Annotated in this window: 39 protein-coding genes, 3 tRNA genes and 1 riboswitch; of the genes, 32 read left to right on the forward strand and 10 right to left on the reverse strand. The window is 66.7% G+C overall.

Going from position 1 to position 45385, the window contains the following annotated elements; genetic code table 11:
• Positions 1-303 precede the first annotated feature (303 nt).
• Both BLP88_RS17555 and ettA read left to right on the forward strand, forming a co-directional pair.
• The gene (locus BLP88_RS17555; RefSeq protein ID WP_074591356.1) at positions 304-885 is read left to right on the forward strand and encodes a single-stranded DNA-binding protein; all 582 of its coding nucleotides are present in this window, start codon (positions 304-306) and stop codon (positions 883-885) included.
• Between the two features lie 104 nt (positions 886-989).
• Positions 990-2672 (forward strand): energy-dependent translational throttle protein EttA, encoded by a 1683-nt coding sequence (gene ettA, locus BLP88_RS17560; RefSeq protein ID WP_074591358.1) that lies wholly within the window; start codon positions 990-992, stop codon positions 2670-2672.
• Positions 2673-2746: 74 nt separating this feature from the next.
• On the opposite strand, the gene BLP88_RS17565 is transcribed toward ettA, so the two are convergent.
• Positions 2747-3655: an acyl-CoA thioesterase gene (locus BLP88_RS17565; RefSeq protein ID WP_074591360.1), complete on the reverse strand. Its 909-nt coding sequence runs from the start codon at positions 3653-3655 to the stop codon at positions 2747-2749.
• A gap of 127 nt (positions 3656-3782) precedes the next feature.
• Between BLP88_RS17565 and BLP88_RS17570 the strand changes: the two genes are divergently transcribed.
• A complete protein-coding gene (locus BLP88_RS17570) occupies positions 3783-4466 on the forward strand; it encodes a DUF8185 domain-containing protein (RefSeq protein WP_074591361.1) in 684 nt (227 codons plus the stop codon).
• Positions 4467-4589: 123 nt separating this feature from the next.
• Here BLP88_RS17570 and BLP88_RS17575 read toward each other — a convergent pair whose 3' ends face one another.
• The gene (locus BLP88_RS17575) at positions 4590-5090 is read right to left on the reverse strand and encodes a globin (protein WP_074591363.1); all 501 of its coding nucleotides are present in this window, start codon (positions 5088-5090) and stop codon (positions 4590-4592) included.
• The gene (locus tag BLP88_RS17580) at positions 5083-5739 is read right to left on the reverse strand and encodes a mechanosensitive ion channel family protein (RefSeq protein WP_074591365.1); all 657 of its coding nucleotides are present in this window, start codon (positions 5737-5739) and stop codon (positions 5083-5085) included. Before BLP88_RS17580 ends, BLP88_RS17575 begins: the two co-directional genes overlap by 8 nt.
• 99 nt (positions 5740-5838) lie before the next feature.
• Between BLP88_RS17580 and BLP88_RS17585 the strand changes: the two genes are divergently transcribed.
• Positions 5839-6828 (forward strand): Rossmann-fold NAD(P)-binding domain-containing protein, encoded by a 990-nt coding sequence (locus BLP88_RS17585; RefSeq protein WP_074591367.1) that lies wholly within the window; start codon positions 5839-5841, stop codon positions 6826-6828.
• On the opposite strand, the gene BLP88_RS17590 is transcribed toward BLP88_RS17585, so the two are convergent.
• Both BLP88_RS17590 and pepN read right to left on the reverse strand, forming a co-directional pair.
• Entirely contained in the window at positions 6809-7285 is a 477-nt protein-coding gene (locus tag BLP88_RS17590; RefSeq protein ID WP_074591368.1) for an OsmC family protein, read from the reverse strand. The genes BLP88_RS17585 and BLP88_RS17590 overlap by 20 nt on opposite strands.
• A 76-nt stretch (positions 7286-7361) precedes the next feature.
• Positions 7362-9923 carry an aminopeptidase N gene (gene pepN, locus BLP88_RS17595; protein WP_074591370.1) on the reverse strand — a complete coding sequence of 854 codons (2562 nt, stop codon included), beginning with the start codon at positions 9921-9923 and terminating at the stop codon, positions 7362-7364.
• 138 nt (positions 9924-10061) lie between these two features.
• Here pepN and BLP88_RS17600 point away from each other — a divergent pair, with 138 nt between their 5' ends.
• The 3 genes from BLP88_RS17600 (at position 10062) to BLP88_RS17610 (ending at position 12528) form a co-directional block, all read left to right on the forward strand.
• Entirely contained in the window at positions 10062-11045 is a 984-nt protein-coding gene (locus tag BLP88_RS17600) for a hypothetical protein (protein ID WP_074591371.1), read from the forward strand.
• Positions 11046-11158: 113 nt separating this feature from the next.
• On the forward strand, positions 11159-11641 hold the full coding sequence (locus tag BLP88_RS17605) for a ribose-5-phosphate isomerase (RefSeq protein ID WP_074591373.1): 483 nt from the start codon (positions 11159-11161) through the stop codon (positions 11639-11641).
• Positions 11641-12528 (forward strand): Fpg/Nei family DNA glycosylase, encoded by an 888-nt coding sequence (locus BLP88_RS17610; protein WP_074591374.1) that lies wholly within the window; start codon positions 11641-11643, stop codon positions 12526-12528. Before BLP88_RS17605 ends, BLP88_RS17610 begins: the two co-directional genes overlap by 1 nt.
• 55 nt (positions 12529-12583) lie before the next feature.
• Here BLP88_RS17610 and BLP88_RS17615 read toward each other — a convergent pair.
• Positions 12584-12654: transfer RNA gene (locus tag BLP88_RS17615), tRNA-Gly, on the reverse strand.
• Between the two features lie 135 nt (positions 12655-12789).
• Between BLP88_RS17615 and BLP88_RS17620 the strand changes: the two genes are divergently transcribed.
• From BLP88_RS17620 to BLP88_RS17645, 6 genes are all read left to right on the forward strand, one after another.
• Positions 12790-12864 (forward strand) — tRNA-Pro (locus BLP88_RS17620).
• Positions 12865-12933: 69 nt separating this feature from the next.
• Positions 12934-14310, forward strand: coding sequence for a trigger factor (tig, locus tag BLP88_RS17625; protein WP_074591376.1), 1377 nt, complete (start codon positions 12934-12936; stop codon positions 14308-14310).
• 244 nt (positions 14311-14554) lie between these two features.
• Positions 14555-15166 carry an ATP-dependent Clp protease proteolytic subunit gene (locus tag BLP88_RS17630; RefSeq protein ID WP_074591377.1) on the forward strand — a complete coding sequence of 204 codons (612 nt, stop codon included), beginning with the start codon at positions 14555-14557 and terminating at the stop codon, positions 15164-15166.
• 37 nt (positions 15167-15203) lie between these two features.
• Complete coding sequence (locus BLP88_RS17635) at positions 15204-15863, forward strand: ATP-dependent Clp protease proteolytic subunit (RefSeq protein ID WP_074591379.1); 660 nt, start codon at positions 15204-15206, stop codon at positions 15861-15863.
• 181 nt (positions 15864-16044) lie between these two features.
• On the forward strand, positions 16045-17331 hold the full coding sequence (gene clpX, locus BLP88_RS17640; protein WP_074591420.1) for an ATP-dependent Clp protease ATP-binding subunit ClpX: 1287 nt from the start codon (positions 16045-16047) through the stop codon (positions 17329-17331).
• 34 nt (positions 17332-17365) lie between these two features.
• On the forward strand, positions 17366-17977 hold the full coding sequence (locus BLP88_RS17645) for a mycothiol-dependent nitroreductase Rv2466c family protein (protein ID WP_074591381.1): 612 nt from the start codon (positions 17366-17368) through the stop codon (positions 17975-17977).
• A gap of 20 nt (positions 17978-17997) precedes the next feature.
• Here the strand turns inward: BLP88_RS17645 and BLP88_RS17650 are convergent, their stop codons facing one another.
• Both BLP88_RS17650 and valS read right to left on the reverse strand, forming a co-directional pair.
• Positions 17998-18888, reverse strand: a complete 891-nt coding sequence (locus BLP88_RS17650) for a DNA-formamidopyrimidine glycosylase family protein (RefSeq protein ID WP_074591383.1) — start codon at positions 18886-18888, stop codon at positions 17998-18000.
• Between the two features lie 440 nt (positions 18889-19328).
• Entirely contained in the window at positions 19329-21947 is a 2619-nt protein-coding gene (gene valS / locus BLP88_RS17655; protein WP_074591384.1) for a valine--tRNA ligase, read from the reverse strand.
• A 51-nt stretch (positions 21948-21998) separates the two neighbouring features.
• Here valS and BLP88_RS17660 point away from each other — a divergent pair, with 51 nt between their 5' ends.
• On the forward strand, positions 21999-22394 hold the full coding sequence (locus BLP88_RS17660; protein ID WP_074591386.1) for a DUF488 domain-containing protein: 396 nt from the start codon (positions 21999-22001) through the stop codon (positions 22392-22394).
• Positions 22395-22417: 23 nt separating this feature from the next.
• Entirely contained in the window at positions 22418-23200 is a 783-nt protein-coding gene (locus BLP88_RS17665; protein WP_074591388.1) for an SDR family oxidoreductase, read from the forward strand.
• Between the two features lie 12 nt (positions 23201-23212).
• Here BLP88_RS17665 and BLP88_RS17670 read toward each other — a convergent pair whose 3' ends face one another.
• Positions 23213-24232 carry an endonuclease/exonuclease/phosphatase family protein gene (locus BLP88_RS17670; protein ID WP_074591390.1) on the reverse strand — a complete coding sequence of 340 codons (1020 nt, stop codon included), beginning with the start codon at positions 24230-24232 and terminating at the stop codon, positions 23213-23215.
• A gap of 352 nt (positions 24233-24584) precedes the next feature.
• On the opposite strand from BLP88_RS17670, the gene ileS reads away from it, so the two are divergent.
• The 4 genes from ileS (at position 24585) to ndk (ending at position 30175) form a co-directional block, all read left to right on the forward strand.
• Positions 24585-27884 (forward strand): isoleucine--tRNA ligase, encoded by a 3300-nt coding sequence (ileS, locus tag BLP88_RS17675; RefSeq protein WP_074591392.1) that lies wholly within the window; start codon positions 24585-24587, stop codon positions 27882-27884.
• Entirely contained in the window at positions 27881-29242 is a 1362-nt protein-coding gene (locus BLP88_RS17680) for a bifunctional folylpolyglutamate synthase/dihydrofolate synthase (protein ID WP_074591393.1), read from the forward strand. Before ileS ends, BLP88_RS17680 begins: the two co-directional genes overlap by 4 nt.
• A 1-nt stretch (position 29243) precedes the next feature.
• Positions 29244-29693 carry a DUF4233 domain-containing protein gene (locus tag BLP88_RS17685; RefSeq protein ID WP_074591395.1) on the forward strand — a complete coding sequence of 150 codons (450 nt, stop codon included), beginning with the start codon at positions 29244-29246 and terminating at the stop codon, positions 29691-29693.
• A gap of 62 nt (positions 29694-29755) precedes the next feature.
• A complete protein-coding gene (gene ndk, locus BLP88_RS17690) occupies positions 29756-30175 on the forward strand; it encodes a nucleoside-diphosphate kinase (protein WP_074591397.1) in 420 nt (139 codons plus the stop codon).
• A gap of 90 nt (positions 30176-30265) precedes the next feature.
• On the opposite strand, the gene BLP88_RS17695 is transcribed toward ndk, so the two are convergent.
• A complete protein-coding gene (locus BLP88_RS17695) occupies positions 30266-30934 on the reverse strand; it encodes a vitamin K epoxide reductase family protein (RefSeq protein WP_074591399.1) in 669 nt (222 codons plus the stop codon).
• Positions 30935-31397: 463 nt separating this feature from the next.
• On the opposite strand from BLP88_RS17695, the gene BLP88_RS17700 reads away from it, so the two are divergent.
• The 13 genes from BLP88_RS17700 (at position 31398) to BLP88_RS17760 (ending at position 45292) form a co-directional block, all read left to right on the forward strand.
• The gene (locus BLP88_RS17700; protein ID WP_074591401.1) at positions 31398-34607 is read left to right on the forward strand and encodes an Rne/Rng family ribonuclease; all 3210 of its coding nucleotides are present in this window, start codon (positions 31398-31400) and stop codon (positions 34605-34607) included.
• 132 nt (positions 34608-34739) lie between these two features.
• Positions 34740-35396: a VOC family protein gene (locus BLP88_RS17705; protein ID WP_074591403.1), complete on the forward strand. Its 657-nt coding sequence runs from the start codon at positions 34740-34742 to the stop codon at positions 35394-35396.
• 68 nt (positions 35397-35464) lie between these two features.
• A riboswitch (TPP riboswitch) is annotated at positions 35465-35562 on the forward strand.
• A complete protein-coding gene (gene thiD, locus BLP88_RS17710) occupies positions 35556-37070 on the forward strand; it encodes a bifunctional hydroxymethylpyrimidine kinase/phosphomethylpyrimidine kinase (RefSeq protein WP_074591405.1) in 1515 nt (504 codons plus the stop codon). (Overlaps the previous riboswitch by 7 nt.)
• A gap of 331 nt (positions 37071-37401) precedes the next feature.
• Positions 37402-37710 (forward strand): 50S ribosomal protein L21, encoded by a 309-nt coding sequence (rplU, locus tag BLP88_RS17715; RefSeq protein ID WP_070347480.1) that lies wholly within the window; start codon positions 37402-37404, stop codon positions 37708-37710.
• A 61-nt stretch (positions 37711-37771) separates the two neighbouring features.
• Complete coding sequence (gene rpmA / locus BLP88_RS17720) at positions 37772-38035, forward strand: 50S ribosomal protein L27 (RefSeq protein WP_070347479.1); 264 nt, start codon at positions 37772-37774, stop codon at positions 38033-38035.
• Between the two features lie 103 nt (positions 38036-38138).
• Complete coding sequence (obgE, locus tag BLP88_RS17725) at positions 38139-39728, forward strand: GTPase ObgE (protein ID WP_074591407.1); 1590 nt, start codon at positions 38139-38141, stop codon at positions 39726-39728.
• Positions 39718-40899 carry a glutamate 5-kinase gene (gene proB, locus BLP88_RS17730; RefSeq protein ID WP_074591409.1) on the forward strand — a complete coding sequence of 394 codons (1182 nt, stop codon included), beginning with the start codon at positions 39718-39720 and terminating at the stop codon, positions 40897-40899. Before obgE ends, proB begins: the two co-directional genes overlap by 11 nt.
• Positions 40896-42257, forward strand: coding sequence for a glutamate-5-semialdehyde dehydrogenase (locus BLP88_RS17735; protein ID WP_074591411.1), 1362 nt, complete (start codon positions 40896-40898; stop codon positions 42255-42257). The genes proB and BLP88_RS17735 overlap by 4 nt, the downstream gene beginning before the upstream one ends.
• A gap of 118 nt (positions 42258-42375) precedes the next feature.
• Positions 42376-42615, forward strand: a complete 240-nt coding sequence (locus BLP88_RS17740) for a hypothetical protein (RefSeq protein ID WP_074591413.1) — start codon at positions 42376-42378, stop codon at positions 42613-42615.
• Positions 42616-42670: 55 nt separating this feature from the next.
• Positions 42671-43288, forward strand: a complete 618-nt coding sequence (nadD, locus tag BLP88_RS17745; protein WP_245679914.1) for a nicotinate-nucleotide adenylyltransferase — start codon at positions 42671-42673, stop codon at positions 43286-43288.
• A 7-nt stretch (positions 43289-43295) separates the two neighbouring features.
• Positions 43296-44603 carry a hypothetical protein gene (locus BLP88_RS17750; protein ID WP_074591417.1) on the forward strand — a complete coding sequence of 436 codons (1308 nt, stop codon included), beginning with the start codon at positions 43296-43298 and terminating at the stop codon, positions 44601-44603.
• 59 nt (positions 44604-44662) lie between these two features.
• Positions 44663-45061, forward strand: coding sequence for a ribosome silencing factor (rsfS, locus tag BLP88_RS17755; protein ID WP_074591418.1), 399 nt, complete (start codon positions 44663-44665; stop codon positions 45059-45061).
• 155 nt (positions 45062-45216) lie between these two features.
• Positions 45217-45292, forward strand: a tRNA-Ala gene (locus tag BLP88_RS17760).
• The last annotated feature ends 93 nt before the right edge of the window (positions 45293-45385 follow it).

Genomic DNA, 45385 nt, shown 5'->3' on the forward strand with positions numbered 1-45385 from the left:
GAGACCGTCAACGATGTCCCGCCACAGCAGTCAACTATCACCCGTCAACGATGTCCCGCCACAGGTGTAAACGATGTCCTGAAATCACACACCTCCCGGGGCGCTTTTGTGGTGTAACGAAAAAAACATAGGCACCCCCGGTCTTCGGACCGGGGGTGTTTTCCTGTGGTTGCGGACTGGTCCTCCACAGCGCGGGATTTTCCGCTCGCTGTCCACATACGGGGACCGGTGCCTGCCAAGGCCTCAAAGCCGGCGTGATGCTGGAGGAGCCGTACAGGCTTGCCAACCACGTTAGGACGCATCATGAACGACATCATCACTATCCGTGGCTTCGTTGCCTCGGACGTCAAGAGTTCCACCACGCCGGGCGGAACCGCCACCGCCTCCTTCAGGATCGGGTCCACCGAGCGGCGCTTCGACCGCGCCAACAACGTATGGATCGACGGAAACACCAACTGGTTCACAGTCCAGAGTTACAGGCACCTTGCCGGACATGTGGGCTGCAGCATCAAGAAGGGCCAGCGCGTCATTGTCCTGGGCAAACTCAAGCTCCGGCAATGGGAACGCGACGGCCGCATCTACCACGTGGCGGAGATCGACGCCGAGTCCGTGGGGCATGACCTTATGTGGGGTTCCGCGAACTTCACCCGCATGGCAAGCAATTCGGCCCAGCCCCAGGCCCCGGCTCCCGCCGGCTCGGAGCAGGCGGCCGGTAACCCATGGCCCGAGGGCTCCGGCGACAACGAGCCTCCGCTTCCGGAAGACGACGAGGAGGGCAGCAACGGGGACCCCGGCGGGAGCCTGCAGGTCCTCCCGGGCGGCGACAACGGCGACGACGCCCTGGTGGACACTGCGACGGGGGAACTCCTGGATGCCTCTGCATAAGCCCGTGCGGGAGGACCTGCGCCGTCCGGTCCTCCCGGCACAGCCTTCCCCTGCGATTGGCTCCGAATGTGAGTTCTGACCTGCCACCCATTAGATTTAAGGGCATGGCGGAATTCATTTACACGATGACCAAGGCCCGCAAGGCCGTTGGTGACAAACTTATCCTGGACGATGTCAGCATGTCGTTCTTCCCCGGTGCGAAGATCGGCGTCGTCGGCCCCAACGGTGCCGGTAAGTCCACGATCCTGAAGATCATGGCGGGGCTCGACACCCCCTCCAACGGCGAGGCCCGACTCAGCCCCGGTTACTCCGTGGGCATCCTCCTGCAGGAGCCGCCCCTGAACGAGGAAAAGACCGTCCTGGGCAATGTCCAGGAAGGCGTCGGCGAGATCTACGGCAAGATCCAGCGGTTCAACGAAATCTCCGAAGAGATGGCCAACCCTGACGCGGACTACGACACCCTGCTCGACGAAATGGGCAAGCTCCAGGAGGCCATCGACGCCGCCGACGCGTGGGACATCGACTCCCAGCTGGAGCAGGCCATGGACGCGCTGCGCTGCCCGCCGGGCGATTCCGACGTCACGGTGCTCTCCGGTGGTGAGCGCCGCCGCGTGGCGCTCTGCAAGCTCCTGCTGCAGAAGCCGGACCTGCTGCTGCTCGACGAACCTACCAACCACCTCGACGCCGAAAGCGTGCTCTGGCTCGAACAGCACCTTTCCAGCTACCCGGGCGCTGTTCTCGCCATCACCCACGACCGGTACTTCCTCGACCACGTCGCGGAATGGATCTGTGAAGTGGACCGCGGCCGGCTGTACCCGTACGAAGGCAACTACTCCACCTACCTGGAGAAGAAGCGCGCCCGCTTGGAAATCCAGGGCAAGAAGGACGCCAAGCAGGCCAAGCGCCTCAGCGAAGAACTCGAGTGGGTCCGCTCCAACGCCAAGGGCCGCCAGACCAAGTCCAAGGCGCGTCTGGCACGTTACGAGGAAATGGCAGCCGAAGCCGAACGCACGCGCAAGCTCGACTTCGAAGAGATCCAGATCCCGCCGGGACCGCGCCTGGGCAGCATGGTCATCGAAGCCACCGACCTGAAGAAGGGCTTCGACGACCGCGTCCTGATCGAGGACCTGTCCTTCTCCCTGCCCCGCAACGGCATCGTCGGCGTCATCGGCCCCAACGGCGTGGGCAAGTCCACCCTCTTCAAGACGATCGTCGGGCTGGAACCGCTGGACGGCGGCAACCTGAAGATCGGCGAGTCCGTCAAGATTTCCTACGTGGACCAGTCCCGTGGCGGCATCGACCCCAACAAGACCCTTTGGGAGGTCGTCTCGGACGGCCTGGACCACATCCAGGTTGGCCAGGTCGAAATGCCGTCGCGCGCCTACGTCTCGGCGTTCGGCTTCAAGGGCCCGGACCAGCAAAAGAAGGCCGGGGTGCTCTCCGGCGGTGAGCGCAACCGGTTGAACCTCGCCCTCACTCTCAAGCAGGGCGGCAACCTGCTGCTCCTCGACGAACCCACCAACGACCTCGACGTCGAAACCCTGAGCAGCCTGGAAAACGCGCTGCTCGACTTCCCGGGCTGCGCCGTGGTCGTCTCCCACGACCGCTGGTTCCTGGACCGTGTGGCGACCCACATCCTCGCCTACGAGGGCGACGACGAGAACCCCTCCAAGTGGTACTGGTTCGAAGGCAACTTCGAGTCCTACGAGGAGAACAAGATCGAACGGCTGGGCCCCGACGCCGCCAAGCCGCACCGGGTCACGCACCGCAAGCTGACCCGCGACTAACACCGCCAAACACCGGAAGGCCGGCCCCTCGGGGCCGGCCTTCCGGTGTTAGCCGCTGTTGCTCGGCACGCCGGCTACTCGGGAAGCCGGAGCATGCCCTCCTGCGCCACGGTGGCGACGTGTACGCCGTCGCGGTTGAAGATCTTCCCGGTGGACAGTCCGCGGGCACCCTGGGCGCTGGGGGACTCCTGGACGTAGAGCAGCCACTCGTCCACCCGCACCGGCCGATGCCACCACATTGCATGGTCCAGGCTCGCGACGCTCATCCCCGGAGTCATCCAGCTCAGGCCGTTCCCCCGCAGGATGGGTTCCAGGATCGTGTAATCGCTCGCGTACGCAAGGGCAGCCCGGTGGAAGTCCGGGTCGTCCGGCATGGGGCCCAGGGTCTTCATCCAGACCGCGTTCCTGGCCACGTTCTCTTTCGGGGGCTCCACATACAGCGCCGAGTCGACATGCCGCACGTCGAAGGGCCGTTCGAAGGACATGTGGCGGGCCAGCGGATGGTCGTACTTCCGCAGCAGGTCCGCCGTGCTCGGCAGGCTCTCCGGGTCGGGGATGCCCTCGGGCATGGCCGACTGGTGTTCAACACCCTCGGCGTCGGTCTGGAACGACGCGATCATGGACAGGATCGGCTGCCCGTTCTGGTAGGCGTGCACGCGCCGTGCGGAAAAGGAGCGGCCGTCGCGCAGGCGCTGCACACCGAAGGTGATCGGCTGGTTGGCGTCGCCGGGACGCAGGAAGTAACCGTGCATCGAATGGACCACCCGGTCTTCGTCGACGGTCCGCATGCCGGCGATGAGCGACTGCGCCAGGACTTGCCCGCCGAACACCCGGTGCCGCGGCTGTTTCTGCGATGGTCCAAGGAAGATGTCCTCGTCCGTCCGGGCGCCGTCGAAATCGGCCAGGGAAAGCAAGTCAATGAGGGTGGCTGTGGGGTCCTCGGGGACGGCCTGATCCACGAGGCCGGCGTGCGCGTCAGTCATGGTTCGACTCTAGTCCCCACCGGCTCCCAAATCCCGCTCTGCGGGATCAGGGTCCCTCGCCGGCGTGGGCCCTCCCGACCTTGCCCCGGGGCGTCTTATTACCGGACTAGCCGGTAGAGTCGTTGGTGTGACTGATGTTCTGACCCGTCCTCTCCGTTTCGCTGATCCCCGGGATCTGGCGGATCTGCGCACCTACGTCACGCGCGCCAAGAGCATCGACGACGGCGCGGTCCGCCTCCAGGCTGCCGGCTCCGTCCTCGCGGCCTATGTGTGTGTCCTCCGCCCCCGGGCGCTCGGCGACGCGACCCCCACCATCCTCGGCCTGCGCACCAGCGCCCTCGCCGAGGAAGCGGAAACGGATGTGACGGTCACCCTCGCCTCGGTGCTGGACCGGTTGGCCCGTTCGGGGACGGATGACGTGGAACTCCCGCTACCGCCGTCGACCGTCTCGGAATCCTGGGCGGGAGTGGGTGCGCCGCGTGGCGGCTGGGAACCGCTGGGCGAGGTCTCCGACGCCGAACTGAAGACAGTTGCCGAAGCAGGCATCGCGGAGGTGGCCGGGGTCGTTCCCGAGCAGGCCGGTGCGCACATGGTGGCCGCCGCCAGGGCAGCTGTCTGGGGCCGTGAGATGCCCGGACACCCTGGCGTGCCCGCAGGCGCGGCCTTCGGGGCCTTCGCTCTAGGCTTCCTGGGAGACGGCGAACACCGGCTCTTCCGCAACGGACGCTGGTTCCGGCTCAGCGGAAGCCGCGGCCACATCCTGGTTCGCGCCGGCGCGGGCCTCGGACTGAACCTCGCCCCGGCCGGTTAGCAAGGCCCCTCCCGTCGCTCCGGGGTGCCCCGGGATTGTACTCATGGTCATGGTCCGATGAAGGCCGGCACGATCCCCTGATCCCCACCGGGGCAGGACCGCACCCGCCCCAGTGGACCCGCCCTACGGCTGTGCAGGGGAGGGGCTGTTCACCATGGTGAGCGCGGCCCGCTCCATGTAGTCCCACAGGGTGCCTTCGTACAGGGCGGGGAGCTGGAGCGCGTCCACGGCCGCCCTCATGTGGAACAGCCAGCGGTCCTTGGCCTCCGGCGTCACCCGGAACGGCATGTGCCGCATCCGCAGGCGGGGGTGCCCGCGTTCCTGGCTGTACGTCGTCGGGCCGCCCCAGTACTGCTCCAGGAACATCAGGAAGCGGCGCTTCGCCGGACCGAGGTCCTCCTCCGGGTACATCGGACGCAGGAGGGGATCGCCCGCCACGCCGTCGTAGAAGACATCGATCAGCTTCACGAAAGTCTCGTGGCCGCCCACGGCGTCATAGAAGCTGTCCGTGTAGGCGGGCTGGCTGAAGGGGTCGTTGCGCATCAGCTGCGGACGGTCGCCGGCCGCTGGGGCCGCGTTGGCCGGGGTCGCGGGGGACTGCTGCCCGTTCGCCGTGTCACTCACTGGATTTCTCCTCCGCGGAACCGATGCCGCCGTTGTCCTTGTCTTCCGCCGGGACATAGTCGCCCTGCGACCGGTTGCCCACGCGCAGGATCTCGCCGTTCCGCAGGTACCAGATGGCGCCGTCTTCGGCGCGGAGCCGGGTGATCCGCAGCCCCACGGATTCAACGGTACCAACCACTTCGGCGGTAACGATCACATCGCCGATCCCGTACTGGTCTTCGATGGTGATAAAGATCCCGGCAAGGAAGTCTCGGATCAACTGCTGGGCGCCAAAACCGATCACCACACCCAGGATTCCCACGCTCGTCAGCAGCGGGGCGATGTCCACGTTGAGGAACTTGAGCACGTAGATGATCACGATCACCGCGACCACCACGCTCAGCACACTGGTCAGCAGCGAGCCGATAGTGTGCGCCCGCTGCGAACGACGTTCGTGGTCCAGCGCGCGGAAGGCCGGTTGCACCCATTTGAAAGGCGCGTTCCGGAAGAAACTGCTCCCTTCGGCGACTCGCTTGGTGATGCGCAGGATGGTGAAACGCAGCACGATCCAGATCACCACGCCGATTCCGACGGTCAGCAGTATGGCCCCTAGGTCAATTTTCGCGGCTTCTTCGGCTGCATCCAGGATCGCGGGGGTGCTTGCGTTCATCGGCAGGGCTGCTCCTCAAGGGTCTGGGGGCGCCGGACGCTGTTCGCCGGGCGCTGAACACTCTGTCCGTCACCAACCCTATCGTCGTAGCGTGACGGCATGCGCATCCTGATCCTTGGTGGTACCGCGTTCCTGTCGGCCGAGCTTGCCCGCCAAGGGCTCGACGCCGGACACGACGTCACGTGCCTGGCGCGCGGCACCGCAGCGGAGCCGCCGTCGGGCGTCCTCTGGGTCAGGGCGGACCGGGAGGCGGGACCCGAAGCCTATGCCGGGCTCGACGGCGGGTGGGACGCCGTCGTCGATGTCACCCGCGATCCGGCCCAGGCCCGCGAGGCGCTGGCGGCACTGGGTTCCCGGAGCGGGCACTGGAGCTTCGTGTCCAGTTGTTCCGTGTATGCCCGCCACGACCAGCCGGGCGCGGATGAAAGTGCGGCGCTCCTTGCGCCGCTGCCGCCGGAGCAAGAGGCGTCGCCGGAGACGTATGGCGAGGCGAAGTCCGCCATCGAAAAGCTGACCATGGACCTGGCAGGGGAGAAGTCCCATATTGTGCGGGCCGGCCTCATCGGCGGCCCGGGAGACAGCAGCGACCGCTACGGCTACTGGCCGGCCAGGCTCGCGCTCGGCGGAGACGCGGTGCTCGTGCCGGACATCCCCGGCGATCCGGTCCAGGTGATCGACGTCCGGGACCTTGCCGCATGGATCCTTTCGGCGGCGGGCAAGGGACTCACCGGGGCTTTCAACGCGGTCGGAGAAGTGGTGCCCTTCGGCGAATACATCGGCGAATGCCGGAAAATTACGGGGACAGCCCCCGAGGTCGTGACGGCAGGTACTGCCTGGCTTGAAAGCCAGGGGGTCAACCCCTGGTCCGGCGAGGATTCGCTGCCGCTGTGGCTTCCGCCGGAGCACGAGGGCTTCATGGCCCGCTCGAATGCTGCAGCCCTCGCACTTGGGCTCCGGCTGCGTCCGTGGCAGGAAACCCTGAGGGACACCCTCGCCGATGAGCTGGCCAGGGGATTGCACCGGCCCCGGAAGGCCGGGCTTCGGCCGGAAACCGAAAAGAAGCTGCTGGCTAGTCTTCGGCCTGCGTGACCGGTTCGTGGAGCACCGGGAAATTCACGCTGCGGGCGATAAAGCAGAGCTGGTTCGCCGTGTGGTGGAGTTCGTCCATCAGGGGAAGGTGCTCTGCGCCCGCTACGGTGACCCGGGGCTTGAGCGTCACGCTTTCGAACTGCCCGCTGCCGTCCCGGTTGGTGCGCATCAGGCCTTCGGCTTCATCGATGTAGCGTGTCACCACCACGCCGTTCATCACCGCTACGTGCAGGAAGGACAGCATGTGGCATTGGGAAAGCGCGGCGAGGAGCAGTTGCTCGGGGTTGTATCTGGTGCGGTCGCCGCGGAAGGTGGGGTCCGAGGAGCCTTTGAGCACCGGGAGGCCCGGGATTTCGACGTCGTGGTCCCGGGAGTAGCCCCGGTAGCTTGAAGTGCCCTCGCCCAAGTTTCCGGTCCATCGGACGGTGAGTGCGTAGCGGTGTTCGTCCAGGCTCATGGGCACAGTCTAAACGGCTGCGCCTCCCGTCCGGCCGGAAGGCCGGGACGGGAGGCGCAGGAGCACGCGGGACGGCCTAGATGTCCGCGGCCCGGGCGCGCAGGGCGCGGGCCACGCCGTCGCGGTTCTCGAGCATCATGCGGCGCAGTGCGGCGCTATCCTCCGGCAGGGATTCCAGGAACGCGTCAGTGCGGTCCACGGTGTCCTGCGTGGTGAGCTGAGCCGGATACAGGCCCACGATGATCTGCTGGGCCAGGGCGTGCGTGCGCTTGGCGAAGATATCCGGGACGGCGTCGAAGTACTTCTCGGCGTACGGTTCCAGCAGGGCGGTGTCCAGCACCCGGACGAAGCCGGCGACGGCGGAGCCCTGCAGTGCGTTGGACAGCTCGCCGGTGACCACGATCTTCTCCCACGCGGCGGCCTTGGCCTCGGGGGTCGGCAGTGCCGCCGTCGCCAGGGCCGCGGCGTTCTGGCCGTTGGAGGTGTGGTCGCGTTCGAGCTCGGCGTCGATGCGTGCCTGGTCTGCACGGCCGCCGACCACCAGGGAGGTCAGCAGTTCCCAGCGCAGGTCCTGGTCGACGGTGAGGCCTTCGAGTGAACCGGCGCCATCCAGCAGCCCCTGGACAGTGTCCAGCTGGCTTCCGCTGCGGGCAAGCAGGGCGAAGGACTTCACGAACTGCAGCTGGGCGTCGGACCCTGCCGCTACCGAGGACGCCAGGTCCCACAGCCGGTCAGCGGCGGCTTCGGCAGTGGCGTCCTTGTGCCCGGCGGCAACGTAGAAGTTCAGGGTCGTGGCGAGCTGGCGGAGCTGGGTCTGGATCACCGAGGAGTCGGTCTCAGCGGCGATGTTGGCCAGGATCAGTTCGACGTAGCCGCGGGCCGGGGTCTCGCCGTCGCGGGCTGCATCCCAGGCCGAGCCCCACACGAGCGTCCGTGGCAGGCTGGAGGCGAAGTCCTTCAGGTGCGCCGTCGCGCCGGCCAGGGATGCGGGGTCGAGTCGGACCTTCGCGTAGGCGAGGTCGTCGTCGTTGAGTAGGATCAGCGCCGGCCGCTTCCTGCCCAGCAGGGCCGGAACCTCCGTGGCCGGCCCGTCGACGTCGAGCTCCTCGCGGTGCACCCGCTCGAGCTTGCCGGCGTCGGACAGTTCGTAGAACCCGACGGCGAGGCGGTGCGGGCGCAAAACGGGCTGCTCTGCGATCGCGGTCTGCCGGATCGAGAACGAGGTGATCACGCCGTCGTCGTCCACCTCGATCTCAGGGGAGAGGGTGTTGACGCCCGCGGTCTCGAGCCAGAGCTTGCCCCACTGGTCCAGCTCGCGGCCGCTGGCCGCCTCCAGTTCGACCATGAGGTCGGACAGCTCGGTGTTCTTCCAGGCATGTTTTTTGAAGTACTCGCGGACGCCGGCCATGAACTGTTCCGGACCGACCCAGGCAACGAGCTGGCGGAGCACCGACGCGCCCTTGGCGTAGGTGATGCCGTCGAAATTGACCTCCACGTCCTGCAGGTCGTTGATATCCGCGAAGATCGGGTGCGTGGTGGGCAGCTGGTCCTGCCGGTACGCCCAGGACTTCTCCACGGAGGCGAAGGTGGTCCACGCGTGGTCGAAGGCGGTGTTCTCGACGGCGGCCAGGTGGGACATGTACTCGGCAAAGGATTCGTTGAGCCAGAGGTCGTTCCACCAGCGCATCGTCACCAGGTCGCCGAACCACATGTGCGCGAGCTCGTGCAGGACCGTGATGGCCCGCCGCTCCACCTGGGCTTCGGCCACCTTGCCGCGGAAGACGTAGCCCTCCAGGATGGTCACCGCACCGGCGTTCTCCATGGCGCCGGCGTTGAATTCGGGAACAAACAGCTGGTCGTATTTCTCGAACGGGTAAGGGAAGCCGAACTGGGCCTCGAAGAACTCAAAGCCCTGGCGGGTCAGTTCGAAGATGTTCTCCGCGTCGAGGTACTGCATGAGGGATTTGCGGGCGAAAACGCCGAGCGGGATCACCCTGCCGTCGGCGCTCGCCACTTCGCTGCGCACGGACTGGTAGGGCCCGGCGATCAGCGCGGTGACATACGAGGACAGCCGCGGGGTGGGGGCGAAGCTCCACACCGAGCGGGCCTCCCCGCTTTCGCCGGGGGCTGCTTCGGCGGGCAGCGGCGTGGGGGAGTTGGAGATGACATCCCAGTGCGACGGCGCCGTGACCGTGAACGCGAACGTGGCCTTCAGGTCCGGCTGTTCGAAGACGGCGAACATCCGGCGGGAATCCGGCACCTCGAACTGGGTGTAGAGGTAGACCTCGCCGTCCACGGGGTCCACGAAGCGGTGCAGGCCTTCGCCCGTGTTCATGTAAGGAGCGTCCGCCACGACCGTGAGTTCGTTCTCCGCGGCCAGGTCAGGCAGCTGGATCCGCACGCCGTCGGACACATCCCCCGGATCCAGGTCCCTGCCGTTCAGCGTGACGCTGTGCACCTTGTCGGTGATGGCGTCGATGAACGTGGACGAACCCGGTTCGGCGGTGAATTTCACCACCGTGGTCGAACCGAAGACCTTCGCGCCCTTCGTCAGGTCGAGGGCGACGTGATAGGACTCGACGGCGAGCAGTTCCGCGCGCTCCGCGGCTTCGGCGCGGGTGAGGTTCAGGCCTGGCAAGGGGTGCCTCCAAGAAGTGGTGTGCAGAAAAGCCGGACCGGCCGAGCCGGTTCCGGCGCTGTGAAATTATTCTTTCATTTCTTTCCCGCTTGGCAAGGAGCGTCACAAAGTGTCGCGGGCCGGGAGTAGCGTTAAGCCATGGGCAAGCTGCGCGATTCTCTCGATTTCCGGGCGCTGCGTTTTGCGGTGGCGTTCCCCGTCCTCCTGGCCGCAGCGTTCGTGGTCTGTGCCCTCATGCTCCGTCCTGACCTTCCGGACCCATTGGCCATCACCTGGAACGCCGACGGCGGCAGCAACTTTGCGCCCTTTGCCGCCTATGTGGCGGGCGGGACTTCCCTGATGGTCCTGGCGGGTTGGCTGGTCTTCCTGCAGGCGGTGCCTATTTCCCGGCCGGTCATCATGCGGCGGCTGATGATGGGGCTCGGCCTGATGGTGAGTCTCTTCATCACCGCCGTGCTCGCCGCCGGGCTGGTGGGCCAGGCCGGGCTGACGGACGCCCGCAGTTCCCACGTCGATGCCATCGTGCTGGCACTCGGTGCAGGCGCCGCACTGTCCCTCGGGGTGGTGATGGTGTTCGCCTTCAAGCCCGATCCGCGGTGGACCACGGAGGACGACGCCGCCCTCGAAGCCGAACGCGTCCTGCGTGAAGATCCCGGGCTGGCCGATGACTCCCTGAAGCTCTGGGTCCATGCGCGAAGTTCGGTGTTCGTCATGATCTGTGTGGCCGCGGTGTTTCCCGCGATGCTGATCTCGGTGGCGGTCCCGTGGCTCGGGGCATTGGTGTTCGGGATCGCCGTCCTGGGGGCCTGCTTCCTCTTCGTCCGGGTCAAGGCGGACCGGGGCGGACTCGAGGTCTTTCTTGCCGGCGTGCTTCGCGTGCTCAGGGTGCCTGCCGTGGACATCGCCGCCGCCACGCCCGCTGACGTCAAGGCCGCCGACTTCGGCGGCTGGGGCTTGCGGCACCACGGCGCTGCCACGGCCATGCTCGTCAGCAGCGGACCCGCCGTCGTCGTGCGGCAACTCAACGGACGGCAGCTCGCGCTGAGCGCGGGCAGCCCGGCCACCGCCGACCGGCTTGCCGGCTTGCTGAACAGGGTGGCCGACCGCGCGCACGGGCAGTGAACGCCGCGACTTAAAGCGCGCCCGGCCGGGGTCCCTAGTACCCTAGTACCGCATCCCCTCACCGCCGCGGCCCGGCTAATGCCGTCCCGCGCCCCAGACCGAACGGACTTCCAGTGACCACACCCCGCGTCCACATTGCCACGGATCATGCCGGCATGGAGCTCAGCGCCCACCTTGTCAGCCACCTCACGGCCAAGGGCTACGAGGTGGTTGACCACGGCCCCAAGGTGTACGACGCCCTGGACGACTACCCCTCCTTCTGCATCAACGCCGCACGGGCTGTCGTCGCGGACCAGGAAGCCGGCGTCCACGCCCTCGGCATCGTCCTGGGCGGCTCCGGCAATGGCGAGCAGATTGCCGCGAACAAGGTCAAGGGCGTGCGCGCGGCCCTGGCGTGGAACGAGTCCACCGCCAAGCTGGCCCGCGAACACAATGACGCCAATGTGATCGCCGTCGGCGGACGCCAGCACAGCGTCGAGGAAGCCACCAAGCTGATCGAGTTCTTCCTTGAGGAGCCCTTCAGCAACGACGAACGCCATGTCCGCCGCATCGGCAAGATCGCCACGTACGAGACCACCGGCGAAATCGTCGAATAGTGCCGGAAGGGCATTCGGTCCACCGGCTGGCACGCCAGTTCCAGGACGTCTTCGGCGGCAGCGCCCTGCGGGTTTCGAGCCCGCAGGGCCGCTTCGCTGCGGGCGCGGCGCTGCTGGACGGGCAATGCCTGCTTGAAGCCACCGCGCACGGCAAGCAGCTCTTCCTTCGTTTCGCCAACGGTCTCTACCTGCACGTCCACCTCGGCCTCTACGGGGCGTGGGACTTCGGTGGCGACGACACCTTCCGCGGATCCTCCAGCATCGGAGCGCCGCGCCGGATCGGCGAACGGGAGTCCGGATCAGTGGAGAACTCCGGAAGTTACTCCGGGCCGCCCGAACCCGTCGGCGCCGTGCGCGTCCGGCTTGTCTCCGCCCACGGCTGGGCCGATCTGCGCGGCGCCAGCACCTGCGCGGCCATCACGGGAGAGGAAGCCCGCGCCGCCCGCGCGAAGCTCGGCCCGGATCCGTTGCACCTGGCGCCGGGGGACAGGGAAGAATTCATCGCGCGGCTGCTTCGCCGCAAGACCGCCGTCGGCCTGCTGCTCATGGACCAGTCGGTGCTGGCGGGCGTCGGCAACATCTACCGGGCCGAGGTCCTGTTCCGGCAGGGCATCGATCCCTGGACTCCGGGAAACACGCTCAGCGTGGAGTCGGCCGGCCTCCTGTGGGACGACACCGTTGCCGCTATGTCCGACGGCGTCCGGGACGGCCGGATCATTACGACGCCGGCAGCCTTGTGGAGCGGGGGTGATGCCGGTCCGCTCGACGGCGAGGCGCACTACGTCTACCAGCGTGCCGGGCAGGAGTGCCGGCGTTGCGGTGCCGCGGTTGCGCTGACCGAGATCGGCGCCCGCAAGCTGTACTGGTGTCCTGGCTGCCAAAACTAGGCTGACGGAGCAAAAAGAAAGGGCCCCTCGCTGGAGGGGCCCTTTCTTGTATCGGAGGGGACGACGGGAATCGAACCCGCGTAATCAGTTTGGAAGACTGAGGCTCTACCATTGAGCTACGTCCCCGGAGTAGTGCAGGATTGATACGTCCGTGCATTTCCCGGCGGCTGTTCAAGCCGGATATAACTAAACCCAATTCAGGTGCCAAGTGTCAAATGTGCAAACTGGCGATTCTTGGCCGTAGACTGTCCTGTGCACTCACGGGGTGTAGCTCAGCTTGGCTAGAGCGCCTGCTTTGGGAGCAGGAAGTCGCAGGTTCAAATCCTGTCACCCCGACTCTGTGAGTCTGTTCCGATCCGGGAACGCAGCAGAAACCCATCCCACAAAACCAGGAGTACTTAGACTGTGAAGAGCGCTGTCGAGAACCTCACCGCCACGCGGGTCAAGCTCAATGTTGAGGTTCCGTTTGAAGAACTGAAGCCGAGCATCGATGCCGCTTACAAGACCGTTGCTTCGCAGATCCAGGTTCCCGGGTTCCGCAAGGGCAAGGTTCCCTCCAAGCTGATCGACCAGCGCGTTGGCCGCGGCTACGTCCTGGAGACCGCCATCAACGACGGCCTCAACGGCTGGTACCAGGCCGCCGTGCAGGAAACCGGCGTCCGCCCGCTGAGCCGTCCCGAGGTCGAGATCACCGAGGTTCCGGATCCCTCCTCCACCGACGGTGAACTGAAGTTCCAGGTCGAGGTCGACGTCCGTCCCGAGGTCGAGCTTCCCGACTACGCCGGCATCAAGGTCGAGGTTGCCGCCGCCGAGTCTTCCGACGCCGACGTCGACAAGGCCCTGGACGAGCTCCGCGGCCGTTTCGGCACGCTGAAGTCCGTTGACCGCCCGGCCAAGAACGACGACTTCCTGACCATCGACATCACCGCCGTCATCGACGGCGCCGAGGTTGACTCCGCGTCCGGCCTGTCCTACCAGGTGGGCGCCGGCACCATGCTTGAGGGCCTGGACGAGGCCGTGTCCGGCCTCTCGGCCGACGAAGAGGCAATCTTCGACACCACGCTGGTCGGCGGTGAGCACGCCGGCGAGGCTGCCCAGGTGAAGGTTGTCGTCAAGGCCGTCAAGGAGCGCGAGCTGCCGGAAGCCAACGATGACTTTGCCCAGCTGGCTTCCGAGTTCGACACCCTCGCTGAACTGCGCGAAGACCTCGCCAAGCAGGCTGCTGAGTCCAAGGTCGTCGGCCAGGGCGTCGAGGCTCGCGACAAGGTCCTGGACAAGCTGGTCGAACTGATCGAGGTTCCCGTTCCCGACTCCGTCATCGAAGAGCAGCTCGAGCAGCACTTCAGCCCGGAGAACTCCCACGGCGAGGGCGAGCACGACACCGAAGAGCACCGCGAAGAGGTCAAGGCCAACACCGCCCGCGCCTTCCAGAACGAAATCATCCTGGACGCCATCGCGGACAAGGAAGAGGTCGGAGTCAGCCAGAACGAGCTGATCGACTACATCGTCACCACGGCCAGCCAGTACGGCATGGACCCGAACCAGTTCGCCCAGATCATTGATCAGAGCGGCCAGGTTCCGATGATGGTTTCCGAGGTCCGCCGCCGCAAGGCGCTGGCCGTCGTCCTGGGCCAGGCCGAGGTTGTCGACTCCGAAGGCAACAAGGTGGACCTGAGCGACTTCGTCCGCCCCGCCGGTGAAGTTGCCGAGGCTCCCGCAGCCGAAGAAGCTGAGGAAGCCGGGACCGTCCCCAGCGACGATCCCGCCGCAGTGAAGTTCTAATCTGGCTTCAGCACACCCCCGGATCCGCCGATCCGGGGGTGTGCTTTTTAAGCCCGGATTGCTGCCGAATACCGGCCCGCCGGGCAATCGTGCGCCGTCAGCGAACAGTGCGATTCCGGAGAACAAAACAGCTTCGAAACCGGTTAGTGTCCAAGTAGTGAAGATCAGGGATGGCAACTTCAGCAACGGCCCTGTCACCAGCGAGAGGTAAGTACTTATGTCACAGCACGCAGAGGCGCCCCGGATGGCAACTGTCGATCCGGCAGCCCAGGACAACTACATCTACAACCGTCTGCTGAAAGAGCGCATCATCTGGCTCGGCTCCGAGGTCCGTGACGAGAACGCCAACGCGATCTGCTCCCAGCTCCTCCTGCTCTCCGCCGAGGACCCGGAGAAGGACATCTACCTCTACATCAATTCCCCTGGCGGTTCGGTGACCGCAGGCATGGCCATCTACGACACCATGCAGTTCATCCCGAACGACGTCGTCACTGTTGCCACCGGCCTGGCGGCCTCCATGGGCCAGTTCCTGCTCTCCTCGGGCACCAAGGGCAAGCGCTACGCCACCCCCAACGCCCGCATCCTGATGCACCAGCCTTCGGGCGGCATCGGCGGCACCGCCTCGGACATCAAGATCCAGGCCGAGCTCATCCTGCACATGAAGAAGGTCATGGCGGAGCTGACCGCGGACCAGACCGGCCAGACCGTGGATACCATCCTGAAGGACAACGACCGCGACAAGTGGTTCACGGCCACCGAAGCGCTGGAATACGGCTTCTTCGACAAGATTTCGGCCCACGCAGGCTCCGTGGCCGGTGGGGGCGGAACCCAGAATGCCTCCAACTCCGAGAAGTAACCGGCAGCAAGACCCACTGAACACCAGGAGCAATGAAATGAACTACAACTTCGGATGGTCCGCCGGTAATCTCCCGTCCAGCCGCTATGTCCTCCCGCAGTTCGAGGAGCGCACGCCCTACGGCTTCAAGCGCCAGGACCCGTACACCAAGCTCTTCGAAGACCGCATCATCTTCCTCGGCGTACAGGTGGACGACGCCTCGGCTGATGACATCATGGCGCAGTTGCTGGTCCTCGAGTCAACGGACCCGGACCGCGACATCACCTTGTACATCAACTCGCCCGGCGGGTCCTTCACGGCGATGACCGCGATCTACGACACCATGCAGTACATCCGCCCCGAAATCCAGACCGTGTGCCTCGGCCAGGCGGCCAGCGCGGCGGCGGTCCTGCTGGCGGCCGGTACGCCCGGCAAGCGCCTCGCGCTGCCGAACGCCCGCGTGCTGATCCACCAGCCGGCGCTGTCCGGCGGCCAGGGCGGCCAGGCCTCGGACCTTGAGATCCAGGCCGCCGAGGTCATGCGCATGCGGACCTGGCTGGAAGACACGCTGGCCCACCATTCGGGCCGGACGTCCGAGCAGGTCAACAATGACATCGAACGCGACAAGATCCTCACCGCGGCCGAGGCCCAGGATTACGGCCTGATCGACCAGGTCCTCGACTCGCGCAAGATCAAGCCGCAGGCTATCGCCCGCTAGCCAGGCAGCACCGGGACGCCGGTGCGGTCCAAGGAAATATGGACCGCACCGGCGTTCTGTTTCAACCCAAGCAGCCCATTGTGTCCTACAGTGGAAGTTGTCATGGTGGCGCCCGCCTTGGCTCCTCACGCAGGAGCAGGCAGCAATGGGCGGCACCCGCAAGGAACGAAGGGATTCCCACATGGCCCGGATTGGCGAGAGCACGGATCTGCTGAAGTGTTCTTTCTGTGGAAAGAGCCAGAAGCAGGTGCGGAAGCTGATCGCCGGGCCCGGCGTCTACATTTGCGACGAGTGCATTGAACTCTGCAACGAGATCATCGAAGAAGAACTCGCCGAAGTGTCGGATCTGGGTAGCTTCGAGTTGCCCAAGCCCCGGGAAATTTTCGACTTTCTGCAGGAATACGTCATCGGGCAGGAACCTGCCAAGCGCTCCCTTGCGGTCGCCGTCTACAACCATTACAAGCGTATCCAGGCAGGCCACGCTCCCAAGGGCGGCCTCGGCGAGGGCGGCCACCACGAGGACGTGGAAATCGCCAAGTCCAACATCCTCCTGATCGGTCCCACGGGCTGCGGCAAGACGTATCTCGCCCAGACCCTCGCCCGCCGGCTGAACGTTCCTTTCGCCGTCGCCGATGCCACCGCCCTGACTGAAGCCGGCTACGTCGGCGAGGATGTCGAGAACATCCTGCTCAAGCTCATCCAGGCCGCGGACTACGACGTCAAGAAGGCTGAACAGGGCATCATCTACATCGACGAGATCGACAAGATCTCTCGCAAGAGCGAAAACCCCTCCATCACGCGGGATGTGTCCGGCGAGGGCGTGCAGCAGGCCCTCCTGAAGATTCTCGAAGGCACCGTGGCATCGGTGCCGCCGCAGGGCGGGCGCAAGCATCCGCACCAGGAATTCATCCAGATCGACACCACCAATGTGCTCTTCATCGTGGCCGGCGCGTTCGCCGGCCTCGAGGAGATCATCGGTTCCCGCTCCGGACGCAAGGGCATCGGCTTCGGCGCTCCGCTGAACGAGGTCAAGGAAAACGTCGACAGCTACGGCGACGTCATGCCCGAGGACCTGCTCAAGTTCGGCCTCATTCCCGAATTCATCGGCCGCCTGCCGGTCATCACCACGGTCTCCAACCTTGACCGGCCGGCACTGATCCAGATCCTCTCCAAGCCGAAGAACGCCCTGATCAAGCAGTACCAGAAGATGTTCCAGCTGGACGGCGTGGAACTGCTGTTCGACGACGAAGCGCTGGATGCCATCGCGGACCAGGCCTTGGAGCGGGGCACCGGAGCCCGCGGCCTGCGCGCCATCATGGAGGAAGTGCTGCTTCCGGTCATGTTCGATCTTCCCAGCCGGGACGACATCGCCAGCGTGGTCATCACTGCCGACGCCGTCGCCAAGAAGGCACCGCCCACCATGATCGCCCACGAAGTGGTGGCTAAGCGGCGGAACAAATCCGCCTGACCGCTTTCCCGTTTCCCATCCAAGGAGTATCCCTGTGCCTGAAACCGTCAACAAGGTCGATTTCTGGTTCGATCCGATCTGCCCCTTCGCCTGGGTGACTTCGCGCTGGATCGGGGAGGTCGAGGCAGTGCGTGACATCGAAGCCAGCTGGAACGTCATGAGCCTTTCCGTCCTGAACCATGGCCGGGACCTCCCCGCGGACTACCGCGCCATGATGGATGACTCCTGGGGACCGGTGCGCGTGATCATCGCGGCGAAGGAACTGCACGGCAGCGAGTTCATCAAGCCCCTCTACGACGCCATGGGCGAAGAATTCCATCACGAAGGAAACAAGGACCGCGCCGCTGTCATCGAGAAGGCGCTGGCCCAGACCGGCCTGCCCGCCGACCTGGCCCGTTTCGCGGACAGCGACGAGTACGACGAGCAGCTGCGCAGCAGCCACGAGGCCGGGATCTCGCTGGTGGGCCAGGACGTCGGCACCCCGGTGGTGTCGGTGAACGGCGCTGCCTTCTTCGGCCCGGTGCTGACCCGCATTCCGCGCGGCGAGGAAGCCGGCCGGATCTGGGACGCCTCGGTGACCCTGGCCGGGTACCCGCATTTCTTTGAGCTCAAGCGCAGCCGCACGGAAAGCCCCGAGTTCAACTAGTCTCCCTGGCGGACCCACTCCTACTTCAGGAAACGGGAAGTCCTGCGGTCCGCGAGGATCTTCCCATTCGTCTGGCAGCCGGGGCAGTACTGCAGGGCGGTGTCCGCGAAGGAGACCTCCCGGACGGTGTCCCCGCACACCGGGCACTGCTGACCCGTGCGCCCGTGCACCCTCATGGTGGTCCGCTTGCTGTCCTTGAGCTCTCCCGGTGCTTTCCCGACGGCGGACTCCACGGCCTGGCCCAATATCCCGCCGATGGCGGCGAACAAGCGGTCCCGGCTGTCGCCGTCGAGCGTTTTCGCGATGGCGAACGGCGAGATCCTGGCCGCGTGCAGGATCTCATCGCTGTAGGCGTTGCCGATGCCGGCGACCACGGACTGGCTGCGGAGCAGCCCCTTGATCTGCTGGGCCGCCGAGAGAATGCCGTCGAAGACCTCCCTCGTGAATTCCGGGGCGAGCGGATCGGGTCCGAGGGACGCGATGCCGGCGACCTCCTGCGGATCACGGACGACGTACACGGCAAGGCTTTTCTTGCTGCCGGCCTCCGTGAGGTCGAAACCCATCAGGAAGCCGCCGCCGTCGGAAGACTCTGTGCGCCGGGCCGAAAATGCGAGGCGCGCCGCGATCGGACCCGCGCCGGGGCGGAGCGGGGCCGGGGAAGGATCTTCCGTAAAGCGCAGCCAGCCGGCCTTGGCCAGGTGGAAGACGAAATGGACGCCGTCCAGGTCGAGGCACAGGAACTTGCCGAAGCGCCGCACACCGTCCACGGTCCGGCCCTCCAGAACCGCGTACGGCGGGTCGGCGGTCTTCAGGACCGCGAAGGAGGTGATCTGGACCTTGGCCAGGACGGTTCCCCGCAGTTTCGCGTCGAGGAAGGCGCGCAGCCCCGCGACCTCTGGAAGTTCCGGCATGGCTTTACTGTGCCACACAGCGGGCCTGCTGCGCAGACCTGCAGGCATGATCCCGGCACGCTCAAAACAGGGCAGCGGAATTACAGGCTAGTAGTTCTGCCCGGGGCCTTGCGCTGCCCCCGGGGCGGGTCAAGAATAGTACTTACCCACTTCGAAAGAAGAGGGACGCGGAAACCAAAGATTCAGTGATATGCATCTGACGCAGCCTTCGGCAAAGTCAGAAGCAAGCTACCGGTGATGAGGTAGGAAGACCTGAAACTCCAAGGATTCCGCCAGACTGTCAAGACATCACCAGACAGCCGAAAGTCGAAGCCCCACCAACGGCAAAACGCTGATGGGGCTTCCCCTTTGCCCAAAACTTGCCCAAGAACCTTTAGGGCCCGGAACGTCCAGCCCCCGGAAACTTCCCTGCGGAAGTGTCCGGGGGCCGTTCCGTTTTCCTAGCTCTGTGCGTCCTCCGCGGGTGCCAGGACGACGTCGCTGACCGTCAGCTCGCCGTCGGCGGCCACCAGCGAAACCTCCCGGGCGTTCGCCGCAGCTTTCAGGTCACCCAGCCCGGCCTTCAGCTGAGCCACGAAGGACTCGTTCGCCGAAATCGCCGCGGACAGCACCTCGGTGCGCTGCTTGACCTTTGCCTCGGACTTGGCCTTGCGGATGCCGCTCAGGGCCAGGCCCACGGTGCCCAGCATGCCGGTGTCGCCGTCGGCGATCTCCAACGGAGCCGGCCACGCGGCGCGGTGCACCGAACCGGCGCGCCACCAGCTCCAGACCTCTTCGGTGGCGAAGGGCAGGAACGGGGCGAACAGGCGGAGCAGGGAGTCCAGCGTGGTCGCCAGCGCGGCGAGCACCGAGGCCTGTTCGGCTTCGCCGGCGGCACCGTAGGCGCGGTCCTTGATCAGCTCGACGTAGTCGTCGGTGAACTGCCAGAAGAACGTTTCCGCGATCTGCAGGGCACGTGCGTGGTCGTAGCTTTCGAAGGCCTTGGTGGCCTGCGCGACGACGTCGGCCAGCTGGGCGAGCAGGGCACGGTCCAGCGGGTTGCTGAGAACGGACAGGTCACCGGACAGCACGGAGTTCTCCGTGGCGCCCAGGTTGAGCACGAACTTCGAGGCGTTGAGCAGCTTGATGGCCAGGCGGCGGCCGATCTTCATCTGCGCGATCTCGTAGGCAGTGTCCGCACCGAGCTTCGCCGAGGCAGCCCAGTAGCGCACTGCGTCGGAGCCGAACTCGTTGAGCACGTCGGTGGGAACCACCACGTTTCCCTTGGACTTGGACATCTTCTTGCGGTCCGGGTCCAGGATCCAGCCCGAAATCGCCGCGTGCTTCCACGGGGCGACGGCCTGCAGCGCGTCGGCACGCACGGCCGAGGAGAACAGCCAGGTGCGGATGATGTCGTGGCCCTGCGGGCGCAGGTCGAAGGGGAAGACCTTGCCGAAGAGTTCTTCGTCGCGGCTCCACCCACCCACGATCTGCGGGGTCAGCGAGGACGTGGCCCAGGTGTCCAGGACGTCGGCGTCGCCGGTGAAGCCGCCGGGCTGTTCGCGCTGCGATTCTTCGTAGCCCGGGGCAGCGTCGGCTGCCGGATCCACCGGGAGCATGTCGTCCGAAGGCAGGATCGGGTTCTCGTAATCCGGGTTGCCCTCGGCATCCAGCGGGTACCAGACCGGGATCGGCACGCCGAAGAAGCGCTGGCGGGAGACCAACCAGTCGCCGTTCAGGCCTTCGATCCAGTTCTCGTACCGTGAGCGCATGAAGGCCGGGTGGAAGTCGATGTCGCGGCCGCGGCCGATCAGGCGTTCGCGGCGGTCTTCGTCGCGGCCGCCGTTGCGGATGTACCACTGGCGGGAGGTGACCACTTCGAGGGGCTTGTCGCCCTTCTCGAAGAAGTTCACCGGGTGCATGATCTTTTTCGGCTCGCCGTCGAGCAGGCCGGCGGCGCCGAGCTGTTCCACCACGGCTTCCTTGGCGCTGAACACCGTCTTGCCGGCGATCGCGGCGTAGGCCTCGCGGCCGGCGTCGGTGGTGATCCACTCGGGTGTGTCGCCCACGATACGGCCGTCGCGGCCGACGATCGCGCGGGTGGGCAGCTGCAGCTCGCGCCACCAGGTGACGTCGGTGAGGTCACCGAAGGTGCAGACCATGGCGATGCCGGAACCCTTGTCCGCCTTGGCGAGCGGGTGGGCCTTGACCTCCACCTCGACCCCGAACAGCGGGGACGTGACGGTCTTGCCGAACAGCGGCTGGTAGCGCTCGTCGTCGGGGTTCGCCACCAGGGCGGCACAGGCGGCCAGCAGTTCGGGGCGGGTGGTCTCGATGAAGATCTTCTCGCCGTCGGCGGTGAAGAAGGGGTAGCGGTAGTAGGCGCCGGGCATTTCCCGGTCCTCCAGCTCGGCCTGTGCGACGGCGGTGCGGAACGTCACGTCCCACAGGGTCGGGGCCTCGGCCATGTACGCGTCTCCGGAGGAGAGGTTGGCCAGGAAGGCCCGCTGGGAGACGGCGCGGGAGGTGTCGTCGATGGTCCGGTAGGTCAGGTTCCAGTCCACGGAGAGGCCCAGGGTCTGGAATAGGTTCTCGAAGACCTTCTCATCCTCCACCGCGAGTTCTTCGCAGAGTTCTATGAAGTTACGGCGGGAAATCACATCGAAGTCGCGCTGGTTCTTCGCAGGCGCTGCCGGCGGTCGGTAGTCGGCGTTGTAGGGGATGGCCGGATCGCAGCGCACACCGTAGTAGTTCTGGACGCGGCGCTCGGTGGGGAGGCCGTTGTCGTCCCAGCCCATGGGGTAAAAGACGTTCTTGCCGCGCATGCGCTGGTAGCGGGCCACGACGTCGGTGTGGGTGAACGAGAACATATGGCCCACGTGGAGGGAGCCCGACGCGGTGGGCGGGGGAGTGTCGATCGAGTAGACCGCCTCCCGGGTGGTGTCCGGGTTGAACTTGTACGTGCCGTCCTGGAGCCAGCGCTGCGTGAGGGCCGTTTCCAGGCCTTCCAGGGCCGGCTTGTCCGGAACGTTGATGGGGGTGGGAGCGGGCGTGTCTGTACCCTGCGTTGATTCAGCCATGGGCCAATTGTTTCATGGTCTTTCAGCCACTTTCGGCAGTAGCATCCGCCTATGGCGGATCAGCCCACGCAATTGGTGACCAAACGCATCTATGACGAACCCTCCGACGACGACGGCTGCCGGGTTCTCGTGGACCGCTTATGGCCGCGCGGGGTCAGTAAGGAAAGCGCCGGCCTTGACCTTTGGCTCAAGGAGATCGCACCCTCGCCGCCCCTGCGCACGGAGTTTGCCCACATGCAGGAGCGCTTCGCCGATTTCCGGAAAGCCTACCTGGCCGAACTGGAACAGAACCCGGCCGTGGACACCCTCCTGGACCTGGCCGGGAAGCATTCGAGGGTGACCCTGCTGTACGCGGCCCGGGACGCCGACGTCAACCATGCCCGGGTGTTGCTGGAGTTCCTGGCCCCGCTCCTGAAGCGCAGCCGTCGTGGAAGGAAAGAACACTGAGCGGGCCCCGATACAGTGGTGGCATGACTGAGGGAATCCAGGGCGCAGCGAAGATCCAGCCGGCAACGAAGACCGCCGTCGTCACCGGGGCGAGCACGGGCATCGGGGAAGCGACAGTGCGGGCCTTGGCCGCCGACGGCTGGAAGGTCTACGCCGTCGCGCGGCGCGCGGACCGTCTCTCCGCGCTCGCCGAGGACACCGGTGCCGTCGCCGTCCCGGCGGACATCAGCAAGGACGAGGACGTCGACATCCTGCTCCGGCTCGTCGAGCGCCACGGTGGGGCGGACACGCTGATCAACATCGCCGGTGGAGCGCGCGGAGCGGACACCCTGGCCAACGCCAAGACGGATGACTGGGACTGGATGTACCAGGTCAATGTGTTGGGCACCATGAAGATGATCCGCGCCTTCCTGCCGATGCTCCGCAGCAATGGCGAAGGCACCGTCCTTAACCTGACGTCCACCGCCGGCCTGGCGGTTTACGAAGGCGGTGGCGGCTACAACGCGGCCAAGTATGCCCAGCACGCGCTCACGGGCGCACTGCGCCTGGAGGAGGCGGAAAACAACGTGCGCGTCATCGAGGTCGCCCCCGGCCTGGTGCACACCGAGGAATTCGCCCTCAACCGCCTCGGCAGCGCCGAGGCCGCAGCGAAGGTGTACGCCGGCGTCGAGAAGCCCCTGACCGCGGAGGACGTGGCCGAAGTGGTTCGCTACGCAGTATCGGTGCCGCACCACATCAACCTGGACCACATCACCATCCGCCCCGTGGCGCAGGCCGCCAACCACAAGCTGATCCGCAAGGGCTGAGGACCCACACGGCTAGCCGCCGGCAGGCACCGCGAGGAGCGCGATGACAGCGGCGTGGTCGCTGCCAGGAACCCGGTGGACCGAATAGCCGGAACTGCCGATGTCCGCGCCGGTGACGATATGGTCCAGGACCACGCCCGGCAGATTCATGCCTTCCATGGGCCAGGTGGGAAGCAGCCGGCTGTTGTTCGCAATCCCCGCATCCACCAACTTTGATCCGTCCGGCCGGGTGCCGGAGACCCCGTCCAGGAGTTCCTGGAACTCGCGATGGTCGTAGCTCGCATTGAAGTCGCCCATGAGCACGCGGTGTCCTGGCCGAGCCCCTACGCGCCCCACTGCCGCAAGGTCATGCCGCCACTGGGCGATCCTCGAATCGACCGGCGGAAGCGTGTGCACGTTGGTCAGCTCGAAGCTCGCGGACAGGCCGCCGGACGTCGCCGTGACCCGGACTGTCGGCATGTGGAACGGCGTGTCCGGAATCAGGCCCACCGCCTCCAACGGGAACGCGGAGTACACGGCGCTGCCGGCGGCGTCGTCCGTCGGACTGCTGATCCGGTGCGGGAGCAACTGCCCGACGCCGGCCCGGGCAAGTTCCAGCTCAAAGGATGCCGAATGCTCCTGGACCGCCAGCAGTTGCACACGGTTCTCCCGCACGAGCCGGACTACCTCATCGGCATCAGCCTGTCCGTACTCGGAGTTCAGGCTCATCACCGGCAGCACCACCGAATCAGCTGTCGACGCCGCAGGCCTGCCGAAATCCAGCGGGAACAGCCAGAACACCTGAGCCAGCAGCAGGGCAGAAGCCGCCACCGCCAGCCAGCGGCGCCGGCTGAACACCGACAGCCCGGCCGCCATGGCTGCCGGAAGCGCTACCCAGGGCATGAACGCCAGCATCTGGACCGCCGTCGTCGGCCATTCCACCGGAAGAGCCCGCAGCAGCGACATCACCGCCACCGGCACCACCAGAAGAAGGGTAACGATCAGGACGGTCAGGCGCCGGGAGCGCGGCTTGCGGACAGCGGTGAGGGTCATGAACCCGAGTCTAGGCACGCGCCGTTCCGGTCACCTCATACCGAGGGCGGAAGCTCCGGGTGGAGGGCAGCCTCCGGCTGCCGCTAGACTTGGGAGACAAGCATCGACCCGGCCATCACCGGTGAGCTTCCGGAAGAACACCCGGCCCCAGAACCCTCTGGCGGCCAGGCCAGTAGAACCGGACGGGTAAGCCCGTCACAGCAGCAATGAGCGGCCGACGCCGGTCCCTCCGCAGGAGGGCGGGTGCCGGTAAGTGAGGTGGTACCGCGGTACCGGTGCAGCGCAAGCGGCACGGGCGCCGTCCTCGCATCCTGACAGACCAACAGTCCCACCAGCTCACCCAGGATTCGAGATGACCTTTTATCCCAAGGCCGCAACGGCCTCTTCCGGCGACGGCTCGGCCGCCGGTGTTTCCGCTTCCGTGAAGTTCCCGGAAATCGAAGAGCGCATCCTCAAGTACTGGGATGAGGACGGGACCTTCCAGGCCAGCATCGACCAGCGCGACGCCGGCACGGACGGCAGCAACGAGTTCGTCTTCTACGACGGCCCGCCCTTCGCCAACGGCCTGCCGCACTACGGCCACCTCCTCACCGGCTACGCCAAGGACCTGGTGGGCCGCTACCAGACCCAGCGCGGCAAGCGCGTGGAGCGCCGCTTCGGCTGGGACACCCACGGCCTGCCCGCCGAGCTGGAAGCGATGAAGCAGTTGGGCATGACGGACAAGACGCAGATCGAAGCCATGGGCATCGACAAGTTCAACGACGCGTGCCGCGCCTCCGTCATGAAGTACGCCAACGAGTGGAAGGCCTACGTCACCCGACAGGCCCGCTGGGTGGATTTCGACAACGACTACAAGACCCTCAACGTCGAGTACATGGAATCGGTGCTCTGGGCCTTCAAGCAGCTGCACGAAAAGGGCCTCACCTACAACGGCTACCGCGTGCTTCCGTACTGCTGGAAGGACGAGACTCCTCTGTCCAACCATGAGCTGCGCATGGATGACGACGTCTACAAGAACCGGCAGGATCAGACCGTCACGGTCACCTTCCCGGTCAAGGCGGGGGAGTCCGAACTCTCCCAGGCGCTCGAAGGCGTGCAGGCGCTCGCCTGGACCACCACGCCCTGGACGCTGCCCACCAACCTGGCGCTCGCCGTCGGGCCGGAGATCTCCTACGCCGTCGTGCCGGCTGGTCCCAACGGCGTGAAGGCCGCGTCCTCGGAGGCTCCGGTGACCGGCCGCTTCCTGCTGGCCGCTGACCTGCTGGGGGCGTACGCCAAGGACCTCGGGTACGACGACGCCGCTGCCGCCACCGCCGCGGTCGAGGCCAGCTACACCGGCGCCGAGCTCGCCGGGCTTGAATACGAGCCGCTGTGGGGCGACTTCGCCGACGCCGAAAAGTACGGCACGCAGAACGCCTGGCGCATCCTCGTTGCCGACTACGTGACCACCAGCGACGGTACCGGTATCGTCCACCAGGCCCCGGCCTATGGTGAAGACGACCAGAAGGTCTGTGAAGACGCCGGCATCCCTGTGGTGCTTTCCGTGGACGAAGGCGCCAAGTTCCTGCCGCTGTTCTCGCACGGCAAGCTGGCGGAAATTGTGGGTCTGCAGGTCTTCGACGCCAACAAGCCCATCACCCAAGTGCTGCGCGCCGGCGGTCGCTTGGTCCGACAGGCCAGCTACGAGCACAGCTACCCGCACTGCTGGCGCTGCCGCAACCCGCTGATCTACCGCGCCGTGTCTTCCTGGTACGTGGAGGTCACCAAGTTCAAGGACCGGATGTCCGAGCTGAACCAGGAGATCAACTGGATCCCCGGGAACGTCAAGGACGGCCAGTTCGGCAAGTGGCTGGAAAACGCCCGCGACTGGTCCATCAGCCGCAACCGCTACTGGGGCTCGCCCATCCCGGTGTGGCAGTCCGACGATCCCGAGTACCCGCGCACCGACGTCTACGGTTCACTCGCCGACCTTGAGGCGGACTTCGGACGCCTGCCGGTGAACAACGAGGGCGAGGTGGACCTGCACCGCCCGTTCATCGACGAGCTGACGCGCCCGAACCCGGACGACCCCACCGGCAAGTCCACCATGCGCCGCGTGGAGGACGTGCTGGACGTCTGGTTCGACTCCGGTTCCATGCCGTACGGCCAGGTGCATTACCCGTTCGAGAACGGCGACTGGTTCGACACGCACAACCCTGCCGACTTCATCGTGGAGTACATCGGGCAGACTCGCGGCTGGTTCTACATGCTGCACATCCTCTCCACCGCGCTGTTCGACCGACCGGCCTTCCGCAACGTCATCAGCCACGGCATCGTGCTCGGCTCGGACGGGCAGAAAATGTCCAAATCCCTGCGCAACTACCCGGACGTCTCCGAAGTCCTGGACCGTGACGGCTCCGACGCCATGCGCTGGTTCCTGATGTCCAGCCCCATCCTGCGCGGCGGCAACCTGATCGTCACCGAACAGGGCATCCGCGACGGCGTCCGCCAGGTGATCCTGCCCCTGTGGAACGTGTACAGCTTCTTCACCCTGTACACCAACGCCGCGAACGGCGGCGCCGGCTACGACGCGAAGCTGCGCTACGACGGCTACGCCGAGGAACTGGACCAGTACCTGCTGGCCAACACCGGCGACCTGGTGCGCTCGGTGACGGAGAACCTCGACAACTACGACATTTCCGGTGCCTGCGACGAGCTGCGCAGCTACCTGGACATGCTCACCAACTGGTACGTACGCCGTAGCCGCCAGCGCTTCTTCGACGAAAACACCGACGCCTTCGACGCTCTGTACACGGCGCTCGAGGCCGTGTGCCGGGTGGCAGCCTCCCTGTTGCCGCTGGTCACGGAGGAGATCTGGCGCGGCCTCACCGGCGGCCGCTCGGTGCACCTGGCCGACTGGCCGGACGCCTCGCTCTTCCCCGCCAAGCCGGAGCTCGTCGCCGCCATGGACCGTGTGCAGCAGATCTGCTCCACCGGCTCGTCGCTGCGCAAGGCCGCCAAGCTGCGTGTCCGCCTGCCGCTGCGGGAACTCACTGTCGTGGCACCGGGTGCGGACGCGCTGGAAGGCTTCGCCGCCGTCGTCGCCGATGAACTGAACCTGCGTTCGGTCCGCCTCCTCGACGCCGCCGAGGCGTCCCCGGAGGAGTTCGGCATCGAGCAGAAGCTCGTGGTCAACGCCCGGGCCGCCGGCCCGCGCCTGGGCAAGAACGTCCAGCAGGCCATCAAGGGCTCCAAGTCCGGCGACTGGTCGGTCAGCGACGCCGGCGTAGTGACGGCGGGCGGGCTTGAGCTTGAGCCGCAGGAATACACCCTGGAGACGGTAGTGGCGGAATCGGCCGACGGCGGTTCGGCCTCCGTGGCGATGCTGCCCGGCGGCGGTTTCGTGGTGCTGAACACCGAGGTCACCCCCGAACTGGAGGCCGAAGGCCTGGCCCGCGACATGGTCCGCGCCATCCAGCAGGCCCGCAAGGACGCCGGACTGAACGTCAGCGACCGGATCCGCACCACCGTGCAGGCCAGCCAGGACGTGCTGGACGCCCTGGAGGCCAATGCCGACCTGGTGAAGGGCGAAACCCTCTCCCTCGAACTGGAAACCGTGCCTGCCGCCGCTTCCGCGGAACCGGCAGTGACTGTAGCGAAGGTGGACGCATGAGCGACGAATTCTCCGTGGAAAGCGTCTATGCCGAACTCCTGGGCCGTGCCCCGGAGAACAAGATGGAACCGCGGCTGGCGCCGCTGTTCCGCGCCATGGATGTGCTGGGCGAGCCCAACAAGGCGTACCCGATCATCCACATCACCGGAACCAACGGCAAGACCTCCACGGCCCGCATGATTGAACGCGGGCTCATCGCCCACGGCCTCAGCACCGGCCGCTACACCAGCCCGCACCTGTCCAAGGTGACCGAGCGCATCAGCCTCAACGGCGAACCCGTGGACGACGCCACCTTCGTGCGGATCTGGGACGAGATCCGGCCGTACCTGGAGATCGTGGACAAGGAACTCGAGACGGAGGGCCAGCCCCGGCTGACCTACTTCGAGTGCCTGACGATCCTGGGCTTCGCCGTCTTCGCCGACCAGCCCGTGGACGTGGCGGTGTTCGAAGTGGGCCTGGGCGGCATCACCGACGCCACCAACGTGGGCGACGGCCAGGTTTCCGTGGTGACACCGATTTCGCTGGACCACACCGATCTGCTGGGTGAAACGACGGCGGACATCGCCTACGAGAAGTCCGGCATAATCAAGCCCGGCGGCTTCCTCGTCAGCGCCGCCCAGCCGGTGGACGCCGCCCAGGTGCTCCTGGACAAGGCCCGCGAGCTGGACGTGCCGTTCCGTTTCGAAGGCGTGGAGTTCGGCGTCGAATCCCGCAGTGTCGCCGTCGGCGGCCAGGTGCTGACGATCCATGGCCTCGCCGGCCGCTACGAGGACATCCTGCTGCCGCTGCACGGCGCGCACCAGGCTGAGAACGCCGCCGTCGCAATTGCGGCTCTGGAGGCGTTCTTCGGCGGGGGAGAGAAGGAGCTCGACGGCGAGGTGCTGCGTGAGGCGTTCGGCAACGTCACCTCGCCGGGCCGCCTCGAAGTGGTGCGCACCGCGCCGACCATCATCGTGGACGCCGGCCACAACCCGGACGGCATCCGGGTCTCCGCCGAGGCCATCCACGAGGCGTTCAACTTCAGCAAGCTCGTCGTCGTGATCGGTGTGCTGCGGGAAAAGGACGCAGAGGAAATCCTGCGCCAGCTCAAGGAATCCCTGGGCGACCTCGCCGAGGAGTTCTGCTTCACGCAATCGAACTCGCCCCGCGCCATCCCTGCCGCGGAACTCGCCGAGCTCGCCGTGGACCTGGGCTTCGGCGAAGAGAACGTGCACATCGCCGAGCAGTTGGACGATGCCATCGAATGGGCCGTCGAACGCTCCGAGGCCAATGACGACCTGGCCGGCGGCGTCCTCATCACCGGCTCGATCACGGTAGTGGCCGAGGCCCGCATCCTCCTGGGAAAGGCCGGTGCCTGAGATGGCGAAGCTGAGCAAGGCCCAGCGCGAATGGCGCCCCGGCATGCCGAAAAAGCGGCGCTCCACGAAAGTCATGTTCGCCTCCACCGTGCTGCTGCTTGAAGCCTTCGTGGCGTTCTTCGCCACCCTCGCGGTGTTCGGGCTCAAGCGCGGCGAGGTGCCCCCGGTGCTGATCCTGGGCTTCGGCATCGCCCTGAGCGTCGTGCTGGTGCTCGCGTGCGCCGTGCTCCGCAAGCCCTGGGGGATCGGACTCGGCTGGGCCCTGCAGATCGTGCTGATCCTCACCGGATTCGCCGAGCCCATGATGTTCATCGTCGGCGTGCTGTTCGCGGCGTGCTGGTGGTACGGCATCCGTGCCGGCATGCGTATCGACCGCGAGAACGCCCAGCGCGACCGGGAGCAGGCGGCATGGGAGGCCGAGCACGGCGCGGACGGCGGGCAGCCTGCCTAGGCCTGCGACTGGACCCCGTAAACTGGCAGGGAAACCCACCTTTAACGCATTGGAGCAACTCTGTGAGCATCGAGCGCACCCTCGTCCTGATCAAGCCCGACGGCGTCGCCCGCAACCTCAGCGGCAACATCCTGGCCCGCATCGAAGCCAAGGGTTACACCCTGGCCGAACTGAAGAAGGTCAACGCCAGCCGCGAACTGCTGGAACAGCACTACGAAGAGCACGTCGGAAAGCCCTTCTACGAACCGCTGGTCGAATTCATGCTCTCCGGCCCCGTGGTTGTCGCGATCTTCGAAGGCCACCGTGTGATTGAAGGCTTCCGGTCGCTGGCCGGGACCACGGACCCGACGACGGCGGCCCCGGGCACCATCCGCGGCGACTTCGGCCGCGACTGGGGCCTGGCAGTCCAGCAGAACCTGGTTCACGGCTCCGACTCCGTGGAATCCGCCGAGCGCGAGATCAAGATCTGGTTCCAGGACTAATCTGAAGACCCGCGAACGTACAGTTGAGGCCCCGAAATCGCCGATTCCGGGGCCTCAACTGTACGTTCGCGGGATGCTCCGGGGCCGGGCTCAGTACCCGGAAGTGCCGACGAAGACGTTGATGAACGCGAAGAAGATGCTCGCTGCCACGGCAACGTAGAGCAGCGCAACGATGATCCAGCCGTAGTCGCCCAGGACCTTCACCAGGCCGGCGGGCGCCGGGATGACTCCCTGCACTAGGTTCCGGATGGTCACGAACACGAACAACGGAATCATGCACGCCCAGACCACCATGCAGAACGGGCACAGGATGTGGATGACGTAGAGCGCCTGGGACCAGAGCCAGACGATGAACACGAAGCCCAGTGTCACGCCTGCCTGCAGGCCGATCCAGTACCAGCGCGCCAGCTTGGCACCCGCGAACAGGACCATCGCCGTCGTGATGATCACAGCGAACGCCACGATTCCAATGAACATGTTGGGGAAACCGAACACCGAACTCTGCGGAGTCTTCATCACGTCCCCGCAGGAGATCCAGGGGTTGATGTCGCAGACGGTCGCGTGGTTGGGGTCGGCCAGGACCTGGAGCTTTTCCAGGACGAGGGCGCCCGATGCCAGCCAGGCGATGGCGCCCGTCAGGAGCAGCAGCCAGGCAAACGGCACGTCGCGGGCCATCCGCGGCAACTGAACCCCGGTCCGGGGGGTGCTGCCGGATGCGGTGTCTGCAGGGGCCAGATTGTCGCTGGCGGGGCTTGGCATGGGTGATGGTCCCTTTCTGGGTTGCCGCGCGGCGTGCCGGTCCTGTTCGGTGCCGGTGCCGGTCTTTGGGAGGATTCTAACGCTGCTGCCTTGGCGAAACGTCCAGGCAAGCACGGACACTTCCGCCCAACACTGCGGGGGTGTGAGAGAATGAACGTGGTCGGAGCCCGTTCCACATGCGGGATCCGGTCCGGCATCTTGCTCGCAAGACCGCCAGCCCTGAGCAGGGCATGCCCGGAACAGAGATCCCCGGCACGCCCGCCATGGCATGGGACGGCACCTGGTTGTGGTACTAGAACAACGGGTCCCAGCAGAGCCGGCTTTCCGTGTTTGCCGCACCCCCACGCTGGTGCGAACCGGAAAGACACCTGATGACTTCTGTCAACGCCTGCGGGTTTTGACAATATGTGCCCCACTGGGCGCCGGATGTGGCGGTTGCACAAGGGCAGGAGTGTTGCCACTTATGGATAACGATCAAGCAGTACCCGCCGTCGAGGATGCGGCAGCGGCAGAGGCCGTGGAAGCGCCGAAGAAGGCTACCAGGACACGACGCAAGGCCGCCCCGAAGACGGAAGCGGCAGCCGAAACCGCCGCTGCCGAAGCCGGCACCGGCGAAAGCGCAGCGGCCGCTGAAGCAGCCGACGCGCCCAAGGCCCCCGTGCGCCGCAGCCGGGCGAAGAAGAAGACCGACGACGCCGAGCCCCTTCCCGCGTTCGCAGAGACTGCCCCGGAAACCCCGGCCTCACCGGACACCGCTGCCACCACCGAAACGGCGGCCGCGGCCGGAGGCGCCGCTGAAAACGCAGTCGCGGAAGAGCCCGCCACGGAGCCGGCCCCCGAAAAGGCGGTCCGCCGCCGTCGGACGAGCAAGGCCAAGGCCGCCACCGAGGAAACCGCGGAAGCGCCGGCAGAGGAATCCAAGGCTCCGGAGACCGTGGAAGCCGAATCTGCCGGGCCCGCGGCCGAAGAAACCGCCGTGGCAGAGCCAACTGCGGAAACTCCCGCCGAGGAGGAAGGCCTTGCCGCCGAGCCGGCCAAGGAAGAAGCCGAAGCCGTCAGCCCCGTGGCCTCGCTCTTCCTGGAGCCGGCATCCATCACCTCCGTGATTTTCCAGGCCCCGGACCTGAGCACGGTCACCACACGCCCGGCGCCCGCGGCCGAGGAAGGAAGCGGTGACGAGGAAGGCGACGAGGACAACGAACTCGACGAGGGCGGCAACCGCCGTCGCCGCCGCAGCCGGGGCCGGCGCGGCCGCCGCAGCACCGAGCGCGAAGACGTCACCGACGAAGAAACCGCCGGTGTCGAGGGCGAGGCCGAGGCCGGCGAGCCCCTCGAAGAAGGCGTCACCTCGCGCCGCCGGCGTCGCCGCCGCCGTGGCGACCAGGATCTCGAGCTGAGCGGCGGCGGGGATGACGACCCGCCCAACACCGTGACCCGCGTCCGCGCTCCCCGCGCCCACGCAGAAAGCGCCGGACCTGACCGCGTCACCAGTGTCAAGGGCTCCACCCGTCTTGAGGCGAAGAAGCAGCGCCGCCGCGAATCCCGCGAAACCGGACGCCGCCGCCAGGTCATCACGGAAGCCGAGTTCCTGGCCCGCCGCGAATCCGTGGACCGCCAGATGATCGTGCGCCAGCGCGACGACAGGATCCAGATCGGTGTCCTGGAAGACGGCGTGCTGGCAGAGCATTTCGTGTCCAAGACGCAGCAGGACTCCCTGATCGGCAACGTCTACCTGGGCAAGGTACAGAACGTGCTGCCGTCGATGGAAGCGGCTTTCGTGGACATCGGACGGGGCCGCAACGCCGTGCTTTACGCCGGCGAGGTCAACTGGGACGCCGTCACGCTGGAAGGCAAGCCGCGCCGCATCGAGAACGCCCTGAAGTCCGGCGACTCGGTCCTTGTACAGGTCACCAAGGACCCGGTGGGCCACAAGGGCGCCCGCCTGACCAGCCAGATCTCCCTTCCGGGACGCTACCTTGTGTACGTGCCCGGCGGCTCGATGACCGGCATCTCACGCAAGCTGCCCGACGTCGAACGCAACCGGCTCAAGCGGATCCTGAAAGACCGCCTGCCGGAGAACGCCGGTGTGATCGTCCGCACCGCGGCCGAAGGGGCTTCCGAGGAAGAGCTGACGCACGACATCAACCGCCTCCGCGCCCAGTGGGAAGGCATCGAGGGCCAGTCGAGCTCCAACAAGGTCCTCGCGCCCGAACTGCTGTACGGCGAACCGGACCTCACCATCAAGGTTGTCCGCGACGTCTTCAACGAGGACTTCTCCAAGCTGATCGTCTCCGGCGAGGAAGCCTGGGACACCATCGAGGCCTACGTCACCTACGTGGCGCCGGACCTGGTGGGCCGCCTGGAAAAGTGGACTTCGGACCAGGACATCTTCGCCGCCTGGCGGGTTGACGAGCAGATCCACAAGGCCCTGGAGCGTAAAGTGTTCCTGCCTTCCGGCGGCTCCCTGGTGATCGACCGGACCGAAGCCATGACCGTGGTTGACGTCAACACCGGCAAGTTCACCGGCAGCGGCGGCAACCTGGAAGAGACTGTCACCAAGAACAACCTGGAAGCGGCCGAGGAAGTGGTCCGCCAGCTGCGTTTGCGCGACATCGGCGGCATCATCGTGATCGACTTCATCGACATGGTGCTCGAATCCAACCGCGACCTCGTGCTGCGCCGCTTGGTCGAATGCCTGGGCCGCGACCGCACCAAGCACCAGGTGGCCGAAGTGACATCCCTGGGCCTGGTCCAGATGACCCGCAAGCGCATGGGCACCGGCCTGCTCGAGGTCTTCGGCGAACAGTGTGAAACCTGTGCCGGCCGCGGCGTGGTCACCCACGACGAACCGGTGGAGCACCGCCGGGCCAATGTGGTAGCCGCCGAACACCACCGCCCGCACAGCGAATCCCAGCCCCCTGCCCGCACCGAGCGCAAGCGCCGCCGCGGCAAGGGCGGGGGACAGGTCCCCGCCGAGGCTCCGGCCGCGACGCCTGCACCGGAGGCCGTGGATGCGCAACGCCAGGCCAAGGCCGACGCAACCCGCGCCGCGCTGGCCAACATCGCCGCCGCAGCGCATGCCGCGCACCTTCACGACGATGAGCTCCAGCACGCCGCCGAGGCCCTGGCCGCTGCGGCGGCTGCGGAAGCGGCCGGCGGCTCCGCTGGCGGTCCCGCCGACGCCGGTGCCACCGGGTCGGCCGCCCCTGCGGGCTCCGGCGCTGCGACAGCTTCCGGTACCGCTACGCCCACCGGCACCGCACTGCCGGTGCTGCGTTTCGGCGGGGAGGAAGTAGCCCTGCCGCTCGCGGTCCATCACGAGGAGCCGGTGCGGAATGAACCGTCGATGAGCCTTGATCTGCTCGCCCAGGCCTTCGCCGGCCTCGGCCGGGCTTCCGGAGACACGGCCGCTGATGCGCCGGAATCCCCGGCAGGCAGCGACGCCGGAGACCGTCCCCGCGGGCGCCGGAGCCGCCGCAGCAGGAGCGCGAGCCGCGCCCAGGGCGCCGCCAACGCCACCACGGTGGAGCAGCATGCGAGCACCGAGGCCAGCGGCGGAACCGCCCACGAAGCCAAGGCGCCGGCGAAGCAGCCGGACACCGCGCAGCCGGATAAGAAGGCCGCCGATCAGCCGATCATCCTCGGCGTGGGCGTTCCCAAGTCCGAACTCTAGGAAGCAGGTTCCGGGACCCGTCCCGGGAAAAGGGAAGGCCCCGGCGTCTCCGCACAGGTGCGGAGACGCCGGGGCCTTCCGTGCTCCTGTGGTTTCATTTCCCGGGGGCCGCGGCCGCGGTAGGGTGTGCCCGTGGGCAGCACAGAAGTTGATCATCTGGTCGTCGCCGCGGCCAGCCTCGAACAGGGCGCGGCCTGGTGCGAGGCCGTGCTCGGCATCACCCCCGGGCCAGGCGGCAAACACCTGCTGATGGGCACGCACAACCAGGTGTTCAGCATCGCGTCGGCTGCGTTCCCGGGCACCTACTTTGAGATCATCGCCATCGACCCGGAAGCTTCGCCGCCACCGCGCCGGCGTTGGTTCGGCCTTGACGACGCGGGGCTGCAGCGGCGCATCGCCGATGCACCGCGCCTTGTGCACATGGTGGCGCGCAGCCGCATGCTGGACATGCACCGAAAGGGCCTGGCCGACGCCGGAATCGACCCGGGACCGCCGCTGACCATGTCCCGCGACACGCCACAGGGGCCGCTGGCCTGGCAGATTTTGGTGCGTGACGACGGCGTGTTGCAGCTCGGCGGCGCCCTGCCCACCCTAATCCAGTGGGACGGTACGCATCCCACCGAGCGCATGCCGGCCAGCGGTGTTGCGTTGCGCGGGCTGCAGCTGGGTGGCCTGCCGCCGGAGGTACGCCAGCTGCTGGCGTTGCAGGGCGTGGCACATGCACCGGCGCCCGCGCTGCGGGCCGTCCTGTCCACGCCCCTGGGCGACGTGACACTGGAGACGGCGTAACGAATTGTTCAGGCGGACCCTCACCCAACTGCGTCGGCGGGCCGGGCAAGGCAGGCCGCTAGACTTGGAAGCCTGACACGGGGTGCCGCGCACCGATGCCGGCTGAGACCAGACCCGTTGAACCTGCCCGGTTAGTACCGGCGAAGGGATGTCCGTTCCATGGCACTTGCACCGCTGACCCCCGTCTACCCTCTTGCCCCCCGTGCTGTGCGGCCGCCCCGGGTCCTGAGCATCGCGGGGTCCGATCCTTCCGGCGGCGCCGGCATCCAGGCTGACCTGAAAAGCATTGCCGCCAGCGGCGGCTACGGCATGGCCGCGATCACCGCGCTCACCGCCCAGAACACCAAGGGCGTGCACGGTGTCCACGTGCCGCCGGTCGAGTTCCTGCGCGCACAACTGGACGCGATCAGCGACGACATCACGGTGGACGCCGTCAAGATCGGCATGCTGGGCGACGCCTCCGTGATCGAGGAAGTCCGCAGCTGGCTCGGCAAGGTGCAACCCGCTGTCGTCGTCCTGGACCCGGTGATGATTGCCACCAGCGGTGACCGGCTCCTGGAAGCCTCCGCCGAGGAAGCCCTCCGCGGCCTGCTCCCGCTGGCCGGCCTCATCACCCCGAACCTGCCCGAACTTGCCATGCTGCTCGGCGAAGAGGAAGCCCGCGACTGGGGCGAGGCCCTGGCCCAAGGCAAGCGCCTGGCCGCCGCCACCGGCAGCACTGTGCTGGTCAAGGGCGGGCATCTGGCAGGCGAAGACTGCCCCGACGCCCTGGTGAACACCACGGGACTGCTCAGCCAGGACGTGGTGGAGGTTCCGGGGCCGCGGGTGGCCACCAACAACAGCCACGGCACCGGATGTTCGCTCTCGTCCGCGATGGCCACCGCCAAGGCCCGCCTGGGCAGCTGGGAGGAGGCCCTGCGCGAGGTGAAGCCCTGGCTGCAGGGGGCACTGGCCAATTCGGAGGTGCTCGAAGTGGGTCAGGGAAACGGTCCCGTCCACCATTTCCACCGGCAGGACCAGCTGCGCCCCGGAGCGTTCGCGGCACAGCTATGGGACGCCGCGGAGCTGGAACTGGCCGAGATCCACGCCCTGGACTTCATTGCAGGCCTGCAGTCCGGCATGCTGTCCCGGGAACATTTCGGCTACTACCTGGCCCAGGACGCCCTCTACCTCAACGGCTACTCCCGGGTCCTGGCCCGCGCGGGGGCGCTTGCGCCCAATGAGGACGAACAGCTGTTCTGGGCCAAAGGCTCCCAGCAGTGCCTGGAAGTCGAATCGGAGCTGCATCGCAACTGGCTCGGCGGCCTGATGGCCACAGCGTCCGGCCCCGTCACGAAAGCCTATGTGGACCACCTGCTCGCGGCGTCCGCGTCGGGCAGCTACGGGGTGCTGGTCGCGGCGATCCTGCCGTGCTACTGGCTGTACGCGGAGGTTGGACAGCGCCTGCACCACGAATTCGTCACCGCCGGCGAACCGGCCGGGCACCCGTACGCCGACTGGCTGCGGACCTATGCGGACGAAGCGTTCGCCGAGGCGACCCGGAAAGCGATCGACGTCGTCGACGGCGCCGCCCGCGCGGCGTCCGCCGCTGAACGTGCCGCCATGCACGAGGCCTTCGTGCAGTCCTGCCGCTACGAAACGGCGTTCTTCGACGCCCCGAGGCTGCACGCCTGAGCGTGTCGAACTCCGCCTGCGCGGCCGGACTGTCCGGAAAAGGTAAGCTTGACGGGCACGGTACCGGAAGGCGGCATCGCCGCTGTGGCGGCCATCACAAGGTCCGCTCCGGTCCCGCCTCATTTGCGGCCGAAGGCGAAACTAGCGTAATCTAGATCTTCGGTGCTTACGCCAACACTTGGGTTATGCCCCCTGGATCTGTTCAGGGATGACTCATGGGCTTCTTTCCGGAGTTCACGGCGTTGAGGCACAGCGTGAATCAGGGCCACAACGGCTCCGCAGGTTCCGCACGCAAATTTTGTAAGAAACGTCGAGAGAAGTGAGTGCCCAAGTGGTGTACGCGATTGTCCGCGCAGGCGGCCGCCAAGAAAAGGTTTCCGTTGGAGACTACGTAACCCTCAACCGCGTCCCCGGTGAAGTCGGAAGCACCCTCGAGCTGCCCGCACTGCTCCTGGTAGACGGCGACAAGGTCACCTCCGCTGCTGCGGACCTGGCCAAGGTCAAGGTTACGGCTGAGATCCTCGAAGACCTCCGTGGTCCGAAGATCGTCATCCAGAAGTTCAAGAACAAGACCGGCTACAAGAAGCGCCAGGGTCACCGTCAGGAACTGACCAAGATCAAGATCACCGGCATCAAGTAACCACTGGTTGCTTTCCGGGTTTCACCAGATTTCCCAAGAACCTTAAAGGCAGGCATTTCAAATGGCACATAAAAAGGGCGCGAGCTCCACTCGCAACGGTCGTGACTCCAACGCACAGCGCCTCGGCGTGAAGCGCTTCGGCGGCCAGGTTGTTTCCGCCGGCGAGATCATCGTTCGCCAGCGCGGCACCCACTTCCACCCGGGCGCCGGTGTCGGCCGCGGTGGCGACGACACCCTGTTCGCACTGCAGGCCGGTGCCGTCGAATTCGGCACCCGTCGCGGCCGCCGTGTCGTGAACATCGTTGCTGCTGCAGCTGCAGAGTAACAACACATTCTGAACGGGTGGAGCGGGCCAGGCGGCCCGCTCCACTTGTCTTTTAACAGCATTAGAATCTTTTAGAGTTTTTGCCTACACAGAGGAGAAAATCGTGGCCACCTTCGTAGACCGGGTAGTACTTCACGTATCCGGCGGAACAGGCGGCCACGGCTGTGTATCGGTCAAGCGGGAGAAGTTCAAGCCGCTCGGCGGTCCCGACGGCGGCAACGGCGGCAACGGCGGCGACGTCATCCTGCGCGTCGACGGCCAGACCACCACGCTGCTCGACTATCACCACGCCCCGCACAGGCATGCCACCAACGGCGGCCCCGGCATGGGTGACTGGCGCGGCGGCAAGAACGGCGAAACCCTGGTCCTCTCTGTACCGGACGGCACCGTGGTCAAGAGCAAGGACGGCACTGTGCTGGCCGACCTCGTGGGCATCGGCGCCGAATACCTGGCCGCGGCCGGCGGTATCGGCGGGCTCGGGAACGCTGCGTTGTCCTCCCAGAAGCGCCGGGCACCCGGCTTTGCACTGCTCGGCATTGAAGGCGATTCGCGCGACATCGTCCTGGAACTGAAGTCGATCGCGGACATCGCCCTGGTCGGTTTCCCGTCCGCAGGCAAGTCCAGCCTGATCGCCGCCATGTCAGCGGCCCGGCCCAAGATTGCCGACTACCCGTTCACCACCCTTGTGCCCAACCTCGGCGTGGTCCAGGCGGGCGACGTCCGCTTCACCATCGCCGACGTGCCCGGCCTGATCGAGGGCGCCAGTGAAGGCAGGGGACTGGGCCACAACTTCCTGCGCCACGTGGAGCGCTGTGCCGCGCTCGTCCACGTCCTGGACTGCGGCACCCTGGAATCCGACCGTGATCCGCTCTCCGACTTGGCCATCATCGAGAACGAACTCGAAAAGTACGCGGTCGATATGAGCTACGCCGGCACCGACGGCGAGGTTGTCCCGCTGAACGAACGTCCCAAGCTCGTGGTCCTGAACAAGGTGGACCTGCCCGACGGCCGCGATATGGCCGAATTCGTGCGACCGGACCTCGAGGCCCGCGGCTACCGTGTGTTCGAAGTGTCCGCCACCAGCCATGAAGGCCTGCGGGCCCTGAGCTTCGCGATGGCCGAGATCGTCCATGCTGCGCGCGACGCCGCGAAGGCCGCGCCGCCGAAGGTCGCCGCCCCGGTGCTGCGCCCGCGTGCCGTGAACGAAACCGGATTCACCATCCGCCGCGAAGAAAAGAACCTGGAGCCGCTCTTCCGGGTGCAGGGCGAGAAGCCCGAGCGCTGGGTCAAGCAGACCGACTTTAACAACGAAGAAGCCATCGGCTACCTTGCGGACCGTCTCGCCAAGCTCGGCATCGAAACCGAGCTGTACAAGATGGGCGCCAAGCCGGGCGACACCGTGGTGATCGGCGGCGAGGACGGCGTCGTCTTCGACTGGGAGCCCACCATCATGGCCGGCGCGGAACTCCTGGCCACTCCGCGCGGCACCGACATCCGCATCGCGGATATCGGCGAGCGGCCCACCCGTTCGCAGAAGCGCGAAGAACAGATCGAGCGCCGTGAAGCCAAAGCCGCCGCCCGCGCCGAACTCGAGGCCGAGCGCAAGGCGGGCATCTGGACGGAATCCGTCAGCCGCCGTCGTGCCGGCCGCCCGGTGACCGAACACGGCCTGGAAGACGGCAATGACGACTAGCACCGAAGCGGTTCCGGCCGGGGCAGACACCGCGGAACGCGAGGCGCTGGCGACCGCGCGGCGCATCGTGGTCAAGGTTGGTTCCTCGTCGCTCACCAGCATCAAGGGCGGCATTTCGGAGCGCTCGTTGTCCGCGCTTGTGGATGCCCTCGCGCGCAAGCGGAACGCCGGCAGCGAAATCATCCTGGTCTCCTCGGGGGCCATCGCCGCCGGGCTCGCCCCGCTTGGCCTGGCCAAACGGCCCAAGGACCTCGCCACCCAGCAGGCAGCCGCCAGCGTGGGGCAAGGCTTGCTGATGGCCCGCTACACGCAGGCATTTTCGGCCCACGGCGTCACCGTGAGCCAGGTGCTGCTGACCGCCGACGACCTGATGCGCCGCACCCAGCACAGCAACGCCTACCGTGCCCTGGACCGGCTGCTCAACCTCGGCGTGGTGCCGGTGGTGAACGAAAACGACACCGTCGCCACCCACGAGATCCGCTTTGGTGACAACGACCGCCTGGCCGCACTGGTGGCGCACTTGGTGCGGGCGGACGCACTCGTGCTGCTGTCCGACGTCGACGCCCTCTACGACGGCCCGCCCGCGAAGGGTGCCAAGCGCATCCCGCTGGTCACCGGACCCGCCGACCTTGAAGGCGTGACCATCGGCAAGGCCGGCAAGGCCGGCGTCGGAACGGGCGGCATGATGACCAAGGTGGAAGCCGCCAGTATCGCCGCAGGCTCCGGGATCCATGCCCTCGTCACCTCCACGGCCAACGCCGCCGCGGCGCTTGCCGGCGAGGACGTCGGCACGTGGTTCGCGGTCAACGGCGCGCGCAAGCCCGTCCGGCTGCTGTGGCTGGCCCACCTGGCCAGCGTGCGCGGCCGCCTTGTGCTCGACGACGGCGCCGTGCGGGCTGTGCGCGACCGCCACACTTCGCTGCTGCCGGCCGGTGTTTCTTCCGTGGCCGGGGACTTCGAACCCGGGGACCCCGTGGAAATGGTGGCCGGCGACGGAACCGTGATCGCGCGGGGCCTGGTCAACTACTCCGCCGACGAGCTTCCGCGGATGCTCGGCCGTTCCACGAAGGAGCTCGCCAAGGAACTGGGCAGCGGATATGACCGTGTTGTTGTCCATGTTGACGACCTCGTTCTGGTCCCGTCGGCACGCTCCACTAAACTTGGAGCATGACTGAAGCACTGACTCCCCACGCCGTTTCCGACGCCGCAACCACCGGAACCCTTTCCGGTGCCGTTCCGCCGGCGGAAACCCCGGAGTCGTTGGCGCCCCAGGAGCTCGAAGCGGCAGTGCATGCCATCGCGGACCGCTCGCGGAAGGCGGCCCGGCGCATGGCGCAGGCAAACCGGGCGTGGAAGGACAGTGCGCTGCGCGCTATCGCCGACGCCCTGGTTGAACGCCAGGCCGCGGTGCTTGCAGCCAACGCCAAGGACGTGGAGGCCGGCCGGGCCAACGGCACCTCCAAGGCCCTGCTGGACCGGCTCACCCTGAACCCTGCCCGCATCGAGGGCCTCGTGGCCGCCCTGGAAAACCTTGCAGGACTGCCCGATCCCGTGGGCAACGTGGTGCGCGGCCAGACGCTGCCCAACGGCCTGCGCCTGCGCCAGGTCAACGTGCCGATGGGAGTCGTCGCGGCAATCTATGAAGCCCGGCCCAACGTCACGGTGGACATCGCCGGGCTGGCCCTGAAGAGCGGCAACGCCGTCATCCTGCGCGGCGGTTCTGCCGCTGCCCACACCAACGCCGCCCTCGTGTCCATCCTGCGCGAAGCCCTGGAGTCGGTCGGCCTGCCCGCCGACGCCGTCCAGACGGTGGACCAGTTCGGCCGTGACGGCGCCAACGTACTGATGCGCGCCCGTGGACGGGTTGATGTCCTTATTCCGCGCGGCGGACGCGACCTCATCCAGACGGTCGTGAACAACTCTTCTGTGCCGGTGATCGAAACCGGCGAGGGCAACGTTCACATTTTCATCGACGAATCCGCCGGCGAGGAAATGGCCGTGGAAATCCTGCTCAACGCCAAGACCCAGCGGCCCAGCGTCTGCAACACGGTGGAGACCCTGCTGGTCCACTCCGGATCCACGGTACTGCCGGCCGTCGCGTCCGCGCTGCGCTCCGCAGGCGTCACCTTGCACGTTGACGCCCGCGTTGCCAAGGCCCTTGCCGGGACCGTCGAGACCGTGCCGGCCGACGACGACGACTGGGCCACCGAATACATGGACCTGGACCTCGCCGTGGCCATGGTGGACGACCTCGACGCCGCCGTCAGCCACATCCGCAAGTGGACCACCGGCCACACCGAGGCGATCCTGACGAACAACCTCGCCAACGCCGAAAAGTTCATCGCCGAGATCGACTCCGCCGCCGTGATCGTCAACGCCTCCACCCGTTTCACCGACGGCGGGGAACTCGGCCTGGGCGCCGAGGTCGGCATTTCCACCCAGAAGCTGCACGCCCGCGGCCCCATGGGTCTGACCGAACTGACCACCACCAAGTGGATCGTCCAGGGCGAAGGCCAGGTCCGCGCCTGAGCACCCGCAAGGGGCCAACGGCGGGCAACGCCGTAACGCCAACGCTGTAACATAGAACAGAAGTCCGGGCGGCGGGAGGATCCGCCGTCGAAAACCTTTTGAACCAGTAGGGGAGAACATGCAGTTTCAACAGATCGCCGTTTCCATTGCCGCGCAGGGCGGCGAAGGTGGCCACGAGGAACTGGCTCCGCTGTGGGCCGAGCCGTGGGTCTTCGGCATCGTCATGTTCGCGATCCTGTGCGTCCTGATGTTCGTGACCGTGTCCTACACCAACCTGGGAAACCGCCACGAGCCCGTTGACGAACACTCGGACCCGCACCGCCAGCACCCGGCCAAGCACTCAGGGTTTGGCCACTAAGATTTCTGCTGCAAAACCCTTCGGCGACACGGGGCGCAGGATCCGCCTTGGCGTGATGGGTGGGACGTTCGATCCCATCCATCACGGCCACTTGGTTGCCGCCAGTGAGGTCGCCGCCAAGTTCAGGCTGGACGAGGTGGTCTTCGTGCCCACCGGGCAACCCTGGCAGAAATCCAGCAAAGCGGTCAGCGAGCCCGAGCACCGGTACCTGATGACGGTGATCGCCACCGCGTCGAACCCCAACTTCACTGTCAGCCGCGTGGACGTGGACCGCCCCGGCCCCACCTTCACCATTGACACCCTGCGGGACCTGCGCGCCCAGCGCCCGGACGCCGACCTCTTCTTCATCACCGGCGCCGACGCCCTGGCCCAGATCCTGTCTTGGAAGGACGTGGACGAGCTCTGGAAGCTGGCGCACTTTGTGGGCGTCACCAGGCCCGGCCACGAGCTTGACGATATGGGCAGGGAGGACGTCAGCTTGCTCGAAGTGCCGGCCATGGCGATTTCCTCGACCGATTGCCGTGCCCGCGTGGCAGTCGGAAACCCTGTCTGGTACCTCGTCCCTGACGGCGTGGTGCAGTACATCGCCAAGTACGGCCTCTACGCGGAAAAGCAGCATCCAGAGTCCGCGCCGTCATTGACCGGAACAGACCGCCGAGCACTTACTGAGTGAGTTTTGAATGAGCCAGGAACAGCCCCCCATCCGCAGCCGGCGTGAGCTTCGTCGAGCCCGGGAACAGCACCTGGAACAGGCGGCGCCGTCCGGAGCCGCGGCAAATTCAAACGGCCACGCTGCGCGGCCCGCTGCCCAGGCCCTCGCCGCCGACGCCCCGGCTGCTGAGACGCGGAAGGCGCCCGGCCCCGATACCAGGCGCATGCGGCGGGTTTCCGACGCCCCCGTGGACGCCGAGCCCAGCGCCGAACGCTCCTCCCAGGCCCGGGCCAGGGACCGTGCCGCGCTGCGCGCCATCAAGGAGCTCGCGGACAAGGAAGGCCAGCTGTCCAAGGGCGGCCCGCCGACCCGCAGGCAGCTTCGTCTCCAGCAACTGCAGGAGGAACTCGCTCCGGGGACCTCCATGATCCCGGTGGTCCCGCCGGCGGCCGCGGCTTCCGCCGACGTGCCGGCCCCGGGTGCCGCTGCTCCTGCGCCCGGCAAGCCAGCCCCTGCCGGACCGTACCGCACTGCTCCCGACGGCGCCATCAGGGTCACCGCCGGACCCTCGGCGCCCGCCGCGGAGACTTCCGCGCAGCCGGCGGAGATGTCCGTGGAACAGGCCCTCGCGGCCCGGGAGCTGCTCAGCGCACAGGCCCGCAATCAAGCCAATAAGCTCGCACACATCGCCTCCTTGGACGCCGCCCCCGCGGAAGGGGAGGCCCCGGAAGCGGCCGGAGCGCAGAACGCCGGGGACGAAGAAGCCGAGGACCAGCAGGCCCTCGCCAGGCAGATCGCCGAGGCAGAACGGGAAGCGGTCCTCAACAAACGCGCCGAGGCCAAGCAGAAGCTTGCCGAACAGGCCGGGCGGCCCCCGGCGGCCAAGACCGGGCCGGCAACAGCGAACAACCTGGCCATGGTCACGCCGCTCGAATTCGTCAAGGTGCCGGGTGTCGACCGGCCCATGATGAAGCCGCCGGCTACCAGCTTCGTTCCCTTGGTGACCTCGGCCGGCCCCAAAGTGGGCAAGGAGCCGGCAATCGCGGCAAAGCAGCGCAGCAAGCGCGGCCGCGCGGCCGTACTGGCCCGGGCCGAAGCCGCTGCGAAGGCGGCCGGCAAGCGGCCGGCAGGGGACGCCGTCGTCGGCTCCGAGGAAACTTCGCCGGCAGCCCCAGTCGCCGCACGCACCGCGTACGGACTGGAACCGCTCGACGCCGCCACCGCCGGGCTTGCCCGTGCCCGCCGCCAGCAACTGCTCATCCTCTGCCTGGCCGTCATCGCCGTTGCCGCCGTCATTGCCGGCATCGTGTTCTTTGCCAGCGGTACCTCCCGCTGACCACCACAACGTTCGCAGGCCGCTGGCCTGCACCGGATTAACACCACCCAAGGAGTCCCGTGACTGCACATGAATCATCCATCGTCCTGGCCCGCCACGCCGCCCGCGCGGCAGCGGACAAGCTCGCCGAGGACATCATCGCCCTGGACGTGAGCGAACGCCTCGCCCTCACCGATGTCTTCCTGATCGCTTCGGCGCCCACCGAGCGCCAGGTGAACGCCATCGTCGACAGCATCGAGGAGGAACTGCTCAAGAAGGACCTGCGGCCCGTGCGCCGTGAAGGCCGCTCTGAAGGCCGCTGGGTCCTGCTGGACTACGCGGACATCGTGGTGCACGTCCAGCACACTGAAGACCGGGTGTTCTACGCCCTCGAACGCCTCTGGAAGGACTGCCCGGTGGTGGACCTGGAACTCGCCGGCGAGGACGGCGCCAAGGCCGCCATCCAGGAAGGCGCGTAGGCCCGAAGCCCGTGTTTCCGGGCCAGGACAGCCAAAATATGCCCGATTTGGAATTTTCGGAAAGGCTGTTCTAAGATATTGGAGTTGCTTCGCCGCAAGGCAGGGCGGGAAAGGCTAAACCAAGCTTTTCCTCGCTCGTGAGGCAGCGAAAATACGGGGGTATGGCGCAGTTGGTAGCGCGTCTGCATGGCATGCAGAAGGTCAGGGGTTCGAATCCCCTTACCTCCACCAATGTGATGTAGCGGGACATCCTTTACGGATGTGTCGGGACATCGTTGACACCCCCGGTCTTCGGACCGGGGGTGTTTTGTTTTTTCGGCTGGT

Origin of the sequence: Arthrobacter cupressi, assembly GCF_900099975.1 — a bacterium.
In the GTDB taxonomy this organism is placed as follows: Bacteria; Actinomycetota; Actinomycetes; order Actinomycetales; family Micrococcaceae; genus Arthrobacter; species Arthrobacter cupressi.

Bases quoted from the DNA above. Each gene is read 5' to 3' on its own strand.
- BLP88_RS17685 (WP_074591395.1), top strand. From the start codon at position 29,244: ATGGCGAAGCTGAGCAAGGCCCAGCGCGAATGGCGCCCCGGCATGCCG.
- BLP88_RS17555 (WP_074591356.1), top strand. From the start codon at position 304: ATGAACGACATCATCACTATCCGTGGCTTCGTTGCCTCGGACGTCAAG.
- BLP88_RS17650 (WP_074591383.1), bottom strand. From the start codon at position 18,888: ATGCCGGAACTTCCAGAGGTCGCGGGGCTGCGCGCCTTCCTCGACGCG.
- BLP88_RS17630 (WP_074591377.1), top strand. From the start codon at position 14,555: ATGGCAACTGTCGATCCGGCAGCCCAGGACAACTACATCTACAACCGT.
- BLP88_RS17600 (WP_074591371.1), top strand. From the start codon at position 10,062: ATGGGCAAGCTGCGCGATTCTCTCGATTTCCGGGCGCTGCGTTTTGCG.
- BLP88_RS17585 (WP_074591367.1), top strand. From the start codon at position 5,839: ATGCGCATCCTGATCCTTGGTGGTACCGCGTTCCTGTCGGCCGAGCTT.
- BLP88_RS17740 (WP_074591413.1), top strand. From the start codon at position 42,376: ATGCAGTTTCAACAGATCGCCGTTTCCATTGCCGCGCAGGGCGGCGAA.
- nadD (WP_245679914.1), top strand. From the start codon at position 42,671: ATGGGTGGGACGTTCGATCCCATCCATCACGGCCACTTGGTTGCCGCC.
- BLP88_RS17750 (WP_074591417.1), top strand. From the start codon at position 43,296: ATGAGCCAGGAACAGCCCCCCATCCGCAGCCGGCGTGAGCTTCGTCGA.
- BLP88_RS17590 (WP_074591368.1), bottom strand. From the start codon at position 7,285: ATGAGCCTGGACGAACACCGCTACGCACTCACCGTCCGATGGACCGGA.
- BLP88_RS17700 (WP_074591401.1), top strand. From the start codon at position 31,398: ATGGATAACGATCAAGCAGTACCCGCCGTCGAGGATGCGGCAGCGGCA.
- BLP88_RS17680 (WP_074591393.1), top strand. From the start codon at position 27,881: ATGAGCGACGAATTCTCCGTGGAAAGCGTCTATGCCGAACTCCTGGGC.
- clpX (WP_074591420.1), top strand. From the start codon at position 16,045: ATGGCCCGGATTGGCGAGAGCACGGATCTGCTGAAGTGTTCTTTCTGT.
- BLP88_RS17670 (WP_074591390.1), bottom strand. From the start codon at position 24,232: ATGACCCTCACCGCTGTCCGCAAGCCGCGCTCCCGGCGCCTGACCGTC.
- ettA (WP_074591358.1), top strand. From the start codon at position 990: ATGGCGGAATTCATTTACACGATGACCAAGGCCCGCAAGGCCGTTGGT.
- thiD (WP_074591405.1), top strand. From the start codon at position 35,556: ATGGCACTTGCACCGCTGACCCCCGTCTACCCTCTTGCCCCCCGTGCT.
- BLP88_RS17665 (WP_074591388.1), top strand. From the start codon at position 22,418: ATGACTGAGGGAATCCAGGGCGCAGCGAAGATCCAGCCGGCAACGAAG.
- ileS (WP_074591392.1), top strand. From the start codon at position 24,585: ATGACCTTTTATCCCAAGGCCGCAACGGCCTCTTCCGGCGACGGCTCG.
- proB (WP_074591409.1), top strand. From the start codon at position 39,718: ATGACGACTAGCACCGAAGCGGTTCCGGCCGGGGCAGACACCGCGGAA.
- BLP88_RS17735 (WP_074591411.1), top strand. From the start codon at position 40,896: ATGACTGAAGCACTGACTCCCCACGCCGTTTCCGACGCCGCAACCACC.
- BLP88_RS17565 (WP_074591360.1), bottom strand. From the start codon at position 3,655: ATGACTGACGCGCACGCCGGCCTCGTGGATCAGGCCGTCCCCGAGGAC.
- valS (WP_074591384.1), bottom strand. From the start codon at position 21,947: ATGGCTGAATCAACGCAGGGTACAGACACGCCCGCTCCCACCCCCATC.
- BLP88_RS17635 (WP_074591379.1), top strand. From the start codon at position 15,204: ATGAACTACAACTTCGGATGGTCCGCCGGTAATCTCCCGTCCAGCCGC.
- BLP88_RS17695 (WP_074591399.1), bottom strand. From the start codon at position 30,934: ATGCCAAGCCCCGCCAGCGACAATCTGGCCCCTGCAGACACCGCATCC.
- BLP88_RS17660 (WP_074591386.1), top strand. From the start codon at position 21,999: ATGGCGGATCAGCCCACGCAATTGGTGACCAAACGCATCTATGACGAA.
- rpmA (WP_070347479.1), top strand. From the start codon at position 37,772: ATGGCACATAAAAAGGGCGCGAGCTCCACTCGCAACGGTCGTGACTCC.
- BLP88_RS17580 (WP_074591365.1), bottom strand. From the start codon at position 5,739: ATGAACGCAAGCACCCCCGCGATCCTGGATGCAGCCGAAGAAGCCGCG.